This window comes from Okeania sp. KiyG1 (assembly GCF_014132355.1).
In the GTDB taxonomy this organism is placed as follows: Bacteria; Cyanobacteriota; Cyanobacteriia; order Cyanobacteriales; family Microcoleaceae; genus Okeania.
Map to the genome: position 1 here is coordinate 1 of NZ_BLZO01000108.1, position 47,801 is coordinate 47,801.

The window sequence follows — 47,801 nt, forward strand, 5'->3', positions numbered from 1 at the left end:
ATAAGTACTGACTAATATTATACCATTTTCAAAAAATACTGTTACAGTGCTTTATTCTTTTGATAGGAGTTTTGAGATTAATACTGTAGCAACCTTTTTTGAATTTGGTATTATTTTTTTATCGGAGTCAAAATTAATGGGTCTTCTAGGGAGTCTTCAAAAATAGCTCCCTTCTTAATTAGTTCTTGCTTTAATTCTCTAGTAATTCCTAAACTATTACTACTAAATTTAGCGTTTATTACTATGGAATTTTCAAAGCTAGCTCCTCTGAGGTTAGCTCCTCTGAGGTTAGCTTCACTAAAGTTAGCTTCTCTGAGGTCAGCTTGTCCGAATTTAGCATCACTGAGGTCCGCATAAATTAGGTTAGCTTGTCTGAGGTTAGCTTGTCCGAATTTAGCATCACTGAGTTTAGCATCACTGAGTTTAGCACCTCTGAGGTCAGCACCTCTGAGGTCAGCACCTCTGAGGTCAGCACCACTGAGGTCAGCATCACTGAGTTTAGCAATTATGAGTTCAGCATCACTGAGGTCAGCACCACTGAGGTTAGCAAAACTGAGGTTAGCAAAACTGAGGTCAGCACCATTGAGGTCAGCATCACTGAGGTTAACACCCATGAGGTTAGAACCCATGAGGTTAGCATCACTGAGTTTAGCACCACTGAGGTTAGCATCACTGAGGTCAGCAATCGCAATATTTAAAACTTTACCATCTCTATTACTTCTAATCTTCTGAACTAAAATTTCTTTTTATCAACACCAGTAAGAGAAGATTTTAACTTAGCAATATCAGTATAAGAAATATCTCCAGCAATAGTCAGTGCCAACTTATTATCTTCAACAAATTTCACATCCTCTATTGGAATATCAAATATATCTTTAAATATTCCTGACTTAAAGGCATTTTCTAACTTTTCTAAATCTTCTTGAGCGCCATCAAAGAAAAATTTAATACTTCCTTCATCAATATCATAAATTGTCAATGAAGCTGCATTTAAAATTTCTCTTAAATGCTTTTCAATAGCTTTCAAAGTAGTTTTATCTTTTCTTTTTGCCGTCCCAGAAATAACATAGCCAATTTCGTATTCCTCATCTTTTTGACAAATATCTGAAGTTTTTTTAATAGATTCATTTTTGACTACATTGACTATCACATGAATGTTTTCTTGAGAATTATCAATATTGTTATCATCGCCTTGAATAATTGTACTTTCGTTACCTTGAGCTGTAGAATTATTATCTCCTTCAACAGATTGATTAGATTCTGAAGATGGTTGAAGCTCTTGTTTAATAACCTTCTCTTGGTTCATAATAATCAAGAAAAAATACTCCAAATTTTTCCAACAGCGCACCCCAAGTATCCGGCAACTTTTGTGACAGTAGGAAAAAGTTCATTGACCAACTCTTTCACTTCTTTAGTTGTCTTACCTGCTTCATTCAAAGTTTCATTTACTCGTTTCAAACTCTTAGTAATAGACTCTTTATCTGGCTCAGATTCTTGTACCTCAACTCTAGCAACTTCTAAACGTTTTACAGACTTTTCTCTGTCAGCTTCAGATAGTGCAGTCAAGCTCTGTATTTTTTCTTCTAAGTGAGCTAAGATTTCAACTACTTCAGTAGTAGTTATTTGTTCCTCTGCACTTTGAGAAACTTGACTCTGATTAAATGTACTCTTGTTGCCTTGAGCTGTTATATTATTATTTCCACTAACATTTTGATTATTTTTATTCATTTTTTGTGCAAAATTAGATTTACTAACATTTTCCTTATTTGATTCCTGATTACTATAGAACCTGTTTGGTATCTCTAAAAATTTAGGCGTTAGCGGAGCTTTGCGTCAGCAATCGCTCTTATTACTTAACTTAAGCATATATCTTTATCCTCAAGAAACATCTCCAATCATCAAAAATAAAATCAATTATCGTAGATAAATCATCAATTATTTCCTTCTACTCCCTACTCCCTACTCCCTACTCCCTCTTTTCTGGAGAGAGCTAAAAGATACCAAATCGGTTCTATAGAAAGTATGATGTTGACGTGGATTTATATTGTTCATCTAACTAATAAATTTCTCACTTGTACCGTTAGTGTAAATATTGGTAGTATTAATAGAATTACCGCCAGCTTCACGGAAGACTTGATAAATTCTTTAGCTTTCTTCTTAAGAAGAACCCCAACCCCAGTCTTCGCCAAAGGTCATTGTTCCTAAACAGATTTCTGATACTCTAAGTCCACTTTTTCCTAATAATTTATATTGCATCTTGTTATGTACTCCTAAATAATTAAGTCAGTGAAATTAGTGAATCAAACAATATCTATAATAGTTTATAGTTAGTGATTTTTGTTAATCACTTGCCTAGAACAAATAATTAATATTGCCTGATTATTTTGCTTCATCTAAACCAAAAGCCTACTTAAAAACAGTTAGTGATAAAAAACCTTCTCTGTTTGAACCTTTCTTTTCCTTCTGCCTTTTGCCCTCTGCTTCTTTCTCTTTTTTCTTCCTTCTTCCTTCTTTCTTCCCTCCTGACTCCTCCGTCGTTTATTGATAACTATTCAACCGGACATGATATAATATCAAATCCATTTAATTCGGCACGTAAAAAATATTCCATCTTCAACGATTACCAAATATTTCTCCCCTCCAGGGAGGGGTTAGGGTGGGTCCCCATCTCCCCATCCCCCCATCTCGCTATCTCCCCATCTCCCTATCTCCCCATCTCCCCATCTAATTACACCGATGCTACCGGACATAATATAAGCTATTTAATTAAACCGGATTTAGCTGATTGTGAAACTGTATTCAACCAGATTTTTAATTGGCATAATGCAAATACTCAAAAATTCGTAATTCCTCTACTTTACTTGTGCAAAATCCCTACTTTAATAATTTCATACAGTTAGCACATTTTTATCTAAATAAATTTACACTCATAAAAATCTATAAACTGATATTTTGGTAAAATTTTTGATGATCTATATCACTATCCAGTTTGTTATTTGTCACAATTGTATTTTGCGGACAAGAGTTAATAGAAGTTGTATCTATAAGTATGGATTTTAATGTGAGGAGATTAATCAAAATGAATAATAATACATCTAAAGAAGCACGACAAATTCACAACAACTATAACAAAGAACAGATGAATGCCATCGCTCAAGCTATGATTGTCAGTTTTGCTTGGTCTTGGGCAGATTTATTACAGGAAAATAAGACTAAAAACAACAATAATGTTGGCAATGCTGCTTCATAACTAAATATTATGTTTGGTAAAAAAATATTTATCATGGCAGTAGTAGTGCAAGTATTTTTAGACAGATAAATACAATATTTAATAAGCAAAATTAAATTAGTTTTACCGAAAAATTGTGGTTGAAAGTCTCCTCTTTTAAGGGGATAAAAAGAAAATTTTTCATGATTACTCAATCCTCTTCTTTTAAAGGAGAGGTAATTAGTAATTATTAATTATTAATTATTAATTATTAATTATTAATTATTGAATCAACCTTGCATCCTTAACTGATTTTTCCTATTAAGTGCTTCTTGGTAATCTGGCTTAATATCCAAAGCTATATTGTAAGAACTAACTGCTTGTTGAATATATCCTAATTTTTCCAAAACTAATCCTCTTTTAAACCATATTTGATGATTACCTGGTCTTAAAGAAACTATTTGGTCATAGGCAGCGATCGCCTCTTCATACTGCTCTAACTTTTCCATAATCTTAGCTAATTCTGACCAAGCTTGATAATTATTAGGCCAAATATCAATAGCTCGATTATAACTAATAGCAGCCTCTTGAGTATTTCCCATTTTTGTTAAACATAATCCTCGTTGTAACCAAGCATCAAAATTATGAGGTTGTTTCCCTATGACCAAATCATAAGCTGCTATTGCTTGAGAATATTTTTGTAACTTTTCTAAAGCAGCTCCTCTTTGTAAACCTACTTTAGCTACAGAAACTCCTTGTTTAACGCTCATTTCTATTACTTTGTCATAAGCCGCTAATGCTGCTTCATACTGCTGGAGTTTTTCTAATGCTTCTCCTCGACAATTCCAAGCTTCTAAAAAATCTGGTTGGGTAGTAATAGCATTACCATAAGCAATAAGAGCTTCATTATACTTACTAAGTGCCATGAATGCTTTGCCTCGACCCAACCAAGATTCTGGATAATTAGGATTAATTGTAATTGCCTGATTAAAAGATTCTAATGCCTCATCATATTTAAATAAATCTAATAAAGTATGACCGCGACTAATCCAAGCTTCCGGTAAATTAGCATTAAGATTAATTGCTTTATCAAAACAAGCAATTCCTCCTTCTTTCCAATGATTTTTTAAAGCTAATCCTTTATAAAACCAAGCTTCATAATCATCTGGATTTAATTTAATTACTTTATTAAAAGAAGAGACTGAATCGTGATATTTATGTAGTTGACTTTGAGCAATTCCTCGGTTAAACCAAGCCAAATAATTATCGGGTTGTAATTCTATTGCATGGTCGTAACTAGCTACTGCTTCACCATAACGGTAAGTTTCAACTAAAGCTAATCCTCTATTTAACCAAATCTGATAATTATCAGGCTGCAATTTTACCGCACAATCATAAGCACCCAATGCTTCAGGATATTTTTTTACGTTTAATAAAGCTTGCCCTTGAGCATACCAAATTTCTCCTATCATCGGTTGTATTTTCAGTGCTTTTTTGTAGCAGTTTATAGCAGCTTGATACTGTTTAAATTCAGCTAAAATAATACCTTTATTGTACCAGAGTTCATAATTATTTTGGTTGAGTTTTATTCCTTTGTCAAAACAAGCGATCGCTTCTTCATACTGTTTTAAATTAGATAATACAACACCGTAACAATTCCAAGCATCATCATCGTTTGACTTGATAGATAGCGATCGCTTATAAGCTTCTATTGCTTGTTCATATTTTTGTAATTTATAGAAACTATGAGCTAGTTTTAACCAACCTATAGCCCAGTCTGGCTTAATTTTAACAGCATTTTCGTAGTAGGATATAGCTGACTCGTATCTGCCCATGTTATACATTCTGTTGCCACGGTCATATTCTGGAAATGCAGAAAATATACTAAAAATGCCGTTAGACACTGAGGTGTTTTGGCTACTGTTATTATCTAATGTTGTTAAAAATGTCAATTTTTGGGATGATTGAAAATCGCTTTTGTTCATAATTGTTTTTCCTTGAGCTTGATATAATCTATCTGAAAATAGTATTATATCCTGTGAATTTATTTAAAATAGAACTTACCCGTAACCACAAATATAATAGGGGTTAACGGTCGTTAACCCCTACAAATGGTCTATAATTTCGTCTTCTGCGTAAGTCCTAATAATATCAAATCCGGTAGCATCGGTGTAATTAGATGGGGAGATGGGGAGATGGGGAGATAGGGAGATGGGAGGATGGGGGATGGGGACCCACCCCTAACCCCTCCCTGGAGGGGAGAAATATTTGGTAATCGTTGAAGATGGAACATTTTTTACGTGCCGAATTAAACGGATTTGATATAAAATCCAAATCGAAAACAAAAGGGGTGCATCTCAATTAAGCGATAAGTAATTATACTCAAGAAGAGGGAATGCTCAAAACACTTGGTGAATTTACAGGTAAACTCAGACTATAGAGCATCCTGATTTTTGGGGTGCATCTCTTCTCTTATGTGCAAAAATACTTTTTTCCTATTTCCTATTCCCTATTCCCTTCATACCTAAAAGCGATAAATTTTTGGCTTTCTTCAAAACTGAGATACACCCAACAAAAGAGTATTTGAGCAAAGTTTCACTACAAAATGAAAAAACAGGGTTAGGTATAGTGACAGCGGAGCATTGCGTCAGGAGTATCACCCATCAAATTGCGATAAAATTTTCGTAGAAGAACACCGCTTATGATATTACCTGGGATTCTACACTTGGACAAGGGAGAATATTTGTACTTAGTATACCAAGATTTTACCATACTATATATATTGTTTTTTCAATATCTTTATCATCAGAAAAACTAATCAATTTTATATATAATATTTATACTTGTGAATAATTAAGACGCGACAATTAGCTTAATTGGTGTAACAATCAAATAGGTGACAAAAACAGGTTAGTTATTATCCACTTTTAAATAAAGAGCTGAAAAATATAACTAACCTATTTTTAGTTTTAGCGCGATGTGTTTGCGGAGCATTCCGTAGGAAACGCGGCGATAAATATAAAAAATAGGGCGGGTTGGCATTCCGTTCTTAAAGCTCGTGGAGCCCGACGGAATACCAGGGCAGCGAAACGAGAGAGCTTACACTATAGCGCCAGCGAGCGTGTGGGAGTATGTCACGCAAATTTATTTGCCTCAGCAATCTTAGACGTTCCTTTATGTTGTGCTGAAAATTGGGAGTAGAGACTTTAAGTAGTAGGTCTCTCAAAAATACTACTGCCGATAATTCTAATACAGGGGGAGGACATCACCTCTGCCAAAACTGCGGTCAGTGTTTCCCGATGGAATAATCCCGCGTTGTTGCGTAAGCGTAACGTCGGGAGTATGTCAAACTTGTTGATGCCATGGAAAAGAAGTTAGTCTAAAAACTTCTGCTGTTGAGGACAGTAAAAATCACTTACCGCATCCTCAGACTATTTGCAATCAATCCTTCTAGTTACTTAAACCTCTCCACATTAGTGTGTGGGGAAAATTTCTACTGCAAAATCAAAAGTCAATATCTTGAAAAAGTAGTCAGAGGTCAGGTAGAAAAGATCATTAACTTTTGACTTTTGCCAATAAGTTGATAATGACTATTCACATATTACCTTTCCGGTAAAGTCAAAAAATAAACTGTAGAACTCTTATAGAAAGTCTTGAGACACTATGCAAAATCTAGTAAAAACAGGGGTATGGACGAAACCCCAAAATATTAACATTCTAAATGCTATGACTACTCGTATGTTATCTACAGTACCTAAATTTAAGCCATTAAAACCCTTGCGAGGATGGCTAGACCATATAGAAATTAATAATCCTAAATTAGCTAAGTTTCTGTGCCAATTAATTCCTAGTCAGTGCCCCTTTGAGCGCGATATCACTTTTTTTGGTCATATCTTGTTTCATATTCCTCCCATGTGCAAACTTAACCCTCTTTATGATGAATTAATTGGTTTGAGGTTTAGAGCTTTGTGTTATTTAGCGGATGTTTGTGGGGAAGATATAACCTCATACTGCTAATCTGGGGAACAATAATGGGACTCATACTGCTTTTCATGTTAGCGACAGCCAAAGGCAAAGCTTTCCCACCTAAAAATTAATCAATTGAAATCAACTTTTATTTTATGGGAAAGCTATGAGGTACATTACCAAATAATTAAGGTTTAAAGCCTCTCCTTTAAAGGAGAAACAAGAAAGATTTTTCCTTTGAGTCAATCCTCTTCTTTTTAAGGAGAGATAATAATTAATTATTAATTATTAATTATTAAATGTAGCTAAATTCCAACCACAGACATTAATAATCCCTTAAATAATTTTATGCCATCTGTATCACCTAACATTGGGTCTGATGCTCTCTCTGGATGAGGCATCATTCCCAACACATTGCCTTGACGGTTGCAGACCCCAGCAATATTATTAAGAGAACCATTGGGATTAGCTACTTGACTAATTTCACCATTCTCCGTGCAGTAACGAAATAAAATTTGACCATTATTGTCTAATTCTTGCAACGTTTCTGCATCAGCATAATAACGACCTTCACCATGAGCTATTGGTAAACGAATCACTTCTCCTTTTTGATAATCAGAAGTCCAAGGAGTATCAGAGTTCTCTACTTTGACCGGAACTCGATCGCAAATAAAATTTAATTGCTGATTTCTGATTAATGCTCCCGGCAATAGTCCTATTTCTGTCAATATCTGGAAACCATTACAGATACCTAAGACTAACTTACCTTTTTGGGCATGAGCAACAGTTGCTGCCATGACTGGAGAAAAACGAGCGATCGCCCCGCATCTGAGATAGTCACCATAACTGAAACCTCCAGGGACAACTATTACATCTAGACCGGAAATATCTTCTTCTTGATGCCAAACCATGCGAGTTGGTTGACCTAATAAATCTTGAGTTACCCAAGCTACATCCCGATCGCAGTTGGAACCGGGAAACACAATAATACCAAATTTCATATTAATTTAATTTCAATTATCGTTTCTATACTCCGAAGGGTAATACCAATTACCATGCATTAATCCCACATTCCGCACCACAAAATGTAGCAACCGAATCAGGAGTCAGGAGACAACCCACCCCTAGCCCCTCTCCCTCCCAACCCACCCTAACCCTCCCAGGAGGGGAGGGGAAGACAGGAGACAGAATTTGAGAAGAAAATCATAACTGCCGTGATTGAGTAATCAATCAAACAAGTATTTATGCGTAAATTTTTTACTCGGAAGATCGATGAACGAAAAAAGTAATTGAGATGATTTGCATAGTATAAATACCTACCAAAATACAAATTTATATACTACTTTTAATGATACACTCTTGAAGTGTGGAATGTGGGTTAATGCTTAACTTAGACCGCCTTTTTGATAATTAGCACTCTAGGAGCGCATTAATTATTATATTATTATGTTTACCAATGGATAATTGATAATTGATAATTTATAATTAATCCCCAAAGGTTTAAAGCCTCTCATGAGCAAGGAGAAAAAAGAAATCTGATTTCCTGATCTTCAATTCCGTAACGGTTAAAACCCGAGGTAATTATCCATTATTCATTATCCATTATCCATTAATGAACACCTTCTTTTATAGTTTCCATTAAATCAAAACGATAATTTTCAATGACCGGATTAGCTAATAGTCGATCACAGATTAATTCTAGTTGTTCCTTCGCTGTTGCTTCATCAGTTGCCTGAAGCATCAACTCAATATATTTACCAATTCTAATTTCTTCTACATTGTCATATCCCATTTGTGCCAACCCAGATTTAACAGCAGTACCAGCAGGGTCTAAAACAGATGGTCTTAGGGTAACATAGATATGTGCCTGATATTGTTTTGTCACGTGATTAAAAAATTTTAGATTTCAACTGACCACGTTAGATATTATCAGTTAAGTTATATTTATAGTTAACAAAATTGGCCATGAAATCCAATCGTACCCGGTCTCAAGAGCGTATTTTGAAGCTATTAAAAATCCAGAAGCGATCGCTATCTGCCCAGGATATTTATTCAGCACTACGCGAATGTGACCAACCTCTGGGGTTAGCAACAGTATATCGTTCTTTAGATGCCCTCAAGCAACAAGGTGTAGTGACTGTCCGGATTTTGGCCAATGGTGAATCTGTTTATAGTTGCTTGCAGCACGACCAACATCATCTGACTTGTGTAAAATGTGGGACTTCTATTCTGATTAATGAATTTTCTGTCCATAATTTAGAAAATCAATTACAGAAGTCCCACAACTTTAAGATTTTTTATCACACTTTAGAGTTTTTTGGACTTTGCGACCGTTGTACTTTAACTAGAAGAAGGAGTCAGGAGACAGAAGACAGGAGACAGAATCAATTGCATGGGGATTGAAACCCCAAACGCTTCCTAGTTGAGTCGAGGTTGCTCATCCCCTCCTAAAGTCAAAAAAGTCCTAATGCTAATTGCTGATTGCTGAGTGCTGACCGCTTATTTAACTATTAACTGAATTTTTGCCCTCTGTTACAATGGAACGCATACCTTCTAAAGTTGCTGGAATATTGCGGGGGTCCATGAACATGACTTTACTACTATCACTACTACCAATTGTCTGACCCATATCCAAATAGTTTTGAGCCAATAAAAATTGGAGTGCTTCTTTAGCATTGGGGTCTTGATGGAGGGTTTTAGTAATAATTCCTAATGCTTCAGAAGTTGCAGAAGCTCTTAATACTTGAGATTGACGTTCAGCTTGAGCTTTAAGTACAATTGCTTTTTGTTGTGCTTCTGCTTCTAAAATAGTTGCTTTTTGACGTGCTTCGGCATCAAGGACTTGTGATTCGGCCTTACCTCTGGCAGAGTTAATAGCAGAATCTCTTTCCCCTTCTGAAGTTAAAATTGCTGCCCGTTTTTGTCGTTCCGCAGTCATCTGTAATTCCATAGAATCTTGCACTGCTTTGGAAGGACTAATATCTCGTAATTCTACCCTAGTTACTTTTACTCCCCAAGGGTCAGTAGCAATGTCTAATTCTCTGAGAAGAACTTCATTAATTTCTGTGCGAGCTGTAAAGGTTTGGTCCAATTCTAATTTACCCATTTCTGCCCGAATTTGAGTTAAAACTAGATTAGTCATTGCAGATTTGAGATTTTCTACTTTGTAGTAGGCTTTTTCTAAATCCATAATCCGCCAATAAACCACAGCATCTACACTAATTGCTACGTTATCTCTAGTAATACATGGCTGAGGTGGAATATCTAATACTTTTTCCCGAATTGTTTCTTGATAAGAGATTCTATCTAAAAATGGGATAACAAATTTCAAACCAGCATCTAATTTTCTGCCATTATATTTACCTAAAGTTTCTACTAAAGCTTCATTTCCTTGATTAATAACTTTGACACTTCCGGCTAAACTTGAACCACCTAAAGCTAAAAAGACTAACAAAAAAACTGTTGCATTTTTAATCTCCTAATTATCTAATTAGTTGTTATTTCAATTGATTTTGGTTGTAAGCATTCAGCTGTCAGCTATCAGCTATCAGCCATTAATTTTTGGGAAGGTAAAAGCAACCTTTGAAATTGAGGAAAGAATAAAAATTACTGTCAAAGTCCCCGGACTAAACCTGAGAAGTAATTATTCATTACCCATTGCTATTTGCGTAGCATTCCGCAGGAAATGCTTACCTTTACTTAGGGAGATAAACTGAAGAATTTAATAAATTTTCTGGCAATACAAATAAAGTATTACCTTCACGTCTAACGACAATAACTTTTTCATGAGCAGCGATCGCGCCACTTTCATCGTCACATTTTGCCCGCCAAGAATTACCTTCATAAATGACTCGACCAGGCTGGCCTGGTAATATTTCTGTTAAAGTTTCTGCCTCTTGAGAATCTGCAATAGTCGCCACTGTATGATTGGGCAGCAGACGACGGAACCCAAGAATAGAAGCTACAGAAAAAATCATCCACAAGGCCACTTGTACGCTAATAATAGGAATTAAGAGGGACACTCCTGCCACAACAAAGGCACTCAGTCCCATCATAAATTCAACAAAGGCTGTGGGTACGAGGAGTTCTAAAAAACAAAGAATTGCCCCAGCCAGTAACCAAAATATCGTTGGATTTATTGACATCCTTATCTCGTTAAATCAAAGGTTATAGTAGTTTAACTTAAAAATGAGACGTTTTTTTGTCTGAAACTCCCTCATAGCAAGAAAGCTTTGTCTCAATCTAAAGTTAAATGACTGTATAACGGGAGATTCCTAAACCTCACGATTTAGGTTTACTGCTTGAGTGGCACTTATCTAGGTTGAAAACAACCCCCGACAGTACGCCTACACAGTCAATTTGTTGAACCACGGTCTGCCCGACCGCAGTGACACCTCGATGACAAATCACTTTTGCTGCTGCCACATCACGGTTGATTTCGTAGTGACATTCAGGACATTTATGAATACGTTCAGACAAATCTTTCTTGCCTGTATGCGCTCCACAATTCGGACAAATTTGACTGGTATATCTGTAGTCTACCTTGCCAAAATAAACCCCTCGTTTCTTGCATACCCAAGCCAAGATATTGAAAAACTGACCGAACCCTGCATCTAAAGTATGTTTACCTAACATTCCTTTAGCCCAAGTTCTAAAATCCAGGTCTTCCACAAATATCATTCCTGCTTGGTCGCATAAATGATGAGCTAGTTTAAAGTGAAAGTCTTTTCGGGTGTCTGAGATTTTTTGATGAAGTTTTGCTATCTTTTGGTTAAGTTTATGTCGATTTGCTGACCCCTTAGGTTTTAACTTTAATCTACGTTGCAGTAATCTCAACTTGCTATTTAGTTTGGTTAAAAACTTTGGACGTTCAATCAACTCACCTTCAGAAGTTGCTAAGAATTTATCAAGTCCCACATCAATCCCTAATGGGTATCCAGAAGCAGGGGTGTCCGGAACACTGACAGGACTCTGTAGAGATAACATGACAAAATACCCACTTGCTCGTCTGACCAATCTTACCTGTTTTAGTTTAAATCCTTCTGGAATTGGTCTAGATAATCTCATCCGAACTAATCCAATTTGGGGTAGTTTTATGTACTCGTTAGAGATGGGATTATTTTTAAACTGAGGGAAGACAAACGACCTCATTCTGTATTTGTTCTTAAAGCGTGGGAAGCCATAACCCTGCTGTTTCATGTTGCTAAATGCCTTTTCCAAATTCTTGAGAACTTGCTGTAAGACTTGAGCATTTGTTCTTTTGAGTTCAGGGTTAGTCTTCTTAGCTTTAGTTAAGCTAGCTGCTTTTCTGTTGTAGTTAGGGTAAGGTGCATCCCCAGGGATTATATACTCTTGATACAATGAGCAAGAATTAACCGCACATTTCCTACTGTTTATCCAGTCTTTTCGCTCTCTCAAGGCATAATTCCACACCTTCCTACAGACCGCCAACATATCTTCAATGATGGCTATCTGCTGTTGAGAGGGACTTAACTTAAACTCGTAGGTTAGTGTTATCATGTCCACATCATAACATAATTCTATTTGAGTGTGGTGTTAGGTTAGACTCTTGCTAGTCTTGGTCAGTATCTGTTTTTATTTTGGTCGCGATTCCGAACCCGGTAAATCAGAGATTATACCGGGAGTCCTCAAGCTCAATTTTTGATAGAAATTCTCAAATTAATATTTCTCGTATAATTTTTAAATTTTAAATTTTGATTTTAATTATTAACTGAATAAAATGTCTTCTACCCCACTAATTTATTGCCCAAATATTAACTGTCCTGATCCGGCCAACTCCTGGGGTCGCCAAGAGTGCGAAGCTTGCCAAACTAAATTAATCTATCGCTATTTATGGGCTGTTGATGCCGGAGCTGAGATTCCTGTTGGGGAGTTACTGGGCGATCGCTACTATGTTGTAAGTCCACAAGTATGGGTGGATACTAAACCTGCTCAACCTCCTTTTATGTATGAGGAGTTACCAGATAATATAACGCCATATTTACATTTATATCCCTATAGGCTCCATACACCAGAGGTACATGGTTTCTATCAATATGGAGAAGAAACTTATCCTACAGATATTCTGTTGTTAGACAACGTTCCTCTAGACTCTCAAGGTCAGTTATGTCCTGCTTTTGTAGATGCTTGGCCGACAGCAACACCTGTACGTCAAGTTTACTGGTTGTGGCAAATGATGCAGTTATGGAAACCTTTATCAAAAGAGCGTGTAGCTTTCAGTCTCTTGGCAAATAGCTTAAGGGTCGAAGGTTGGCGGTTACGACTGTTAGAGTTGGACTTACAAAACCGTAACACTAAACATAGAGATTTAAGGATTTTTTGGTCTAATTTAATTCCCACTGCTCATCCTCATATCCAACAGCCATTGCAAGAAATTTGTCAGATGATTGGGGATATTGGGGAATCTCTGGAGGCGATCGCCCCTAAATTGAACCAACTCCTATTGGAACAGGCGGCCCAATTACCATTAAGTGCGGAAATAGTAGGAGCTACAGATACTGGGCCTGTGCGTCTCCATAATGAGGATTCTTGTTATCCAACGGAACAAGATTTAGCTAGCAAGGAGTTAGTGCCCCATTTAGCAATGATTTGTGATGGGGTAGGTGGCCATGATGGCGGAGAAGTGGCTAGTCAACTAGCAGTACAGTCCATTAAAAGATTAGTACAAAATCTATTGACAGAAGTAGGCCAACAACAGGATTTAACATCACCAGATTTGGTAATGAAACAACTTGAGGAAATTATTCGGGTAGTTAATAACATGATTGCCACTGAGAATGATGAACAAGGAAGAGAGTCCCGACAACGTATGGGCACAACATTAGTTATGGCGCTACAGTTGCCCCAACAGGTGAAGTCTTCTCCAGAATCAAATCCGAATAATGCCCATGAGTTGTACATAGCTAATTTGGGAGATAGTCGTGCCTATTGGCTAACTAAAAATACTTGTCAATTGTTGACTGTGGATGATGATGTGGCTTCTAGGGAGACGCGTCTTGGTCATTGTCTTTATTGGCAGGCATTAGAACGTCGTGATGCGGGTGCCCTGACTCAGGCTCTTGGTACGAGGGATGGGGAGTTTATTCGGCCAACTATTCAAAGATTTTTGATTGAAGAAGAGGGTTTATTGCTATTATGCTCGGATGGTCTGAGTGATAATGATTGGGTTGAGAAGTCTTGGAATGAGTATACTCCCAGGATTTTTCGAGGCGAATTTTCTCTCAAGCAGGCGGTTGAGTATCTGATTGAGTTGGCAAATCAGAAAAATGGTCACGATAATACTTCGGTGGTACTTGCCCACTATCGCATTTCTCCAGAGCAGTTGGTTTTATTGAATAATCCTACAGCAAAACCTTTGGCACAGGAAGTAATGCCAGAATTATCTGAGGCTTCTAAAGCACTTCTTTATAGTGATGATGATGATGTTCCGGAGCTGAAACCTGAAGTTGACCTTGACTCTGACCCTGATTCTGAGGTGGAGGCCATGCCAACTTCTTCAGGGTTAAGGCCCTGGATGTTTATGGTTGGTTTATTGTTGATCTTATTTGTAGGGGCAGTTGTAGCGGTGTGGCGGAATTGGGAAAATTTCCGCCCAAATTCTAATGATGTTCCTGAATCTTGGGAAAGTCCAATGATACCTGAGCCTTCAGAAGTTCCTGTTTCTCCTGATTCTTAATGTTTAATTTTGGACTTATAGCTGATATATAGTCCGGTTAAACAGTTATAGAATGGTTAAGTCTTTAGGAGTCAACCCACCCCTAACTCCTCCCAGGAGGCAGGGTCTATTTATTGTCACGCTTAGAAAAATTGATGAGGAGATGGGGAGATGGAGAGATGGAGAGATGGAGAGATGGAGAGATTTGTATATTTGCACAATTTTTTGTATTTCTTATGAATATTCTCTGACGACAAAGAATTAGCCCTGCTCCCAGAAGGGGAAGTAAACCCACCCCTAGCCCCTCCCTGGAGGAAGTAAACCACCCCTAGCCCCTCCCTGGAGGGGAAGGAACGAGTCAGGAGTAGAGAGAATCACAAAAATTTAGTAGTTATGACGATTGAAGATTTTTTTATGTCCAATCAAACGGATTTGATATGATATATAATCGAGATCCAGCTGATTAGTTTTTGTATGAATAGAGAGGGTAGGCAGTAGACAGTAGGGGAGAGTCTTTATTCAATTGACGTGACTTTGGGGTTGTTTTTATGGAAGAATAGGAAAATTCTTAAAGCTAGTGTAATTTCGTATTAGAGCTACATTAGTTGAATTTCTAGGAGATGATAGTACAAGGTTTTAGTATATGAAAGTAGGCGATCGTGTTCGCGTTAATACCTCTGTTATGGTTTATATTCATCCTGAACATAAAGGACAACCATTCGAGCTGAAAAATCAGGAAGGGGAAGTGGTTGCTATTGTCAATGAATGGAAAGGTAGACCAGTTAGCGCTAATCTACCAATTCTTGTCAAGTTTACAGAAAAATTTAAAGTTCATCTTAAGGAAGAGGAATTAGAACTTATAGAATAACTTAAGGTTAATATTAATAGGATTTATTTTTCCTGTGACTGGTTTAATTCCCCACTGTCTACACGGTGCTTAAAATTGTTTGGGGTTATAAGGCACGAAATGGCGTGTCGAATACTATCCCCATGCAATTTTTCCTTCTGCCTTCTGCCTTCTGCCTTCTTCCTGGGGGATTGTCCCCATTTATGCTCCTATTTTTTTACTTCAGGGTGAATTAATTTCAAGAAAAAACCAAAAATATTAATATCACTCTGCATTTTTTGTAGTTCTTTTTGGTGTTGTTCAGCTATCTCGTAATACCACTGACAATAATTTTGAAAATCTTCTCTATATTTTACTTCCTGATAAAATTCCTGAGTAGTTTGATAAATTTGAAAGATTTCTGTAGCAGGTGAATTTGCTTCTGGAAAGATGCTTCTTAATTCTGGAGGCATTGAGAGTAATTCCTATTTATTAAGTTTATATAGCAATCTTAATTTGAGCTGTGAGATATTATAGATTTTAGGGAATAGGGAATAGGGAATAGGGAATAGGAAATAGGGAATGAGAAACACTGAAGCAATAAAATTATCACAAATGATTTAGGATTGCTATATAGCATTTTTATCTAGTATTCAGCAAGATTTTTTCTCTTTTGACTATTCCCTAAAAATTCATAATATGTAGCAATTCAGATAATATTGCTACATATTAAATCCTTGTTCTACCCTAACTACTGACTGACTGCTAAAAAAATATTATAACCAACCTCGCAGACGATATACAATTATACCTAGATACTCTTTTAAAGCTTTAGTAGAATTTTGTAAATTTGCAGCATCAGGAATAATATTTAAGAGAATTCCTTGCCAACTATCTTGTTTTTCCTGTAAGTCTCTTTCGGTAACTAAAAAATCTGTTGGTGCCGGAATTACTGATATTTTCTGTTTTTTGAAGATTGATATTGAGCGGGGAGTATGCAGTGCTGAAGTCACTAACAAAACATTGCCTTTAATTTCATTTTTATCTAAAATTTGTTTGACATTAACAGCATTTTGATAAGTATTCAGAGAATCAGTATCTTGTAAAATTGCTGTTTTTGGTACTCCCATAGTTTCAGCAATTTCTGCCATATCTCCAGACTCAGGGTTCCCTCCATCTTTCCAGTCAACTCTACCCCCACTTAATATAATTAAAGGAGCTTTACCCTGCTGATATAATCTTATTCCATGTAAAATGCGATCGCCTGCTTCACTAAAATCTACCCAAGGACGGGGTGAATTTGCAGGTTTAATTCCACCACCTAAAACGACAATTGCTTCTGCCGATGGTAATTCTTTCGGCGGTAAATTTTGCCATTCTAAAGATTTAATTAGTCCTTGAGAAACCCACGAATTACTAAACGTAAATGTTACTGTAAATGCTAGAAAAATTACTAATGCTGACCATTTAGGATACCACCACAATAAAATAAAAGCTATCAGCATTAGCAGGCAAGATAATCCCAAAGGATAGATAAATAAAGGGAGTAATTTAGAAAAAAACAAAAACATTAGAAGTCAGAAATTAGTATTTTTTTCGAGCTTTTTGATATCTTCTTGAAGAAACTGGACTTGACCTTGAAAGCCAACTTAAGATAGAAACACCGCTACGTTCTCTAGGGGTTTTTGGCCATGTTTTAGGTGGTTTAGGTGGTTTAGGTGGTTTTGATTCTTTTGGAGAATCTACAGGTTCAGCATTTGTTTTCTCTGGAATTTCTGGCCTTAATTCTATTTGTGACCAATACCCTAATAAACCAGCAGAAATACCTCCAATTATGCCAAATACAATACTTGATTTGATTGTATATTCTAGGAGGCTTAAGCTAATACTGAAAAATAGAGTAGCTGCTAGTCCAGCAATTAAGCCTGTTGATATTGATTGTTTATTCATGCTTTTTCATAGTTATTACAGACAACAATTTTTTCTAATTTAACTAAAAATTATAGTTTTCATTCAATTTTTGACATCTTCCCGACGTTGCTCTACGAGACAGTGTGGGATTCCCTAACATCATTGGCAGGGGCTTTCTGCTGCCTCTTGACAGATTTATATTATCAGGACTTACGCATAACTACCAGATATTGTAGGGGTTAACGGCCGTTAACCCCTACAAATGGTGTATAATTTTGTCTTTCGCGTAAGTCCTGATTATGTATGAAACCGCTCTTATTGATTGGCATTCCCATAGGACGCTCCCCCTGACCGGAGAGCGCGGGTATAAATGCCAACATGTTGATAAAATTTTTGCTCAGATAAACCAAATCCTTGAGGGCGGGGTCTTATATCAAATCCGGTTGAATACTTATTATTATAGTTGGGAGTGGGGGAAGTAGGGGAGTAGGGGAGTAGGGGAGTAGGGAGCATTTTTCTATCTGTTTGGTGCGCTACCAAATGCTACTAACGTCGTCGCGGGGTCGCATCCGCTGGCCTCCCCTATTCTCGTTCCTGAATTTCCACTGGCTCGCTCAGACTGAGAACCGCAGCTAAAAGTACATACCGCGTGCAAAGATACGATCGGGGGTTCTATAAGAATAAAGCTCCCACACTTCCTTTTCATTCAACCGAAAGTATTCAAATATCATTTCATCAGCACTCACCAAAACATATTCTTTCAAGGTAGAAATGTGACGTTAACGAAGTCAGAAGTCAGAAGTTAACCCACCCCCGCCCCTCCCCAACCCACCCCCACCCCTCCCAGGAGGAGCTAGGAGGCGAAGTAGGGGATTTGAGCTTCGCTCCAAAAATATTGCGCCTTAAAAGGCGGGGTTGGGCGACCCATATTATTTTGATAATTTTTAATTTTTTTCCTCTATCAAGAGATTATGTGTCACGATCGCATTATATCATGTCCGGATAATTAGCGATCAAAAAAACTTTCTCCTTTTCCTCCTCTTATTTCTTGCTTCTTTCTTTCCTCCTGACTCCTGAGGACTGACTCCTCCGTCATTTTATTTACTAAGTAATCAACCGGACATAATATAACTCCAAAAAAACTGAGATCATGTTGTTTTTTTTCCTCAATTTGGATTACATTTACTTGAGAATTTCTTTAGATTTAGCGATCGCATTTAGATGCGCTTACCCTGCGAGAATACCCAACAACTCTATTGATACCATCAAAAAAAACTGTATATAAAAACTCAAAAATATTGATCGGGACTTATGCATAACCACCGCATATAGTAGGGGAATTACGAAGTCTACGCAAGCAAACGGCCGTTTACTGACGCATAGCTGACGAATGACGCCCCTACAGATGGTGTATAATTTCGTATTTTGCGTAAGTCCTGTTGATATATAAACTCTTATAGCTGATTTATGAATAAATTCTAAAGAAGCTGTTGCCCAAATAATTTCAGATGTTATGATTAATTTCAGTTGAGGCAGATAATAATCAATGAATCAATGAGTCGTCTACTTGTGATACGACTGACACCACGCTCCGCGATCGCCAAGCCTCAACGTCTTTATTGAATTGAAACAACAGAGCGGAGACCTTTTAATTGGTAGTTCTTTATCTGAAGGATATACAACTTTAGAATAAATGAGCTAAACAGGAAGAAGCGTATACTACATATAACACCTAAGCTATTTACAGCACTTTTTAGGATAGTGAGGTACAGCTTATTAATTCTCTGTTGCCTGTTGCCTGTTGCCTGTTGCCTAAAGCACTAAATTTTGTACCTCATCAAGTCCAAAACTGGTGTAATTAGGTGAAATTAAGCAGATACACAAAATTAATTACACATTTTTTCAGACTAAATCCCTTATATTGTATGTCTCACATCAAATTAGGGTAGGTAAACAATTTTGTTTAGATGCTTAAATTTATTCTCAATAAGATGCAAATCAGGAGAATAGTTAACCATGAACAAAACTAAATTTTTACCAACCTTAATGGCAACTACTACAATATTGTTTGCTACAATAGGAAAGGTTGAAGCTATTACTTTTGCTGGAACATCATCTGGTTCTTGGGGTATACCTACTGGAACATTTGGTGCATTTCTCTCAAATGAAGGCAGTGGTACAAACAACAGACTAACTTGGGGAACTTCTGGAGGTGGATCTTTCACAAACGCAAATTATGTTCAGTATGATGGTTTAGGTTTCAGCACAAATGTAAATACCCTATTTGCAGTTGGTGATTTAACCTATCGTAATGGTATGACATCTCGAAGCAGTCATAATTTTAGAGGAGATTTCCCTCTAGAGATGGAGTTGTCTTTTACTAATCCTTTCAATAGTGCAGAAAACTTCAACTATACTTTCAACATTATTAACACTCGCAACACCACAGGAGACCCAGTTTTAGATGGAGATAGACTCAGATTTCAAGCTAATGGTCTGACAAGTGATACTTTTAATTTTAATGGAGTAGATTACACCCTAAATTTAATAGGTTTTTCTAGTGACGGTGGTAATACTTTTGTCAGTGAGTTTAACTCTCCAGAATTTTCAGTAGCAGAGTCAATGTTATATGCTGAAATTACAGCAACATCTCCAAGCGCTGACGTTCCCGAACCCGCAACAATAATTGGTTTGGGTTTACTTGGTGTTTATCTAGCAGGTTCATTGAAGAAAAAGCGTAAATAGGGCTTGCTGATTAAATATCAAAGCATTTACTGATATTGGTTTTAGGCTTTTTATGTCTGGAAAAAGTATGAGCTTTTCAGCAAGCTATTGTTAAAAAAGTGGGGATTTTCCGGAAGCAAAAGCCGAAAAATAACTGTTACTATTGTTTTGGTCACTGACTCTGTAATTCCCATTTATTCTACGTCCTAACTACTGCCTACTGCCTTTTTCCCCTCCAGGGAGGGGAGGGGCGAGGGTGGGTCCCTACCCCAGCAAAAAGACTTTCCATAAGCAAACCCTAAATAGTGGCTTTTAGGCACAGGATTACAGCTAGCAGTTATAAACCCCGCTGAAGAGCTATGGCTCAGTAGGAATCTCCGCGCCTGACTCTTGCCTCCTGCAGAGGAGCTACGCTAACGCTAACAGGCCAGAGAGGATGTCAATTTTTAACGTTTAATTAAAGGAGAAAAACAATGAGTACTGATGTTGTTTTGTTACAGGATTTGACAGGTTCATACCGTAATGACTTGCCTAACTTGAAAAAGCAGATTCCAATCGCTGTCAATCGTTTGACCAACCCATACCTCGAAGAAATTTTTGGCCCTGATATTCAGTTTGGCATTTCTACTTTTAAGGACAAACCAGTCTCCCCTTTTGGTGCCCCTAGTGACTACGTTTACCAATCAGAACTTGCTTTTACAAGTGATATTGGTACAGTAAAAAATGAAGTTGACAGCTTTTCTGCTTCAAATGGTGCTGATGGACCAGAGGCTCAATTAGAAGCGCTAGCCCATACAGCATTTGATAGTGATGGTGGTCTTAATTATCGTTCAGGTTCAACCCGGATCGCTGTGATATCTACCGATGCGTCCTATCATGTTGCTGGAGATTATGCAACTGCCCCCGCTAACGATCTAGATAGCAATATTGAAGATGAAGACTATCCCACAATTGCTGGACTCAAATCGGTTTTGGAAACCGAAGATATGATACCTGTTTTTCTAGTTACTGATGGTGTAGAAGGAACTTATGAAGATTTAGTCGATCAACTAGGTCGTGGTTATGTTACCAGCCTTAATCCCGATAGTTCCAATGTCTCAGACGCTATTAAGTACGCAGTTGCTAAATCGAATTTAGGCGCTGCTCTTGAAGAAGGTACAACTAGCTCTGATGAAATTAATGGTGACGGTAGTGATGATATTATCTTTGGACTAGACGGGGAGGACCAGATTTTCGGATACGGTGGTGACGACTTCCTTGACGGCGGGTTTGACCTTGACTACCTTTACGGAGGATCGGGTTCTGACACAGTTTCTGGTGGCGATGGTGCTGATTATGTAGAGGGAAATAACGGTCCTGATACTCTGATTGGGGGTAGTGGAAATGATACTTTATTAGCTGGAGTCGGCAACGACGTTTTGCAAGGAGATGATGGCGATGACATATTAGATGGTGGTTTAGACCCCACATTTAGCGATAGTGATACCTATGTCTTTGATACTGGAGCTGAATACGGTATTTTAGAACTCGGAGTAGATCAAATTACTTTCTTTAAACCTAATGACAAAATCCAACTGTCTCAAGACACTTTTACTGCAGTAGATCCCACTAACTTTTTTGCTTCAGCATCCACGGTATCTGATGCCGAAACAGTAGATGAGACAATTGTTAATGTAGGCGGAGATTTGTATTATAACGAAAATGGTGTTGACCCTGGTTTTGGTTCAGGAGGGCAGTTTGCATCTGTGTCATTCAGTTTTTTACCTTTAACTTCTAGCAGCTTTGATATTGTTGACACGGATTGACAAGCAAGCTAAAAGATACAGGACCAGGACTTACGCAATGGCGCTAAGTATAGTTGGCTTGTTTTGAGTAATAACAAGTTTATACGCTATATATAGCAGTAATGCGTAATTCCTGGGGATTCAATACTATTAACTATCTGGATGAAAACGGAAGACTAACTAATCTGGTAGGCGATCGCTTGATTCCACCTGCATCTAATACTGAATACTGAGGACAAAGGTAAACAGAAAAATGAAAAATCTTTTAGGTTGTAGCACATTTTTGGGAGTGTCATTTGTTCTTTTTCTTCTCTACGCAGGTTTAAATGTTTCAGGATTTTGCTTTGCACAGATGCGCTATTTAAGCGATGAGGATAAATTTAGACAAGAATTTGAGAGACTAAATTGGCCAGGCAAGGTTTTCCTCAAGGATAGGCAAAATAAGGAAAAAGGGGGGCAACGTTACGAAAAAATAAAATACGAAAGCTTTGAACAGTATATGGAGAGTAACTCCAACTGCTGCGCTATGCGTTCTGCTTCTGGCAGTACTTCTCCTTGGGATTGGAAACGCATCACAGGTGTTCATGGCGGAGAAGTTACAGTTATGAATTATACCATTTATTATCTTGATGAAAATGGCAAGCGGAGATCGCAGAAAATGATATTTGAAACTGTTCAGGGAAATTGTGGAGAACGCTGGTATTTTCTGGAGCCATCTTATGTAAGTGTAATCTCAACTGATGCACCTCAATAATGGCAAACGTTTCAACTACATTCAAAGTGTAAATTTCTAGTCAATATACATAGGAGCAATAAAATCATGGTAACAGGACCCTTAGGACCGACAGCACCGGATAAACCGTTAGCAGTAAATGAAATAACAAATTGGTACTTGTACGGACAGGAAACAACTCCAAGTAACCAGGATCTGGTAGATGAAAAGTGGATTCGACCTGCCTCTGTAGCCGATCCTATTATTCTTCCAATTTCTGCGACACAGTTTATGGAGACTGTTGGGAGGTTTGCTATTGGGCCTCAGTTTGAACTGGTACAAAAGTTTTTCGAGGAATTTTCTAAACCTGCTGGAACTTATAATAAAGCACAAGTAGGACAAGAATTTGGGTTGGACAGTTATGGCTGGAAGATGAAGCATTATAACTGGCGAGATGGAAATGATGACTATGCAGAACGAGTTTACCTTTATAACACGCAAGAATATAAGATTTCCGACGATGCAGAATTTAAGGTTAATACTGACGGTTCAAAGGAGATAATAAATTTCGCCATTGAGCCTCGGGAATATGAAGAAGAACCAGATTTTTCTGGTCCTGATGGTATTATAGACCGGGATAACTTTGATTTTGAGGGGGGTAGTTTTTTTACTAATCTGGGTAATACAATTCTTGAGCCAAACGTAGATCCCTCTAAAATTGGTCGAACAATATATTTTGATTATGTTAATGAGGACTTAATTCCCAGAGATCCATCATACGATAGCTCAGATTATTACAGTGATGTTCTGACAAAAGAATCATTTACTGAAGTTAATATTTTGAATCCCGCTAAAGCAAATGAGTTAAGGATCGAAATAAATAAACTGACAGATGATTTATTTGATGATGGCGTGACTAAATTCCTAGATGACAAAAACCAACCGATTATTTATGGTACGCAAGAAGCAGATGAACTTTCTGAATTAGGATTTAATGCTCCAAAGCTTGAACCTTTTTTGCAAGATGCTGCTGTTTTTATCGGTGGTAGTGGAAACGACACAGTACTTCAAAGTACTCTAGGTGATAAGACTTTAATTGGTGGCAAGGACAATGACACAATGTCAGGATCGTTACTAGGGTCAAACGATGTGTCCGTCTATGAAGGTCCAAAAGCAGACTACAACATTGAATTTCTAACCAACGGCTCTGTCAAGATCGCTGACACAGTGGGAGACCGCGACGGTACTGATATCTTAGAAGAGGTAGAATTTGCACAATTTTCAGACGAAAAGGAGCCCATCGGTCCGGCGCAAGATATCTCTTTCGTCATCGATAGAACTGGTAGCATGAGCGACGATATCCAGGCGGTAAAAGCTAGTGCCAGTCAAATCGTTAATGCCATTTTCAATAGCGATAGTACCTCTCTTGATTCTCGGATATCCGTTGTTGGATATAATGACTCCGGACCAACAACTTATCTTTCCTTCACCGACCAGCCAAAAATCGAAGACCGAAAAACTGCAGCCATAAATGCCATCAATAGCATTTCAATTAGTGGCGGTTATGAGCCAATGAATGGCGCTTTGATTCACTCACTTTCAGGCAATGCGGGAGACTGGCGTTCAGAAGCGATCGCCCGACGGATATTTCTATTTGGCGACGAACCTGCTAACGACCCCGAACTGCTGTCTCAGGTGTTAGAGCTAGCATCCGATGTGGGGGTTTCTACTTCTGGCAGCAGCCTTTCTATGTCGTCAATTGCAGGGGATATTGAGACCAGCAGCGTTAATGAGGACTTGGCAGTCACGCGCTTTGCCTTACAAACGACAGAATCTGACGGCACTTCGACAACAGTTCCTGTGGAAATATTCACCATTCTAATTGGCAGCAATTCTGCTGCTTTGACCGATTTTCAAAACCTCGCTACTGAAACCGGAGGAGAATTTTTTAATCCTGCCAATGCTTCCGAAGTAGTAGATGCGATCCTCGCAGCGATAGAAACTCCTATCGTTGAAGAAGGCCAGAGAATAGAAGGAACAGATGGTGATGATACAATTACCGGTTTCGGAGGTGCAGATACTCTCATTGGTAACGGTGGTGACGATACGATCTTTGGAGTAGACGGGGAGGACGAGATTTTCGGATACGGTGGTAATGATGTCCTTGACGGCGGGTCAGACCCTGACTTCCTTTACGGAGGAGCGGGTTCTGATACTGTTTCTGGTGGCGGTGGCGCTGATTATATGGAGGGAAATAATGGCCCCGATACTCTGATTGGCGGTAGTGGAGATGATACCTTAATAGCTGGGGTCGGCAACGACATTTTGCAAGGAGATGATGGCGATGACATATTAGATGGTGGCTTAGATTCCACATTGAGCGATAGTGATACCTATGTCTTTGACACTGGAGCTGAATACGGTGTTTTAGAACTTGGAGTAGATCAAATTAGTTTCTTTAAACCTAACGACAAAATCCAACTGTCTCAAACCACTTTTACTGCAGTAGATGCCAGTAACTTTTTTGCTGAAGCATCCACGCTATCTGAGGCCGAAACACTAGATGGGACAATTGTTAATGTAGGCGGAGAATTGTATTATAACGAAAATGGTGTTGAGCCTGGTTTTGGTTCGGGAGGACAGTTTGCATCTGTCTCATTTAGTCCTTCACCTTTAACTTCTAGCAACTTTGATATTGTTGAGGCAGTGGCTTGATATCAAATCCGGTAGCATTCATGTTATTCAGCATTATAAGATTGTGGGGGCGAATGGCCATTCGCCCCTACACATTATGTTTATAATCTTATATCATGTTCGGTTGAATACTTACACTTTGGAGGTCCGAAGGCAGAAGGCAACCCACCCCTAACCCCTCCCAGGAGGGGAATGCTGGAGGCAGTAGGGAATATTGGTTCAAGGCCAGAAGTTTTTTTTATAACTGATGATCCGTTAGCGTAGCTCCCCCTCCGGGGGAACATGATATTCGATATTATCATAAATCATATCAAATTTTGAAAAATTATTAATAAATTACATATTGTAGAAGATAGAGGACAATCATACTACCCATCTCTTCGCAAAAGCAAATTGTCCCCTATTTAACAGGACTTACGCAAATTCTTAGACAGTACCCTATCAGTAGGGGGCGCAATTCGGAGCTTTGCGGAACGCAAATGCCATTCGCCCCTACTATATATGGTGGTTCTGCGTAAGTCCTGTTTAATTCAATCATGGCGCTCAATTAATGATTACCCTCCCAAACCTAAAACATTCTGTAATAGCATTTGGTCTTCACCTTTGACTTGAAAGCGTCCACTCTCAATATCTCTAATCCAACTTTGACTTTTTCCCAGCATAGTTGCCAACTGTCTCTGACTTAACTGCTGACTTTTTCTAGCAGTCATAATCTGTTCCCCACAGATCGCAGTCAGCTTTTTTGGTTTTTTGCGCTTACTAGAATAACGTAACTTTTGTTTTTCAAAATCTGCTAAGTGTTTATCCCATTCTTCGGGCAATTTAAACCAGAGGATACGAGCATTTAATAACATATTCCACTTACCTCTGGGGCCGTTATCTGTTAATCTTGTATTTTTACTACCATCATCAATCCAAAAATCTAAAGCTTCTTCACCATCATCAGGTAGAGCAGCTAACTTTGCCCACATTGGCTGAATTTCCTGGGGGTAAGTTTCGGGGTCAAATTCGGGTTGAAGTCCATAATGATTGAGAACTTCCAGATCGCTTTCAAAAGTTCTAATTAGTCGTTTTCGCTCATCCCGACAAGAAGATGCTCGTATCACTTTTTGTTCGCCATAAGCTACTCGCATTAGAGTAGGTACAGTCAACCGTTGTTCCCTACCCATTTTGGTTTTGAATAATAACCATAGTAGCATTCGAGCAGTACCTTCATGTTGCTGCCAGATACTCATTACTGTAGTTAATATAGACTGAGGCAAAATGCCGTATTGATAAAATGCTTTGCCCTGTTTGCAATCTTCTCTATTGAGGAAATACTTAGCCCAAAGACCAGCTTTCACTCTAAAGGTAAGACCAACAAGATGTTTACATCCTGTAGAATCTTCAGAAAAGTGATGTTGAATGTCTAAGATATGCCATAATTGGTCTTCTGGTAATGAGAACGCATTAATCCTGCCCTGTTGAGGCCAATCAATAGTAGTAGTAATGTTACAAGGTTGTTGAGCTAGGTTTTTAATTAAACTCAGTTTAGTTGCTTTCGATAAGTCTTTGCGTTTTTCTAACCCCAAGTATCTTTCAATTTGTTGGTCATCGATCACAAATTCTTGCTCCCATGGTTTGTCTATAACTGTTGCATGGGCAGCATAAATTAGGTGCATACAAGCTGCTCTGATATCCATTGCTGGTATATCTGTGACTTTGATGACACCATCATTTATAATTTTAGATGAGTACTCGACATCTTTGATGCTGAAGCTGATTGACCCCTGACCTTGTTTAATAGAACGTTGATAAATTAGTTTACCTTCTGCATTCACTGTCCAAGGTAATGATTCTCTTTGCGTCAGAATGTTGCAAGCTTCCCAGACGGCGATAGAAGAAGCAAAAGGACTATGCTTGCCATTGGGAAATAAATTAGAGCTTGTGGGTGTTCTTGTCTCAGCTTTATATCTACCTTTTTTGGCTTTGGTGGGAACAGGACTGCTAATAGAACAGTGAATTACGCACTGAGGTTCTTCGTAATAACCCTCACAGCTATTACATAATTCAGGATTAATGGAGTATTGTTCATCTTCTATAGTTATTGCACCTGTTGGGCAGTGAATTTGGGGTACACAGGTAGCACATAAGTTACAGTTTTCAGTCATTTTGTGAGTCATAGCACCCCCCTGTTATAGCTGTTGAGAAGTTTGTGTTAGTTATACTACTCGTCATCTGTCAGTTGATTTAGCTGACTAATCATAATGATGTCCTGATTGCTATATAACTAACTATACATAGAAGTGAATCACTCAAATCTTTTGTCTATTGTTGATTTAAGTATTTTCACTTAAGCTTAATTGACGCTTAATAATAAGGATTAATATTTCATAAATTTTTGAAATTAGATGTTCATAATAAGCAAATTAATATTCTTTTTATTTTTTATAATTGAGTAATTATAGGAATTTTCTGGTTAGACATTTAACTTGCAATAGTTAATAATAATAATTATCATTTTATTGCTATTTTACAATAAAAAAATTAAGGAAAAATGCTAAACAAATATTTTACAGGCAAATTTGTCTGCATTTAACCCCATCAGTCAACTGTTTATATTTTTAGAAATGAGATAAATACCTAACATTTTAGTCGATCATTTGTAGTATTTGTTCGATGACCAACTTGTAATTTTCCTCTTGTAAGGTGAATCTTTTTTTGTTTAAGAATTCTCCTGACTTGAGTACCACTAAGTTTAATTCCTGTCTTTTCAGCAAGATAATTTGCTAAACGTTCTCCACTCCAGTATTGACATTCAAAACCTAACTGATGAGGAGATTTTTTGCTGACTTCTATTAATAATTGAATGTATTCTTCTGTAGCTTTGCGAAAGTTACCATGCTCTCGTCGATCTCGTAAACTATCTAATTGGTCTGGGTCTCCATGTACACACCAATAAGCAACTGTTCTATAAGAGCAACCTATAAATGCAGAAATTTCTGAATAAGTTTTTCCGTCATTTAATAGAAGTAACATCAATACTCGTTCTCGGAAATGAGAGCAATTACCTTCTTGTAAGGCTTTTTGCAATCTTTTCTTTTGCATTGAACTCAGAAAATCTTTAGCAGGCATAACAGCTACCTCAGTTTGACAATTTAATGCAACTTAGCTGCACTATATATAATCCGCTTTTTAAAACCCTCTAAATTGAGAAGATGAGCTATGACTATAGAATCAGACAAAAATTTGTCTATTGTAGTCTGCTACGCTATAATTCAAGTAAGCTAGAGTAAAATATTCCTGCTTAGTAATTGAATGATTATGGTTTCTTCTATAGAAAGCATGAAGAACCGGATTTAACTTAAGCCTGTATTCTTAACAGTTAATCTGGCCAGAACTAGACATAAAAATATAAGTTTGTCTGACCAGATATATAGTTACTGCTAATAAAAATATATTACTTTTTTGTAAAATCTTTTCCTGTCAAATAACTAACAGTTTATTCTGTGATAGGTTAGAAACTAGAAAGACTTCCACATCTTTAGATGTGTAGATACTCAACTGCTTCATAAAACTGATATAAAACGTCATATAGCGATATTTTAATGTTTACTTCCTGCTTCCACCGGAACTGTCGGCAGTACTCCGTCCACAGGCATCAACGGTCAAGCTGACCGCATCTCTTGAGTGCGTCTTGCATTCTGAGGGGACCTCATCAATTAGCACTCGCTTTCTTAAATTAATTGAGGCATTTAAGTCTCGGTCTATTGATAGACCACATTCTGGGCAGTCATAAGTTCTGATATTCACTCGTCATATCCTGTACATGACCACAATTAGAGCAAGTTTTAGATGATGGAAAAAATCTGTCTACTACTACTAATTCACAGCCGTACCATTGACACTTGTATTCAAGCTGTCTTCTAAACTCATAAAAGCACTGTCTACTTATTGATTTGGCTAGTTTCTGGTTGGCTTTTCATGTCGCGCAGCGAAACATACCAGACACATTGTCATACTTCAATCACAACAGTGCCGTGGTTTTTGGCTAAGTAAGTTGTCAATTTATGAAGTGCGTCTTTACGGATGTTAGCTACTCGTCTATGTTGTTTGGCTAGCTTGACTACTGCTTTGTACCAATTGCTTGAATACTTAATTTTCCTACTCAGTGGTCGTTGTAACGCGCGCTAATCTGTTTTGCGCTTGACGGTAAGGCTTAACACTCTTGTTGCCTGCTATATAAGTATAAGGCTGGTAGATAGCGGAGAATCACACTACACTAATGTCTGTGTTATTTAAGTAGCTTGACCCATACAATTTTGGCATTGCTGAGGGGCGGGATAAATATAAGTGGTAAGTTAAGTAGGGGCAGGCATCCTGCCTGTCCTCATCCTGCCTGTCCCTGCCAAGGAGTGAAGATATGTGGAGGCAGGCATCCTGCCAAGGAGTGAAAATATCAGGAACGGGCAAGATGCCCATTCCACAAAACTATTAAAATCCCAAGCGCATTTATGCAACGCCCAATTTTTTATGGTGATGGTATTTTGTAGGGTAAATTTTTACTGTATTGACTTGCGCGTAGCACTATACTTTGACAAAGTGAGACAAAAAAATCAGGGAGTTCAGACTTTGGGTGAATAATTTCACTAACACACCTGAAGCTGATACTCCACAAACTTCTATATTAATATTTCTGAGTTGATATTATTCCGAACTCATACAGCTGCAGGAGCATGAGTAAAGCATTTCTTACCACAAATGTTAGCGCAAGCTTCACATCCGATACAGTCATCTGCATTAGTAATAGTCATTACTTTCCGTAGTACTTCATCATCATCATCATCATCATCATCGACAAATTCTCCATGTTCGTTGATGGGTCTAAGTTCTAGAACATTTCTATGACAAACTTTAAAACAACGACCACAACCTAGGCATTTATTCATGTCAATAGATTCAACATACTGAGGAGTCCAAGCTGTACCACCTTTAGTTAAAGCTGTTAATGCTGCCATCAGTTCTTCTCCTTTAATTAATAGACTGAATGTTTTGTTTTGCTTTGTTCCATCTTCTTATATAATAGCTATTTACTATGGCAAAAAAGTAGTTTTTATACTTTTTTAGTTTTATTTGTGATACTTGATTAGAGCTTTTTTGTGTATTTATTTATTAGAAAATATTTGCAATTATTGTTAGATAAATATACCTATAAACCGTCATTTCAGTTATCAGTTATCAGTTATCAGTTAGCCTCCTATGGTCGGAGCTACGCTATCAGTACCTCTGCCTGTTTGCGCAGCATGACCTAGGAAAGCATCGGGATTGAAATATTGAATTTTATTTTCTCTTGGTCTCATGGATATGGCGAGGTTTCCTCGCCATCCCACCCTTCGGGAAGCTCCGCTAGCGACCGCTTTTATCCCCTTGAAAGGGGAGGCTTGAGACCTTATTTTTTGGTCAAAGTATCTAGATGAATTTTGACGATATTTTGGATTTAGTTGAGGCAATACCAACAGATAAAGTTGAGTATTTATATTACTTAAATTTCTTCAAATACTGGTCATTTCCGTGTTGCATAAATGCGGGATGATTTTAATAGTTTTGTGGAAGTGGAATGGGCATCTTGCCCGTTCCTAATATTTTCCCGTTCCTGATATTTTCGGGACAGGCAGGATGGGGCAGGCAGGATGCTTGCCCCCACTTATATCATTTCTCAAAAACTTTTCTACATTTTGTTGAGTAGGGGACCCACCCTAACCCCTCCTGGGAGGGGAAATGGGGAGTGGGGGAGTGGGGGAGAAGTAAACATAAGAATAATTAACATTAACGCAAGCTGAAATTAGCATGCAAAGTGATTTTGCTTGTACCGATCAGTTAACAACTGAAGTATTGCCCAAGTATAGCAATAATGCATGGGAATTGGTATTACCACTTATATTCATCCCGCCCCTTAGTAATGCCGTGATTTAATTAGTAATAATAAAGTTTTGTAAGGATGTAAGCGTTCAGCCGTCAGCTCTCAGCTCTCATAAGGGAATTTGTAAGCATTCAGCCGTCAGCTATCAGCTATCAGCTATTAATTTTGGGGAAGGTAAAAATAATTGAGAAATGAGACAGAATAAAAGTTACTGTTAAAGTCCCCTTCCTAAATCTTAGAAGTAATGAATAATTAGGGTTTGCTGATAGCTGACTGCTAATCGCTGAATGCTTACGGGAATTTTAATGAATATAGACTGTTTCAGCCAGCTTTTATAGTAAGTATAAATTCTGACTCAATTAGTAAAGCTTTTATTTAAAACTAAAAGCAATAGCTGATAGCTGTTTGTGCAGCATTCCGCAGGAAATGCTTACGGTAATTGTTAATAATTAATTATTAATTATTAATTGTTGAACACCTTCTTCAATTTCCGGCCTTAACTGGAATTAAGATTTCAAATAATGTACCTTCATTTTGATTAGATATACACCTCAGTTCTCCCTGATGTTTTTCGACAACAATTTGGTGAGAAATTGATAGTCCTAGACCTGTACCCTTCCCCACTGGTTTTGTTGTAAAAAACGGGTCAAAAATACGATTTTGAATAGATTCGCTAATACCATGCCCATTATCAGAAAGGGAAATTTTGATAAAATCCTGATTTACTCCTGTGTCTGATTTCTGAACTTTTTCTGTTTTGATAGTAATAATTCCTGGTTTTTCTTGTTCTTCAAAAGCATCTATTGCATTAGCAATAATATTCATAAATACTTGATTTAACTGACTAGGAGAACACTCAATCATAGGTAAATTTCCATAGTCTTTGACTAACGTTATATCTTGTCTTTTTTCTGTAGCCTTAAGACGATGTTGTAAAATTAATAAAGTGCTGTCTATACCAGAGTGAATATCTACTTTTTTCATCTCTGATTCATCTAAGCGAGAGAAATTTCGTAAAGATAAAACTAACTCTCTAATTCTGTTTGCTCCTATATTCATTGAATCGATTATTTTCGGCAAATCTTCAATCAAGAAATCTGCATCACAGTCTTCGGCAAAATCTTGAATTTCTGGAATTGGATCTTGATAGTTTTGCCGATACAAATTCAGTAAATGTACTAAGTCTCTAATGTACTCATTTATATGCAAAATATTGCCGTATATAAAGCTAATTGGATTATTAATTTCATGGGCAATACCAGCAACCATTTGACCTAGACCAGACATTTTTTCTGCTTGTACTAATTGAATTTGAGTCTTTTGCAATTCTTTTAAAGCTTTTTCTAATTGCAATGCTCTTTCTCGTTCGCGTTTTTCTGATTCTCGTAGTGCAATTTCTCCTTGTTTTCGTTCTGTGATATCACGAATAATTGCTAGGACTTCATCTTTACCACTTTTGACATAACGAGCTTCATAATAATAGAGCTTATGATTAATAATAGTAGAATATTCTCCTGCTTGCACTTTATCGGTGCTGAGAGTAAGCTTTAAATAGTGTCGAGTCCAAACAGCTAAATCTTGGGGAAATATTTCTTCTATAGTTTTTCCTACTACATCCGATCCTTTGAGGACATTTTCATCATCTTTTGATGGGTAGAAGTCGAGAAAAACTCCTTGTGAGTCGAGGCGTAACATTAAGTCGGGAATAGCATTGAGAAGACTCTGGTTGTGTTTTTGACTTTCTTGTAGTGCTTCTTCTATTCGTTTGCGTTCGGTGATATCAAATCTAATTGCTAAGTATTGATAAGGTTTTCCAAAGTTGTTTAAAAAAGGTACGATCGTTGTATCAACCCAATAATAACTACCATCTTTAGCCTTATTTTTAATTTCTCCTCTCCACACGCTACCAGAGCTAATAGTAAGCCACAAGTCTTTAAAAAACTTTGGGGGATGATGTTTAGAATTAAGCACGCGATGAGTTTTTCCGATTAATTCTTCCTTGGAATATTTGGATATTTCATAAACTTTATCATTCACATATTGAATAATACCTTTTTGGTCTGTAATGGCAACGATCGCTGCTTGATCTATAGCAAATTTGATATCAGATAGTTCTTTGAGGGTTTTTCGCAGCATTACTTCTAGTAAGCGACGTTCTGCTATTACCTTGCCCTGGCTCATTACCTTTTGTAAATCGTGATTCTTTTCCATGAAAGATACTACCATTTTGTCTATCTGGTAATGCTCATAATTAGATTTATTTATAGCTTGATTAACTTCCATCGTTCCCACTTACTCCTGTTTAGTTTTTCTTTTACTTCTGAATCTTTGGCCTCACTTTTCAGTTAAGAATTGTTTGTAGCTTTGACACCCTCTTAAGGTAAACCTGACAGTTTGTTTTGACCTGCGTTTTTTTGAATCTGGGAGGTTTAATTGCTTTACCTTTTCTTTTACCTAGAGACGTTGCATGCAACGTCCGTACATTAAAAAAGTTTTGGTAAGCCTAGTTTAAGTCATTTAATGATTGTTGTCATGGGACTATAGAAGCTTCTGATAACCATTCCCTATTTTGTGTTTTTTTTGCTTGAGTAATAAATAGTTTTTGTAGTTCAGAGTTACTTAGTTTTTTCTGACCTAAAATATACTTTTCCTGACAACAAGCTAGGCTATTGTTCCAGACTGTGCAGGCACAACCAAATAGCTTTGTTCATTGGTGTTTTTGTCCAACTATTGGATAAATTTGATATTTGTACCTGGCTTTCATTGTTGTTGTTTTTAATTAACAATAGTATGGCATATTTATGGGTATTAAATCAAAAGTCGCCCTTGAAGGACGAGGCGTAACTACCCAGTTTTTCGGTGAAGCTGAATTATTTGGCAAGTTAATCTTGCTAAAAACCAGATATTAGTTAAATTTTATCCCATTCTTGCATTATATTTAGGAGGATATAATTTTTCTACTTTTGAGTTTAGTTAAATTAATTACTCTTTTCTAGAGGTTTAAGTAAACATTTATTTCTAATTATTAAAATTTTTTTATCAAAATATAAATATTTAATGCATTGACTATCGATCCTGAAGTTTTTTGGAAAGCAAAAAAAGAGGTATTTTTCAATACTTCCTGTTGTTGTACTGCCCTAAATTATGATATTGGTTTGGATAATCTCTGTTAAGAGAGATTGTTTGAGGTGTAACATTAACTACAAATAATTTATGATTTTTAGTGTAATATTACTATACGAATAATTAGTAATAAAAAAACTTTTTCCTCTATAGACTACTGACTGCTGGCAAGTGACTCATGACGAATAATAAAGAGATTGTATAATAACCCCTCTACCCTTGCCCGGATTTGATATTACCTAAATATTGTGGTTTAAAGCCTCTCCTTGATCGGGGATAATAAATAAAAATTTTCATCTCTTTGTCAATCCTCGTATGATGCAAGCCCCCTAGCCCCCAATTTTGGGGGAATAAAACTCTAAAGTCCCCCGTGATCCCCTCCCGTCCCCCTTGAAAAGGGGGAAGCCAGATGTTGCTGCGCTTTTTGTTGAACGGGGGATTTAGGGGGCTTGACCAGAACCAAACAATCGCGCATTCATACTTCAATTCAGCAACGCCTAAATTCTTAATTCTTGAAACCACAAAATCCGATCAGCTTCGACAAGGTCGTGACGATCGCATACACACATCGACCTCACCGAAATATTGTGGTTTAAAGCCTCCCCTTTGAAGGGGATAATAAATAAAAATTTTCATGATTAGTCATATCAAATCCGTTTAATTGGACATAAAAAAATCTTCAATCGTCATAACTACCCTCATCTTTGTAATTCTTTCTCCTCCTGACTCCTGTCTCCTGACTTCCCCTCCTGGGAGGGGCTAGGGGTGGGTTGGGAGGGGCTAGGGGTGGGTTGACTCCTCCTAACTTAACCATTCTATGGCTGTTTAACCGGATTTGATATCAATCCTCTTCTTTTCAAGGAGAGGTAATTCTAAATTCTTAATTCTTAATTCTAAATTCTTGAACTAATGCCCCTAGATTAACTAGACTGCTATACAATAAATAAACTGCCTAATACTGTGTTACTTTTATGGTCGTTCTTGCTAAATACACAAACTTGATTCAAATTCATAATAGTTCAAACTCCCAAGTGTATCGTGCTCGACTAGCTGATAATAACCAACTGGTCATCCTGAAATGTCTCGACCAAGAGTATCCCACTTCGGAGCAAATTCGACGTTATAAACAAGAATATCATCTCACTTGCCAAGTAGACTCCCCCAGAATAGTCAAAGCATATAGCTTTGAAGAATGGAACAGAAGCTACGCAATTACTTTTGAAGACTTTGGCGGAATTGCGCTGAAACAATGGCTCAAAGAACGCCAAAAACTCTCCCTCTCAGAATTTTTATTCCTGGCGATCGCTATTACTGAAAGTTTAGGAGAAATTCATGCTCAACATATTATTCATAAAGATATTAATCCCTCTAATATAGTTTTTAATCCCGAAACTCAAGAACTAAAAATCATCGACTTTGGCATTGCTACCCAACTAAGTAGGGAAAATCCTACTCTCAAAAATCCTCACCTGTTAGAAGGAACTCTAGCTTATATTTCCCCAGAACAAACAGGGAGAATGAATAGAGGATTAGATTATCGCACAGATTTTTATTCCCTGGGGGTAACATTTTATGAAATGCTGTCGGGACAACTGCCTTTTGAAAGTTCCGATGCTTTAGAATTAGTACATTGTCATCTGGCCAAAAATCCACCAGCAATTATTAGCAAAGAAAAACTTAACCAGATAAAAATACCCCCAATAATTGCAGATGTTGTGATGAAATTAATGGCCAAAAATGCCGAGGATCGTTACCAAAGTGCTGATGGGTTAAAAGCAGATTTAGAAGAGTGTCGTCACCAACTAAAAGAAACAGAAAATATTTCTTTTTTTCCACTAGGAGAAAAGGATATTTCCGACCGCTTTCAAATTCCCCAAAAACTGTACGGAAGGGAAAAAGAGATTTCCACTTTGCTCGCAGCATTTGAGAGAGTTGCCGAAACAGGAAAAGTAGAATTAATGATGGTGGCAGGTTATTCCGGCATCGGCAAATCCTCTTTAGTCCAAGAACTTTATAAACCCATTACTGCCCGTCGGGGTTATTTTATTTCTGGAAAATTTGACCAATTTCAACGGAATATACCCTATTCAGCCATCGTGGCAGCTTTTCAAGGATTAATTGGGCAATTATTAGGAGAAAGTGAAGCTAAACTGCAACTCTGGCGAAACAAACTCTTAAAAGCTCTAGGTTCTAACGGACAAATTATTATAGATGTCATTCCTGAAATCGAACTAATTATCGGCCCACAACCCCCAGTTCCAGTATTAGGAGCAAATGAAACACAAAACCGTTTTAATCTCGTTATCAAAAATTTTATTGGTGTTTTCTGCCATAAAGAACACCCTTTAACCCTCTTCTTAGACGATTTGCAATGGGCAGATTTGGCAACATTAAAACTGCTTGAACGAATTTTAATCGAAGGTCAAACACAATACTTATTATTATTAGGTGCTTATAGAGATAATGAAGTAGGAGCAGGTCATCCTTTGCTGAATTCTCTCGAAAAAATTCGCCAAAATAACAATACAATTAACCAAATTACTTTACAACCTTTATGCCTAAAACAAATTGCTTGTTTAATCGGTGATACTCTCCAGCAAACCCAAGGAAACAATTATTTAGCAGAATTAGTTTGGCAAAAAACGGCAGGAAATCCTTTCTTTGTGAATGAATTTTTACAAACATTGTATGCTGAAAACTTACTACAATTTAATCGTCAATCAAGAATTTGGCAATGGAACTTAGAAGGAATTAAAGGGAGAGGATTTAGCGATAATGTAGTAGAATTAATGGTAAAAAAACTGCAAAAATTACCTCAGTCTAGTCAAGAAATTTTATCTATGGCTGCTTGTTGTGGAGCAGAATTTGAGCTGCAAATAATGAATTTAGTGGTCAAAAAAACCCCTCAAGAAACTTTTGAATGGCTAAAATTTGCTATCGATCGCGACTTAATTTTTCCCCGCTCCGAACTAGATGAAAACCTGCTAATTCAATCTTATAAATTTAGTCACGACCGGATTCAACAGGCAGCTTATGCTCTAATTGCTGATGAACATAAACAAATAACTCATTATCGCATTGGACAACTGTTGCTCGAAAATCTACCCCCCGAAACTAGAGAAGATCGTATTTTTGAATTAGTCGGTCAATTAAACTATGGAACTTGTTTTCTGATTGACCAAAAACAACGAGATGAATTAGCTCAACTGAATTTAATCGCTTGTCGCAAAGCAAAAACTGCTGCTGCTTATGAAGTAAGTCGAGAATATGCTCAAATTGGACTATCTTTGTTGGGAGAAAATGCTTGGCAACAACAATATGAAATGAGTCTAGAGTTTCATGAATTAGCAGTTGAATTGGCATCACTGTGCGGTGACTTGGAGGCAATGGAAAAGTTGATTGATACAGTCATTGAACAAGCACATTCTTTACTGGAAAAAGTTAACGTTTATCGCATCAGCATTCTCTCAAAAGTATCCCAAAATCAGCCTACCGAAGCCATTGCTATTGCCCAAAAACTATTGCAACAGTTAGGTATAACTTTTCCCGAAAATCCTACACAACAAGATATTCAAGACAGCATTGCAGAGATTGATGAGCTGACTAGAAACAGAGAAATTGAAGACCTAGTTCATTTACCACTAACTACAGATAGTGAAAAAATTGCCATTTTGCAGATTATCAGTAGCATCATCCCAGCAGCTTATATCTCCTCCCCTCTTTTGTTTCCATTAATAGTTTCTTCATCAGTCAAGCTATCTATTAAATATGGAAATACATCAATTTCTGCCTTGATGTATGCAGCTTATGGGATTATTGCTTGTAACTTTTTACAAGATGTGAACACCGGGGTGAAATTTGGTCAGTTGGCTGTGCAGGTTGTCTCCAAACTGAATGCCAAAACTGTCAAACCTGAAGTATTACAAGTAGTGGCAGGATTTATCCTCCACCGCAAATCCCATGTCAAAGAAACACTACCACTGCTACAAGAAACTTATAACAATGCTCTAGAAGTTGGAAACCAGGATTTTTCTGGACATTGCGCTGTCGTTTTTTGTCTCCATGCTCTTTGGTGCGGTTATTCCTTGGAAACTTTGAAGCAGGAAACTAGCAGCTACTGTAACAGATTGATCAAATTAAATCAGTTGACAACCGCTAATTACTGTCGCATCCATTGGCAATCAATATTAAATTTGCTAGAGGTGACAGAAAATCCCACTATTTTTTCTGGGGAAGTTATCCAAGAAATTGAATTTTTGCCCATACTCTTATGTGCCCATGACTTATATGGGTTGTATATCTTTTTTTTAGATAAGCTGATGCTTTCCTATTTGTTTGAGGATATAAAATCAGCTCAAAATTTTGCTGTTGAAGGGCGACAGTATTTAAAGGCTGCTGCTGGGTCTTTTGGGGAACCGGGATTTTATTTCTATGATTCTTTGACAGCTCTAGCAAATGTGAGTCAGGAATCTGAGGAAATATCAGAGATATTGCAACGGGTTGAACAAAACCAAATTCATTTGCAACAACAATGGGCTGATTATTCCTCTATGAATCACCAACATAAGGTCGATTTGGTAGCAGCCGAAAGATATAGAGTTCTAGGTCAAAAGCTTGAAGCAATGGAAATGTACGACCGGGCTATTGCAGAGGCCAAAGAAAATGATTTCGTTCAAGAACAAGCTCTGGCAAATGAACTTGCAGCTAAGTTTTATCTTAACTATGGTCAGAAAAAAATTGCCCGAGTTTACATGATGGATGCTCACTATTGCTATAGTCGCTGGGGGGCAATGGCAAAAGTCAAGCACCTAGAAGAAAACTATCCGCAACTGTGTAAATCTTCAACTGTCAAAACTTATGCAAATTCCACCATTTTCGATCTTGAAACAACCAGCAATTCTACTCAGGCTATAATTTTAGACTTAGCCACAACGATCAAATCTACTAATGCCATTTCTAGCGAGATTGTTTTAGATAAGTTACTGGCAACCTTAATGAATATAATTATCGAAAATGCTGGGGCGCAACGAGGAATTTTAATTTTGCCCCGCGGTGAAAATTTATTTGTGGAAGCTACCAAGGAAGCAGACTCGGAAAAAGTTTCAGTACTTCAGTCGCTTCCTCTCAATAAGTATGAAAGGATTTGTGCAAAAATTGTCCATTATGTTGTCCGTACTCGTGAAACTGTAGTTTTAAACGATGCCACTCGTGAAGGCAACTATAAAGACGATACTTATATTCAACAATATCAATGTCAGTCCATCGCCTGCACTCCTTTAGTTAATAGAGGTCAACTCCAAGGTATTATCTACCTAGAAAATAATCTTACTACTGGAACTTTTACCCGAGAACGCTTGGCACTACTACGAACTTTGGCAGTACAAGCAGCAATTTCTTTAGAAAATGCTCGGTTGTATGATGCTTGCAAGCGTTTTGTTCCCCAGCAATTTATCAGTTTTTTAGAGAAAAAAAGCATTGTTGATGTACAATTGGGAGACCAAGTTGAACAAGAAATGACCGTTTTATTCTCAGATATTCGGGATTTTACAACTATCTCCGAACAGATGACCCCGGCCGAAAACTTTGCTTTTATTAACGAATATCTCGGTTATATGGAGCCACTTATTCAGCAACATGGTGGGTTTATTGATAAATATATCGGCGATGCCATAATGGCATTGTTTCCTCATTCTGCTGACGATGCGGTTAAAGGAGCGATCGCCATGCTCAACGAGTTGCAAAAATATAATTCATACCGAGAAAAAAAGAATCTATTACCTCTGCGTATTGGTATTGGTTTGCATACGGGAAAATTAATGTTAGGCACTGTGGGAGGATTTGAACGTATGGACGGGACAGCGATCGGGGATGCGGTCAATCTTTCCTCAAGAGTGGAAAGTTTAACTAAAACCTATGGAGTTTCACTTTTAATTACCGATAAAACTTGGAAAAGTTTAAAAAATCCTTTGGCATACGACCTCAGATTTGTTGAGAAGGTGAGGGCTAAAGGAAAAACTAAATCAGTTGATTTATTTGAAGTTTTTTCTGCCGACCCGCCAGAATTACGGCGTCTAAAAATTGCGACGAAAAAGAAGTATCAAAAGGCTGTCTTCTTATTTCATCAACGGTTATTTTCGGAAGCAGCAGCTCTATTTCAAGAATGCTTAGAATATGGTGAAGGCGATCAGGTTGTCTGTAGTTATCTCGATCGCTGTCGCCATCAGAATTTGGGTTAAATAGGTGTGGCCTTGGTGAAGCGCGTGTATGATATTGAAGAAGGAGTCAGAATACAGGATACAGTAGGGGCGAATGGCATTTGCTAACGCAAAGCTCCGCTAACGCCCCTACAGGAGTCATACCAAATTAATAAATGTTTGCTACAAATAGTTATACCAATTTGAAAAAAGAATGCTATGAAAAGTGCCACTCGATCAGATATGCTTAAAAATAGTGAATATCGTGAATTTTAGATAGTTATTTATATCGTTTTTACCTTTTTTTCAATATTTCCTTCTTCTTTCTTCTTCCTTCTTTCTTACTTCTACTATTTGTAACAAACACTTATCAAATTGGTATTAGGGTATTTATTATAATTTCCGTTTGTCATGCTCCGCAAACAGAATTTAGAATGCATAATGGATAGATTTAATACCATTTTTGATGTTGCAAATTACCTTTTTCGTGAAACAAACTTTATCTGAAAGTCTTTTTATGGTGCTTATTATTTGTAACATTCTTTTTTCAAAATGGTATCAGTAGGGGCGAATGGCATTTGCGCTCCGCAAAGCTCCGAATTGCGCCCGTACAAGAGTCATATCAAATCCGTTTTATTGAACATAAAAAAATTCTCCAATCGTCATCACTACGCTCATCTTTGTAATTCTTTCTCCTCCTGACTCCTGTAATGATTGCTCTGTCTAGGTTGAAGCGATTTTTTCCCTCTATTTAGCGACAACTCTATTAGATAAAACGCCATCTGTAGAGGGCGTTAGCGGAGCTTTGCGGAGCGCAAATGCCATTCGCCCCTACTAGATATGGCGCTTGGTGCGTAAGTCCTGATTAAGTCCTGATTATACCAAATTGATAAATATTTGCTACAAATAGCTGAAGAAAGTTTTTTATCGCGCTAATTATAGCAGTTTTAATTAACACAGGACTTACGCAAATTCTTAGACAATACGCTATCGGTAGGGGGCGAATGGCATTCGCCCCTACTAGATATGACGCTTGGTGCGTAAGTCCTGAGCATAGGTGCCTTCTGCCCTCTGCCTTCCTTCCTCCAAAGTCTAATTATTCAACCGGACATGATATTAGTGATAAAAAACCTTCTCCCTTTGAACCAATATTCCCTTCTGCCTCACAGGAGTGCGCATTCCCTTGCGTCTAGGCTCCTCCGGAAGAGCTAAAGCTTTTTCCGTTTGTCATGCTCCGCAAACATGTCGTGCAGCGAAACGCCGACGCGGGGTCGCACCACTTCTGCCTCCTGCCCTCTGCCTTTCCTGATAAATGGACATGATATAACAATACTGAGATAAGATGGATAAAGTCCTTAATTTTTTTCCCATTGTATTATTATGGTAGTCCTTGCTGGATATACAGATTTGATTCAAATCTATGAAGGTACAAACTCTCAAGTGTATCGTGCCCAAAGACTTGACAATAAGCAATCAGTCATACTCAAATTCCTTAACCAAGAATATCCCACCAGCGAGCAAATTAGACGTTACAAACAAGAATATCATCTGACTTGCCAGTTAGACTCTCCAAGTATTATTAAAGCATATAGCTTGGAAAAATATCAAAGAAGTTATGCGATCGCTTTGGAAGACTTTGGCGGAATTTCCCTCAAACAATGGCTTGAAAAGTGTCAAGAGCTTTCTGTTGAAGAATTTTTATTTCTGGCGATCGCTATTACGGAGAGTTTGGGAGAAATACACAAACTACATATTATTCATAAAGATATCAATCCCTCTAATATCGTTTTTAATCCTGAAACCAAAGAACTGAAAATTATTGATTTTGGCATTTCTACTAAACTAAGTCGAGAAAATCCTACTCTCAAAAATCCCAATGTTTTAGAAGGAACTCTAGCTTATATTTCCCCAGAACAAACAGGCAGAATGAATAGAGGGTTAGACTATCGTACAGATTTTTATTCTCTGGGGGTAACATTTTATGAAATGCTGTCGGGAAAACTGCCTTTTGAAAGTTCCGATGCTTTGGAATTAGTACATTGTCATCTGGCCAAAAATCCACCTGCAATTATTAGCAAAGAAAAACTTAACAAGATAGAAATACCCCAAATAATTACAGATATTGTAATGAAATTAATGGCCAAAAATGCCGAGGATCGTTACCAAAGTGCTGATGGGTTAAAAGCAGATTTAGAAGAATGTCGCCGACAACTAAAAGGAACAGGGAATATTAATTCCTTCACACTAGGCCAACAAGATATTTCCGACCGCTTCCAAATTCCTCAAAAACTGTATGGAAGGGAAGAAGAGATTTCCACTTTGCTCGAAGCATTTGAGAGAGTTGTGGAAACAGGAGAAGTAGAATTAATGATGGTGACTGGTTATTCTGGCGTCGGCAAGTCCTCTCTAGTCCAAGAACTTTATAAACCTATTACTGTCTGTCGTGGCTATTTTATTTCGGGGAAATTCTACCAATTTCAACACAATATTCCTTATTCAGCAATTGTGGGAGCTTTTAGAGGATTAATAGGGCTACTATTGGGAGAAAGTAGAGATCGACTACAACGGTGGCGAGAAAAACTTTTAAAAGCATTGGGTTCTAACGGACAAATCATTATTGATGTCATTCCTGAAGTCGAATTAATTATCGGCAAACAACCGCCAGTTCCAATATTAGGAGCAAATGAATCCCAAAATCGTTTTAATCTTATTTTCGGCAATTTTATTCGTGTATTTAGCAAAAGAAGTCATCCTTTAACTATATTTTTAGACGATTTGCAATGGGCAGATTTAGCGAGTTTAAGGCTAATAGAACAAATATTATTTGCAGAAAAAACAGAATATTTATTGCTGTTGGGAGCTTATCGAAATAATGAAGTAGATGTCGGTCATCCGTTGTTAAATTATCTCGAAATAATTCAAAAAAACTACAAAATAATTCAGGAAATTACTTTACAACCTTTATCCCAAAAAGAAATCGCTAGTTTAATCGGCGACACACTCAATCAGATTCAAGGAACCTCCTATTTAGCTGAGTTAGTTTGGCAAAAAACGGGAGGAAATCCTTTTTTATCAATAAATTTTTACAAGAATTGTCTGATGAAAATTTACTGCAATTTGACCGTCAATTAAGAACTTGGCAATGGAATATAGAAGAAATAGAAGCCAGAAGATTTAGCGATAATGTAGTGGAAATGATGGTAGAAAAACTGCAAAAATTACCCCGGTATAGCCAAGAAATTTTATCTATGGCTGCTTTTTGGGGAGCAGAGTTTGACTTAAAAATAATAGAATTAATGATACAAAAGTCTCCTCAAGAAATTTTTGAATATCTAAAAATTGCGATGGAGTACAACTTAATTGTCCCTACATCAGAACTGGACGAAGACCTTTTGATTCAATCTTATCAATTCAGTCACGACCGCATTCAACAGGCAGCTTATGCTTTGATTCCTGAGTGGCGCAATGCAATCACCCATTACTATATCGGACAAGTTATCCTAGAAAAAACACCCCCAGAAGCAGTAGAAGAGTCTATTTTTCAGCTAGTGAACCAATTAAACTATGGTATTACTTTAATCAGAGAACAAAAAGACCGGGACGAAATCGCGAAACTGAACCTGACTGCTTGTCACAAAGCAAAAGCAGCTAGCGCTTATCAAGTCAGTCGGGAATATGCAAAAATAGGATTATCCTTGCTAGGAGAAAATGCTTGGCACAGACAATATGAAATGACTCTATCATTCTATAATAATTCTGCTGAGTTGGCTTGGTTATGTGGCGCTCTTGAGGAGATGGAACAGTTTATTCATAAAGTTATTACCAAAGGGCAGTCTTTATTAGATAAAGTTAATGTTTACCTAATTTCAATTCAATCAAAAGTTAGCCAAACTCAACTCAAGGAAGCTATTGAAATTGCTCTAGAATATCTCCAGCAATTAGGATTTCAATTTCCTCAAACTCCTACACCAAAAGATACTCAAAAAATTACAATAGAAATTTATCAACTAATGGAAAACAGAAAGATTTCTGACTTAGTTGACTTACCAATAGCAGTAGATGCAACAACAGCTTCTGCCATACAAATTACTAACAGTATTATTCCCGCTGCTTACTTCTCAAATTTTCCTTTGTATCCACTACTAATTTCTTTTGCAGTTAAACTCTCTATTAAAAATGGAAATATACCAGCTTCAGCTTTTGCTTATGTTTCCTACAGCATCGTTGCCTGCAATATTTTGTTGGATGTAGAAACCGGAGTAGCATTTGGTGATTTAGCACTCAAACTTGTCTCTAAACTGGATGCTAAAGCTTTCAAACCAGATGTATTAAACGTAGTAGGATTATTTACATTACACCGCAAATCTCATACGAAAGAAACCCTACCACTATTACAAGAAAGTCATGCAGGAAGCATGGAAGTCGGTAACCTGGAAGTAGCAGGATATAGCGCCTATAATTTTTGTGTCAATGCTTTTTGGTGTGGCAAACCACTTAAGAGCTTGGAACAGCAAGTTCGTACTTACTATCAAAAATTGGTACGATTAAATCAACTAATGGCTGCGAATTGGTGTCAAATTCACTTACAATCTATTTTAAATTTACAGAGAGCAGTCGATCGCCCCTATATTTTATCTGGGAAAGTTCTTCTCGAAGCAAAATTACTCGAACAACTACAAGCAGCAAATAATTTTTCTGGTTTGTCTTGTTTGTATTTACATAAGTTGATGCTTTCCTACCTGTTTGGGGAAATAGCATTAGCTAAAAACTATGCTGTTGAAATCAAACAATATTTAAAAGCTATTGTCGGAACCGTTGCGACCCCTGCCTTCTATTTATATGATTCTTTGACTTTTCTTGCAGATGCAACACCAGACTCAGAGGATATATCCCAAATTCTGGCAACGGTAGAAGAAAATCAAAGACAACTACAACAGTATTGGGCAAGGTATGCTCCCATGAACCACCAACATAAGGTAGATTTGGTAGAAGCAGAAAAATGCCGAGTTTTAGGGCAAAAAGCTGAAGCGCTCGAGCTATATAACAAAGCAATTTCTGGAGCAAAAGAAAACGAATACATCCAAGAAGAAGCCATCGCCAACGAACTTGCAGCTAAATTTTATCTCGAATGGAAGCAGGAAAAAGTTGCCATGGTTTACATGAGGGATGCGCATTACTGCTATTATCGCTGGGGAGCAACTGCAAAAATCAAACACCTCGAAGATAAGTATCCTGAATTGTTTAAATCTCCAACTGCTACAACTTATGGTTATAAAATCTTGAGTACCTGGACTACGAACAATTCTACCACTACTGCAGAGTTAGATTTAGCGACATTAATCAAGTCTACTAATGCTATTTCTAGCGAAATCGTACTCAATAAATTGCTGGCAACTTTAATGGATATTATCGTAGAAAACGCCGGTGCCCAACGGGGAGTCTTGATTTTACCTGATGGCGAAGGTTTATTCGTCGAAGCAACTAAAGAACACTCTCAGGAAGTTTACCTCTTGCAAGCTATTCCTTTAAATCAGTTCAAACGGCTTTCAAAAAAAATCGTCAATTATGTCGCCCGCACTGGTAAAACAGTAGTTCTCAACGATGCCATGGGTGAAGAAAAGTCTCTTAGCAGTCCTTCCCTTGTATCTGATACCGACGGTGGCGATCGCAGCTTTACGGACGATGCTTATATTCAAAAATATCAATGTCGCTCCATCGCCTGCACCCCTTTAATCAATATAGGTCAACTCCAAGGTATTATCTATCTAGAAAATAATCTTACTACTGGAGCTTTTACCCAAGAACGCTTGGCACTGTTACGAACTTTGGCAGCACAAGCAGCCATCTCTTTAGAAAATGCTCGATTGTATGATGCCTGCAAACGTTTTGTGCCAGAGCAGTTTCTCAGCTTTTTAGAGAAAAAGAGCATTGTCAATGTGAAACTCGGAGACCAAGTAGAACGGGAGATGACAGTTTTATTCTCAGATATCCGTGATTTTACAACCATCTCCGAACAGATGACCCCGGCGAAAAACTTCGCTTTTATTAACGAATATCTCGGTTATATGGAACCGCAAATTCAAAAACATGATGGATTTATTGATAAATATATGGGCGATGCCATTATGGCTTTGTTTCCTAATTCTGCCGATGATGCTGTCAAAGGAGCGAACGCGATGTTAGAGGAGTTAAAAATGTACAATTCAGAGCGACAACAAAGGAATTTAAAACCCATTAGTATTGGTATTGGTTTGCATACGGGAAGATTAATGTTAGGGACTGTAGGGGGATTTAAGCGTATGGACGGAACAGCGATCGGGGATGCGGTGAATATCTCCTCGCGAGTGGAAGGTTTTACCAAAACTTATGAGGTTTCTCTGTTAATTACCCATCAAACTTTGGCACGTTTGAATAATCCCTTGGAATACAACTATCGATTGATTGAACAAGTGAAAGCTAAAGGTAAAACTAAACCGGTTGCTTTATTTGAAGTCTTTTGTACCGACCCGCCAGAATTACGAGATGTCAAAATAGCTACGAAACAGAAGTTTGAAATGGCAGTTTTGTTATTTTATCAGAGGTCATTTACAAAAGCCGCTGCTCTATTTCAACAATGCTTAGAATATGGTGAGGGCGATCGGGTTGCCCAGATTTATTTCGATCGCTGCCAAGGTCTTCAATAATTAATAATTAATAATTAATAATTAATAATTAGGACTTGCTGAATAAATTTGTAATCATTACTTGTCAAGGCTTCCAGGGTTAAATATTGCTGAGGGGGCGCAAGGTTTTGGTCTTCAATAATTAATAATTAATAATTAATAATTAATAATTAATAATTAGGACTTGCTGAATAAATTTGTAATCATTACTTGTCAAAGCTTCCAGGGTTAAATATTGCTGAGGGGGCGCAAGGTTTTTGGTCTTCAATAATTAATAATTAATAATTAATAATTAGGACTTGCTGAATAAAATTGTAATCATTACCTGTCAAAGCTTCCAGGGTTAAATATTGCTGAGGGGGTGCAAGGTTTTTGGTTGTTGTAGTCTCAAAATGCTAATACTTTTCCCTGACTATGCCGAAA

General features: G+C 37.4%; 32 protein-coding genes. 13 read left to right on the forward strand and 19 right to left on the reverse strand.

Annotated elements, in window-relative coordinates:
* Positions 1-110: 110 nt before the first annotated feature.
* Genes SAGCYANO_RS25250 through SAGCYANO_RS25260 form a run of 3 tightly spaced genes read right to left on the reverse strand, consistent with a single transcriptional unit; the run spans position 111 to position 1,728 of the window.
* Positions 111-740 (reverse strand): pentapeptide repeat-containing protein, encoded by a 630-nt coding sequence (locus SAGCYANO_RS25250; protein ID WP_375339988.1) that lies wholly within the window; start codon positions 738-740, stop codon positions 111-113.
* Positions 734-1,306 carry a hypothetical protein gene (locus SAGCYANO_RS25255; protein WP_202222612.1) on the reverse strand — a complete coding sequence of 191 codons (573 nt, stop codon included), beginning with the start codon at positions 1,304-1,306 and terminating at the stop codon, positions 734-736. Before SAGCYANO_RS25255 ends, SAGCYANO_RS25250 begins: the two co-directional genes overlap by 7 nt.
* A gap of 5 nt (positions 1,307-1,311) precedes the next feature.
* Positions 1,312-1,728 carry a hypothetical protein gene (locus SAGCYANO_RS25260; protein ID WP_202222613.1) on the reverse strand — a complete coding sequence of 139 codons (417 nt, stop codon included), beginning with the start codon at positions 1,726-1,728 and terminating at the stop codon, positions 1,312-1,314.
* A 1,351-nt stretch (positions 1,729-3,079) separates the two neighbouring features.
* On the opposite strand from SAGCYANO_RS25260, the gene SAGCYANO_RS25265 reads away from it, so the two are divergent.
* Positions 3,080-3,250 carry a hypothetical protein gene (locus tag SAGCYANO_RS25265; RefSeq protein WP_202222614.1) on the forward strand — a complete coding sequence of 57 codons (171 nt, stop codon included), beginning with the start codon at positions 3,080-3,082 and terminating at the stop codon, positions 3,248-3,250.
* Between the two features lie 248 nt (positions 3,251-3,498).
* Here SAGCYANO_RS25265 and SAGCYANO_RS25270 read toward each other — a convergent pair whose 3' ends face one another.
* Entirely contained in the window at positions 3,499-5,193 is a 1,695-nt protein-coding gene (locus SAGCYANO_RS25270) for a tetratricopeptide repeat protein (RefSeq protein ID WP_202222615.1), read from the reverse strand.
* Between the two features lie 1,741 nt (positions 5,194-6,934).
* Here SAGCYANO_RS25270 and SAGCYANO_RS25275 point away from each other — a divergent pair.
* Positions 6,935-7,225, forward strand: coding sequence for a Mo-dependent nitrogenase C-terminal domain-containing protein (locus tag SAGCYANO_RS25275; protein WP_237396672.1), 291 nt, complete (start codon positions 6,935-6,937; stop codon positions 7,223-7,225).
* A 254-nt stretch (positions 7,226-7,479) separates the two neighbouring features.
* On the opposite strand, the gene purQ is transcribed toward SAGCYANO_RS25275, so the two are convergent.
* A complete protein-coding gene (gene purQ / locus SAGCYANO_RS25280) occupies positions 7,480-8,175 on the reverse strand; it encodes a phosphoribosylformylglycinamidine synthase subunit PurQ (RefSeq protein ID WP_202222617.1) in 696 nt (231 codons plus the stop codon).
* Between the two features lie 608 nt (positions 8,176-8,783).
* On the reverse strand, positions 8,784-9,059 hold the full coding sequence (gene purS, locus SAGCYANO_RS25285; RefSeq protein WP_202222618.1) for a phosphoribosylformylglycinamidine synthase subunit PurS: 276 nt from the start codon (positions 9,057-9,059) through the stop codon (positions 8,784-8,786).
* Between the two features lie 80 nt (positions 9,060-9,139).
* On the opposite strand from purS, the gene SAGCYANO_RS25290 reads away from it, so the two are divergent.
* Positions 9,140-9,577: a Fur family transcriptional regulator gene (locus SAGCYANO_RS25290; RefSeq protein ID WP_202222619.1), complete on the forward strand. Its 438-nt coding sequence runs from the start codon at positions 9,140-9,142 to the stop codon at positions 9,575-9,577.
* Positions 9,578-9,677: 100 nt separating this feature from the next.
* Here the strand turns inward: SAGCYANO_RS25290 and SAGCYANO_RS25295 are convergent, their stop codons facing one another.
* The 3 genes from SAGCYANO_RS25295 to SAGCYANO_RS25305 form a co-directional block, all read right to left on the reverse strand.
* Positions 9,678-10,628: an SPFH domain-containing protein gene (locus tag SAGCYANO_RS25295; RefSeq protein ID WP_237396669.1), complete on the reverse strand. Its 951-nt coding sequence runs from the start codon at positions 10,626-10,628 to the stop codon at positions 9,678-9,680.
* 241 nt (positions 10,629-10,869) lie between these two features.
* The gene (locus SAGCYANO_RS25300; protein ID WP_202222620.1) at positions 10,870-11,319 is read right to left on the reverse strand and encodes an NfeD family protein; all 450 of its coding nucleotides are present in this window, start codon (positions 11,317-11,319) and stop codon (positions 10,870-10,872) included.
* Positions 11,320-11,455: 136 nt separating this feature from the next.
* Positions 11,456-12,694, reverse strand: a complete 1,239-nt coding sequence (locus tag SAGCYANO_RS25305; RefSeq protein WP_202222621.1) for an RNA-guided endonuclease TnpB family protein — start codon at positions 12,692-12,694, stop codon at positions 11,456-11,458.
* Between the two features lie 220 nt (positions 12,695-12,914).
* Here SAGCYANO_RS25305 and SAGCYANO_RS25310 point away from each other — a divergent pair, with 220 nt between their 5' ends.
* The 3 genes from SAGCYANO_RS25310 to SAGCYANO_RS25320 all read left to right on the forward strand — a co-directional run bounded on the left by SAGCYANO_RS25310 (position 12,915) and on the right by SAGCYANO_RS25320 (position 15,717).
* A complete protein-coding gene (locus tag SAGCYANO_RS25310; RefSeq protein ID WP_202222622.1) occupies positions 12,915-14,870 on the forward strand; it encodes a PP2C family serine/threonine-protein phosphatase in 1,956 nt (651 codons plus the stop codon).
* A 52-nt stretch (positions 14,871-14,922) separates the two neighbouring features.
* The gene (locus SAGCYANO_RS25315) at positions 14,923-15,114 is read left to right on the forward strand and encodes a hypothetical protein (protein ID WP_202222623.1); all 192 of its coding nucleotides are present in this window, start codon (positions 14,923-14,925) and stop codon (positions 15,112-15,114) included.
* Between the two features lie 378 nt (positions 15,115-15,492).
* Positions 15,493-15,717, forward strand: coding sequence for a ferredoxin-thioredoxin reductase variable chain (locus SAGCYANO_RS25320; protein WP_202222624.1), 225 nt, complete (start codon positions 15,493-15,495; stop codon positions 15,715-15,717).
* Positions 15,718-15,905: 188 nt separating this feature from the next.
* Here the strand turns inward: SAGCYANO_RS25320 and SAGCYANO_RS25325 are convergent, their stop codons facing one another.
* The 3 genes from SAGCYANO_RS25325 to SAGCYANO_RS25335 all read right to left on the reverse strand — a co-directional run bounded on the left by SAGCYANO_RS25325 (position 15,906) and on the right by SAGCYANO_RS25335 (position 17,625).
* Positions 15,906-16,148: a hypothetical protein gene (locus SAGCYANO_RS25325; protein WP_202222625.1), complete on the reverse strand. Its 243-nt coding sequence runs from the start codon at positions 16,146-16,148 to the stop codon at positions 15,906-15,908.
* Positions 16,149-16,451: 303 nt separating this feature from the next.
* Positions 16,452-17,246 (reverse strand): YdcF family protein, encoded by a 795-nt coding sequence (locus SAGCYANO_RS25330; RefSeq protein WP_202222626.1) that lies wholly within the window; start codon positions 17,244-17,246, stop codon positions 16,452-16,454.
* Positions 17,247-17,259: 13 nt separating this feature from the next.
* Entirely contained in the window at positions 17,260-17,625 is a 366-nt protein-coding gene (locus SAGCYANO_RS25335) for a hypothetical protein (RefSeq protein ID WP_202222627.1), read from the reverse strand.
* Between the two features lie 1,977 nt (positions 17,626-19,602).
* On the opposite strand from SAGCYANO_RS25335, the gene SAGCYANO_RS25340 reads away from it, so the two are divergent.
* From SAGCYANO_RS25340 to SAGCYANO_RS25355, 4 genes are all read left to right on the forward strand, one after another.
* Complete coding sequence (locus SAGCYANO_RS25340; protein ID WP_202222638.1) at positions 19,603-20,331, forward strand: choice-of-anchor K domain-containing protein; 729 nt, start codon at positions 19,603-19,605, stop codon at positions 20,329-20,331.
* Positions 20,332-20,783: 452 nt separating this feature from the next.
* Positions 20,784-22,115: a hypothetical protein gene (locus SAGCYANO_RS25345; protein WP_202222628.1), complete on the forward strand. Its 1,332-nt coding sequence runs from the start codon at positions 20,784-20,786 to the stop codon at positions 22,113-22,115.
* A 232-nt stretch (positions 22,116-22,347) separates the two neighbouring features.
* Positions 22,348-22,848, forward strand: a complete 501-nt coding sequence (locus SAGCYANO_RS25350) for a hypothetical protein (protein WP_202222629.1) — start codon at positions 22,348-22,350, stop codon at positions 22,846-22,848.
* 66 nt (positions 22,849-22,914) lie between these two features.
* On the forward strand, positions 22,915-25,521 hold the full coding sequence (locus SAGCYANO_RS25355; protein ID WP_202222630.1) for a VWA domain-containing protein: 2,607 nt from the start codon (positions 22,915-22,917) through the stop codon (positions 25,519-25,521).
* A 533-nt stretch (positions 25,522-26,054) separates the two neighbouring features.
* Here SAGCYANO_RS25355 and SAGCYANO_RS25360 read toward each other — a convergent pair.
* The 7 genes from SAGCYANO_RS25360 to SAGCYANO_RS25390 all read right to left on the reverse strand — a co-directional run bounded on the left by SAGCYANO_RS25360 (position 26,055) and on the right by SAGCYANO_RS25390 (position 33,682).
* The gene (locus tag SAGCYANO_RS25360) at positions 26,055-27,650 is read right to left on the reverse strand and encodes a helix-turn-helix domain-containing protein (RefSeq protein ID WP_307785969.1); all 1,596 of its coding nucleotides are present in this window, start codon (positions 27,648-27,650) and stop codon (positions 26,055-26,057) included.
* Positions 27,651-28,122: 472 nt separating this feature from the next.
* The gene (locus tag SAGCYANO_RS25365; protein ID WP_202222632.1) at positions 28,123-28,614 is read right to left on the reverse strand and encodes a helix-turn-helix domain-containing protein; all 492 of its coding nucleotides are present in this window, start codon (positions 28,612-28,614) and stop codon (positions 28,123-28,125) included.
* A 477-nt stretch (positions 28,615-29,091) separates the two neighbouring features.
* Positions 29,092-29,292 (reverse strand): zinc ribbon domain-containing protein, encoded by a 201-nt coding sequence (locus SAGCYANO_RS48035; RefSeq protein WP_202222633.1) that lies wholly within the window; start codon positions 29,290-29,292, stop codon positions 29,092-29,094.
* Positions 29,273-29,434 carry a zinc ribbon domain-containing protein gene (locus tag SAGCYANO_RS48040; protein ID WP_202222639.1) on the reverse strand — a complete coding sequence of 54 codons (162 nt, stop codon included), beginning with the start codon at positions 29,432-29,434 and terminating at the stop codon, positions 29,273-29,275. The genes SAGCYANO_RS48035 and SAGCYANO_RS48040 overlap by 20 nt, the downstream gene beginning before the upstream one ends.
* Positions 29,435-29,495: 61 nt before the next feature.
* Positions 29,496-29,651 carry a transposase gene (locus SAGCYANO_RS25380; protein ID WP_202222640.1) on the reverse strand — a complete coding sequence of 52 codons (156 nt, stop codon included), beginning with the start codon at positions 29,649-29,651 and terminating at the stop codon, positions 29,496-29,498.
* Positions 29,652-30,197: 546 nt separating this feature from the next.
* Positions 30,198-30,497 (reverse strand): ferredoxin III, nif-specific, encoded by a 300-nt coding sequence (gene fdxB, locus SAGCYANO_RS25385; RefSeq protein WP_202222634.1) that lies wholly within the window; start codon positions 30,495-30,497, stop codon positions 30,198-30,200.
* Between the two features lie 1,385 nt (positions 30,498-31,882).
* Positions 31,883-33,682, reverse strand: a complete 1,800-nt coding sequence (locus tag SAGCYANO_RS25390; RefSeq protein ID WP_202222635.1) for a PAS domain S-box protein — start codon at positions 33,680-33,682, stop codon at positions 31,883-31,885.
* A 1,811-nt stretch (positions 33,683-35,493) separates the two neighbouring features.
* On the opposite strand from SAGCYANO_RS25390, the gene SAGCYANO_RS25395 reads away from it, so the two are divergent.
* From SAGCYANO_RS25395 to SAGCYANO_RS25400, 3 genes are all read left to right on the forward strand, one after another.
* A complete protein-coding gene (locus SAGCYANO_RS25395; RefSeq protein WP_202222636.1) occupies positions 35,494-40,758 on the forward strand; it encodes an AAA family ATPase in 5,265 nt (1,754 codons plus the stop codon).
* A gap of 1,365 nt (positions 40,759-42,123) precedes the next feature.
* Complete coding sequence (locus SAGCYANO_RS45610; RefSeq protein ID WP_237396670.1) at positions 42,124-43,848, forward strand: AAA family ATPase; 1,725 nt, start codon at positions 42,124-42,126, stop codon at positions 43,846-43,848.
* Complete coding sequence (locus SAGCYANO_RS25400) at positions 43,809-47,399, forward strand: adenylate/guanylate cyclase domain-containing protein (protein WP_237396671.1); 3,591 nt, start codon at positions 43,809-43,811, stop codon at positions 47,397-47,399. Before SAGCYANO_RS45610 ends, SAGCYANO_RS25400 begins: the two co-directional genes overlap by 40 nt.
* The last annotated feature ends 402 nt before the right edge of the window (positions 47,400-47,801 follow it).

Coding starts and splice junctions, on each gene's coding strand:
- SAGCYANO_RS25310 (WP_202222622.1), top strand. CDS start 12,915: ATGTCTTCTACCCCACTAATTTATTGCCCAAATATTAACTGTCCTGAT.
- SAGCYANO_RS25390 (WP_202222635.1), bottom strand. CDS start 33,682: ATGGAAGTTAATCAAGCTATAAATAAATCTAATTATGAGCATTACCAG.
- SAGCYANO_RS25340 (WP_202222638.1), top strand. CDS start 19,603: ATGAACAAAACTAAATTTTTACCAACCTTAATGGCAACTACTACAATA.
- SAGCYANO_RS25290 (WP_202222619.1), top strand. CDS start 9,140: ATGAAATCCAATCGTACCCGGTCTCAAGAGCGTATTTTGAAGCTATTA.
- SAGCYANO_RS25365 (WP_202222632.1), bottom strand. CDS start 28,614: ATGCCTGCTAAAGATTTTCTGAGTTCAATGCAAAAGAAAAGATTGCAA.
- SAGCYANO_RS25260 (WP_202222613.1), bottom strand. CDS start 1,728: ATGAATAAAAATAATCAAAATGTTAGTGGAAATAATAATATAACAGCT.
- fdxB (WP_202222634.1), bottom strand. CDS start 30,497: ATGGCAGCATTAACAGCTTTAACTAAAGGTGGTACAGCTTGGACTCCT.
- SAGCYANO_RS25300 (WP_202222620.1), bottom strand. CDS start 11,319: ATGTCAATAAATCCAACGATATTTTGGTTACTGGCTGGGGCAATTCTT.
- purQ (WP_202222617.1), bottom strand. CDS start 8,175: ATGAAATTTGGTATTATTGTGTTTCCCGGTTCCAACTGCGATCGGGAT.
- SAGCYANO_RS25255 (WP_202222612.1), bottom strand. CDS start 1,306: ATGAACCAAGAGAAGGTTATTAAACAAGAGCTTCAACCATCTTCAGAA.
- SAGCYANO_RS25270 (WP_202222615.1), bottom strand. CDS start 5,193: ATGAACAAAAGCGATTTTCAATCATCCCAAAAATTGACATTTTTAACA.
- SAGCYANO_RS25330 (WP_202222626.1), bottom strand. CDS start 17,246: ATGTTTTTGTTTTTTTCTAAATTACTCCCTTTATTTATCTATCCTTTG.
- SAGCYANO_RS25350 (WP_202222629.1), top strand. CDS start 22,348: ATGAAAAATCTTTTAGGTTGTAGCACATTTTTGGGAGTGTCATTTGTT.
- SAGCYANO_RS25335 (WP_202222627.1), bottom strand. CDS start 17,625: ATGAATAAACAATCAATATCAACAGGCTTAATTGCTGGACTAGCAGCT.
- SAGCYANO_RS25305 (WP_202222621.1), bottom strand. CDS start 12,694: ATGATAACACTAACCTACGAGTTTAAGTTAAGTCCCTCTCAACAGCAG.
- SAGCYANO_RS25320 (WP_202222624.1), top strand. CDS start 15,493: ATGAAAGTAGGCGATCGTGTTCGCGTTAATACCTCTGTTATGGTTTAT.
- SAGCYANO_RS25395 (WP_202222636.1), top strand. CDS start 35,494: ATGGTCGTTCTTGCTAAATACACAAACTTGATTCAAATTCATAATAGT.
- SAGCYANO_RS25360 (WP_307785969.1), bottom strand. CDS start 27,650: ATGACTGAAAACTGTAACTTATGTGCTACCTGTGTACCCCAAATTCAC.
- SAGCYANO_RS25315 (WP_202222623.1), top strand. CDS start 14,923: ATGGTTAAGTCTTTAGGAGTCAACCCACCCCTAACTCCTCCCAGGAGG.
- SAGCYANO_RS25275 (WP_237396672.1), top strand. CDS start 6,935: ATGACTACTCGTATGTTATCTACAGTACCTAAATTTAAGCCATTAAAA.
- SAGCYANO_RS25355 (WP_202222630.1), top strand. CDS start 22,915: ATGGTAACAGGACCCTTAGGACCGACAGCACCGGATAAACCGTTAGCA.
- SAGCYANO_RS25265 (WP_202222614.1), top strand. CDS start 3,080: ATGAATAATAATACATCTAAAGAAGCACGACAAATTCACAACAACTAT.
- SAGCYANO_RS25325 (WP_202222625.1), bottom strand. CDS start 16,148: ATGCCTCCAGAATTAAGAAGCATCTTTCCAGAAGCAAATTCACCTGCT.
- SAGCYANO_RS25345 (WP_202222628.1), top strand. CDS start 20,784: ATGAGTACTGATGTTGTTTTGTTACAGGATTTGACAGGTTCATACCGT.